Raw genomic sequence first — 56,121 nt, forward strand, 5'->3', positions numbered from 1 at the left:
CAGGGAGCGGAGGGGGACGCTCGCAAGCTCGCTCGTCAGGGAGCGGAGGGGGACGCTCGCAACCTGGCTCCTCAGCTCAGGGAGCAGGGGGGGAAGCTCGCTCCCAGAGCGGAGTTCTCTCGTGGTCCCGACGGCCCGTCCCCGGCCGACGATCTGACCGGGAACGGAGCCGACTGGGGCGTCACTGTGGAGTTGTCAAGGGACAGATGCGGTCCCGGGCGATGGCCGGGTGCGAAAAGGTGCTGCGCGAAAGTGTGTGTCGGAGGGCCGGTCAGGCGGCGTCGTCGAGTCGCATGGTGCGGCGGTTGTAGGCGGGTAGCGGTCGGCGTTGCGGATCGATCGACACGGGCGGTACGAGCCAGGGGTGGCGGTCGAAACCCATCACGATGTCCCAGCCGTGGTGGTGGACTTGGGTGTGGCAGCGTTGGCAGAGCAGGCAGCCGTTGTCGAGGTCGGTGGGACCGCCGTCGGCCCACGACTTGATGTGATGCACCTGCGTATGGGACGGCGGTGCACCACATTTGACGCAGCACGCGTCGCGGACGATGATCGCTTTGCGTAAGTGTGACGGATACAACCGGCGGGTGTGACCCATCTGAAGCGGTACGCCTTCGCTGTCGAGGATGATCTCCGTGAGCGAGCCGTCGCACGACACCTGTTTGGCGGTGGCATGGCTGACCGATCCGGTCCACGGCAGCGTTGCGAGGTCTCCGGTCGCGGGGATCGTCAGCATCAATTGAGTGCGTGGGGAACCAACGGTATCGAGGGTAGCGCCGATCGCGGCTTGGTCGAGGATCAGTTCGAAGGCGTCGGCGCGGCGTTGCTCGGCGGTGCGTCGATCCTGTGCGCCGTCGGGTTCCGGCCTGGGGCAGGAGTGTTCATCGATCATGGCCTGGAACTTCTCTCCCACGATTTGGGTGAGGTCGGCATGTACTTCGACGCGGCCGTCGTCGGTGGTGTGGGCGTTGACCGCGTTCAGCGATGGGTCGTCGGCGGCCGGTACACCGGTGTCGGAGGTGTCCGCCAGAGTATTGGCGATGGCTCGGCCATGCTTGAGCACTTCTGTCGGTGTTGCGCCGGAGAGTGCTTGGGCGATGAGTTCGAGTTCGTACTGGGCGCGCTCGTCATCGGAAAGGGCTTTGTGACAACGCTTCTCGATCTCGTTGATCCCCCGCACGATGGCATCGACGACCTCGCCGGACAGTCGCCCGTCGGCGGCGTGACGCGCCACCACGGGCAGCGTCGACAGCGCGTCGACACCCCGCATGGTGCGAAGAGCAGCGGCCGGTGCATGGCCGGACTCGATCAGCAGTTTCTTGGTGGTGCTGCCGGCTTTCTGCGCGACCCCAAGAGCATCGAGTTGCGCTGCGTGCGTGACGATCTGATGATCTGCAAGGTTGCGGATCAGACGCCACATGTCAAGGGCGTCGAATGTTGCTCTGCCCGTAGGATCGTCGGCGGGTGGGGCGGTCTCGACGAGCTGATCGAGGAGAGTGGCGAGCTCTGGCATGACTCCAAGGTACAGGAACATGGGTTCGATTTCGAGGAGTTTCCACAGGCTCGGAAATCGCGAAACTGGCTACTGTGCAGCATGTTTCGTTGATTGTGCCTCGATCGTCGTCAGTAGTCTAATCCTGTCACATACGTACCGTATTCTGTCCCAGAACGGTAGAAGTGCTGCTGACCAACGACTGTCGTGTGCCCGAATGTCGCGCGTCGTCCTGCTGCAGAGGTATCTGCGTGTCCAGGAAGCGGCCGATTACTCCTGAGCGCAGGCGCTGCTCGTCGGGTGATTGATGGTGGACGCCGGTCACCGAGGTGGCACGGGAACTCAACGTCCACGAGATCGCAAGGTGCCGCCGAGGCGGCGGGTGAGCGCGCGGAACGGACCAGACTGCGTGCCGAGCTCGCCGAGAGGGACCGTGACGTCGCGCTACGGAAAGAAGTTTCGGCGGACTGTGCGGCGCAACATCATCGGTGAGTCGTTCGAATTCATCGCCGCGGAGCGCCGACCACCATGTCATGAAATACGTTGCGCCGCGTATTGTTTCGCGGCCTAGAGTTTCTGCTTGTGCAGATCGGCAACGCCGCGTCGAGTTGACGTCACGACAGCGGCGGCGCCGCGATCCGGAAGTGTCTGGCGCACTGGCAGGCCACGCGACGTACCTACGGTTCACCGCGTACTACTGCCGCACGCCGAGGCGGGTGCGGTCTCTCAGCTCGATTCGGCGGCGTCGTTCGGACCGGACCTGGTTGGCCGCCGGTTCGATTAGGGCATCGGCGGGGTCGAACCCGCTGAAGAATGATCGCCCACATCTAACCCTGGTCTACGTCAGACGAGCGACGCTGGTCGTCACCTGCCCTCAATGAATGCCCTGTGCGTTCGACACTCTCGGGCACCCGGCTCAGTAGTAGTACGGGTAGTCGTCCCAGCGAGGGTCGCGCTTCTCGAGGAACGCGTCACGTCCTTCGACGGCTTCGTCGGTCATGTAGGCCAGGCGGGTCGCCTCACCGGCGAACACCTGCTGGCCCATGAGGCCGTCGTCGGTGAGGTTGAACGCGAACTTCAGCATGCGCTGGGCCGTCGGCGACTTGCTGTTGATCCGGCGCGCCCAGTCGATGGCGGTGGCCTCCAGCTCGGCGTGCGGGGCGACGCGGTTGACCGCGCCCATCCGGTGCATGGTCTCGGCGTCGTAGGCCTCCCCGAGGAAGAAGATCTCGCGCGCGAACTTCTGCCCGACCTGCTTGGCGAGGTAGGCGCTCCCGTAACCGGCGTCGAAGGAACCCACATCGGCGTCGGTCTGCTTGAACCGGGCGTGCTCGGCCGAGGCGAGGGTCAGGTCGCACACGACGTGCAGCGAATGCCCGCCGCCGGCCGCCCAGCCGTTGACGACCGCGATCACGACCTTGGGCATCGTCCGGATCAGGCGCTGGACCTCCAGGATGTGCAGCCGCCCGCCCTCGGCCTTCACCCGCGCCGCGTCGACCGTCTCGGCGCCGGCCGCCGCGACGTCGTCGTCGTGTGTCGTGGCGTACTGATAACCGCTACGCCCGCGGATGCGCTGATCGCCGCCGCTGCAGAACGCCCACCCGCCGTCCTTGGGGCTCGGGCCGTTGCCGGTCAGCAGGATCGTGCCGACGTCGGGCGACCGCCGCGCATGGTCGAGGACCCGGTACAGCTCGTCGACCGTGTGCGGGCGGAAGGCGTTGCGGACCTCGGGACGGTCGAATGCGACGCGCACGATCCCAAACTCGCGGCCCTCGCCGACGTGGCGGTGATAGGTGATGTCGGTCAGGTCGTCGAAGCCGGGCACCACCGCCCACGATGCCGGGTCGAAGGGTTGGCCGGAGGGTCCCTGGGTGTCGGGCGTCGCACTCATGGGGTCAGCCTATCGACGCGGCGACCGGGCGCTTCGCACGCCCGCAGCGGCGGATTGGTCGGAAGAGATCACGAAGTCGTGACGGGTTCGACGCGGATTGCATTCAACCATTGGATGCCGGCCGGTCTTCGGCTCGAACATCACCGAAATCTCAGTTTCGGATGCTTAGCTGTCCGTATGGCTGTATGGGGGTGGATTCTGATCCTCGGGGGCGCGTGGTGTGTCGTGTCCGCGGCGGTCGCGGTGATCGTCGGGAGGGCGGTCCGGATCCGGGACGAAAAGGAACGCGGTCCGCGTGGCGTGCCGGACTACATACCCGAGTCCACGCGCCGGCTGGCCCGGGGCGGGGTGTGTGTGGATCTCGCCGACCGTCGACGCACGGAGGGGAACACCGACACCGACTAGGGCGCGGCACCGCCGGCTCTTATACGGTTGGCCGGTGAGCGAAGCGAACGATCGCGCCGTCGAGACCGTCGACGAGGACCCGCACGAGGGTGGTTTCCGGGCCCATGCGGCCATCACCACCGACCGCGGCGGACCCCGCTACGGCGAGTTCAGTGAGCAGGTCCGCCTGCTGATGGACAACGCCCGCTACGCCTGTCCCGACGACGAGCTCGTCGACGAACTCATCGAGTCACTGAAGGCGCTCAACGACCGGCTCGCCGATTCCCGGATCGACGAGTGGCACTCACCGGCGGGGACCCGCATCGACCTCCCGTCGCGCGGCAACATCACCCTGCCGCCGTATGTGGTCACCGAGGTGAACGACAACGGGGTCGTCGCCGAACTGACGTTCCGCGATTTCCACCTCGGCGGGAACAACGCCGCGCACGGCGGTCATGTCGCGGTCGCCTTCGACGACGTGGGCGGCTTCGCGTCGGCGGTCGCGATCCAGCATGTCAGCCGGACCGCGTACCTGACCGTGCAATACCGGTCGATCACACCGCTGAACACGCCGCTGCGAATCCACGCCTGGGCGGACCGGATCGAGGGGCGCAAGGTCTTCATCAAGGGCACCCTGCACGACGGCGACCGCCTCTGTGCGGAGATGGACGCCCTGTTCATCAAGCTCAACCCCGGTCAGGCCTGACCAGCACTCGTCGGCGGGCGCACGGGCAGACGACGGCTCACCTCCACCGGCGCATCCGTGCGCGACAGGCGCAGCACGATGGTCGGCGCCTCGCCGGCGTCGAGGGGCCACGTCTCGAGCATCTCGCGGCGCAGGGCGGCCAGTTCGTCGCCGTGATTGCTCGACAGTGTTCGCGCGGTCGCGTCGTCCCCGGCGTAGAGGAACGTCGGTGTCATGGGGTGAACCGCGAAGCCGAGACGCTCGGCGGCCACCCACAGCTGCTGCGCGACGATCCCACCGCGGAGGTAATCGGCGGGGGTCGTGCCCTGCTGCACCAAGACCAGGATCGCCGACGACGACGCGGCCCGGGCGCCGGCATCGGCACCGAGTGCGGCACCGCCACCCCATTCGTCGAGCAACGCCATGACATCGGCACGCCGCAACACGTCGAGCATCCCCGCCATCGCCGGCGGTAGGTCGAGCGAGGCGACGTCGATGCCCTCGGCGGCGGCCGGATCGGTGGTGAGCTCGGCGAACATCTCCCGGTGCAGTTCGGGCGTCAGGAACCGGGCGCGATCCGATCGGGCGATGATCGAGGCATATCGGTCGATGTCCGCGCGGTCGTCGAGCGCCACCAACCGGGTCCGATCACTCGTGGCGGCATCGTGCAGTCGGACGAGATCGGAGGCCGACAGCGGTGATCCGTCCCCGACTCCACGTCGGGTGCCGCGGGCGAGCAATGCGTCGAGTTCGGTCTCCGCGTCCGCGGAGCGCGACCCGGTGTCGATGCCCTTGAGGCGTGCCCGGCCGGCCAGCGTGTCGGCCGCGTCGACGATCTCGATGTCGTCGAGCACCCCGCGCGCGACCGCCGCGACCTGCGCGTTGTACAGCGCGGCGCCGACCGCCACCGCAGATGCCCGGTGCTCGACGTCGAGGGTCGAGGTGCGGGTGCGGTCCAGGACGATGGTGACGGCGTCGTCGTCGGCGATGATCTGCCAGGGCTGCTGGTTCCCGGCGGACGGCGCCCGGCTCGCGGCGTACACGACGAGTTCGCGGTCGGTCATCGCCCCGATGTCGGGCTGCACCTGCGGACGGATCGGTTCGGTGTCGGCCGGTGGTTGTGCTGCGGGTGCGGGGGCGCGGGTGTCGATCGGGTCCTCGAGGCCGTCCAGCCACGCGTCCCGGTCGAATCGGACCCGACCGGACGGCAGGGACTTGCCCTGGACGAGGCGGCGGACGGCCGCGGCCACCGTGGCGCCGCCCAGGAGGACGTCGCCGCCGAGCTGTGGCCAGGCGGTGACCGTGTGCCCGAGCTCGATGGCCGACGCCGCCATCGGCGCGGTCACCTTCGTCGGCTCGAGTACCCGGACGGCGAGCGGGGTGAGCGACGCGCGGTCGAGTCCGACGAGATCTTCGATCCGCAGGTCGCCGGCCAGGCCGTGGAAAAGAGGCCGATCCGGTTCGAGGTCGAATCTCTCGACATCGAGGGTTCCGCCGTCACTCGTCTCCATGAGGACCGGAATTCCTCGCTCGCGACATTTCTGGCGCACGAGGACCTTTACATCGAAAGAATCACATTCTTCGACGACGAGATCCAGGCCGTCGAGGAATTCATCGATGTTCTCGATTGTTATGCCGTCCACATGTACGACGGTGGTGAGATAGGGATCGATCTCGGAAATGCGTCGAGCGGCGATCACGGCCTTGTTGTCGTGAATATCCATGAGGGTCGCCGGAATTCGATTCATATTCGTGAGTTCGAGATCGTCGAAATCGGCAAGGCGTAATTCGCCGGCAAGACCTTCGAGTGCGAGCGTGAGCGATATCGCGTGTCCCACACTCAAACCGACGACACCGATCCGGAGCTCGCCCGCAGCGGCTTGCTGCGACGCGGTCAGTTTGTGCCGGTTGCGGTCGAGCCGAAGGCGTCGGAACGTGCGCGGACCGGGGATCTTGACGAGGGCGTTACGCCAGGGAAAGTGCGCGTAACGAGGTGTCTCATCCCGGAGAGCGGGCTCGGCGGGCGGGAGGAGTTCATCGAGTGCGCGGGCGGCGCCGGCCGTGATGTCGGACACAGTGAGGGACGGCTCCGCGGTCAACGCGGCGGGTAGTTCGTCAGGTGAGTAGAGGGTGGCGGCGGCATCCGGCGGCGTGTGCATAAGCCCATGGTGTCGCACGGGATTGCACGACGCCAACCGTCAAAGCGGCGGTCGGGCGAAAAGAACTGCGCTTGTGGGAGTGCATAAATGTGGCCTTGTGGCAGCATTACACGCGGGGTCGGGGGAGATCTCGTCTCTAAATTTACTAATTCCTGGAAGGCAATACTGCGATGAATAAGATGTCAGTCACCAATGATCAGGTTCGCACCGGGATGTTGCGATCGATCGCACCCGAAACCGGGGCGGAGTACTCGGTGGTCGTGGCGAGCCCGCGGTCGGAGCCCGAACTGTGGCGCGAGTACCTCGCCGGCGCGGACGCGTCGTACCACCGGCACGGGTGCGCGGCCGCACTCGAATACGACGAGGTCGCCGGCGGCGAGGGCACCGCGATGTTCTTCGCGGTGCTCGACACCGAGGGCAAGGTCGTCGGCGGGCTACGGGTCCAGCCCCGGCTGGAGGCGGCTGCGCAGTCGCACGCGCTGGTCGAATGGGTGGGTCAGCCCGGTCAGGTGCAGCTCGTCAACGCCATCGAAGAACGTCTGCACGACGGCATCGTCGAGGTCAAGACGGCCTGGGTGGACGAGCGATCGGCGATCGCGGGGTCGGTGGCCGGTCAGTTGTCGCGGTTGGGGCTGGTCATCATGGAGATGTCCGGGGTCGGGGCCATGATGGCGACCGCGGCCGACCACGTTCTGCGCCGTTGGCAATCCGGTGGTGGACGCCTCGACGAGTCGGTGTCCGCGACGCCGTTCCCCGACGACCGGTACCGCACCCGGCTCATGTGGTGGGACCGCGCCCGGCTCGACACCCTCACCAGCCCGGAGACCTGGCGTCGGATGCGCCGGGAGGCCGACGCACTCCAGGCCGCGACGACTCAGCGCCCGCTGGTCCGGCTGTCGATGTCGACGAAGTCGGCCGGGCGTCGGTAGAAGACCTCGTACAGGCTCGCCGACGGCGGAGACACCGTCCGCTCGGCGTCGGCGGCATGTGCGCTCGGCGCGCCGTCGTTCCAGGTCACCGCGTCGATGGATTTGATGACCGTGGTGTCCCGGCCGTTCTCCTTCGCCTGATACACGCAGGCGTCGGCCTGACCCAGGAGGTTGCCGATCACGTCGTCGGTCGAATAGGCGGTGTCGAACCGGCCGGAGACCAGCGGGTCGCCGGCGACGCGCAGCGGCGCGCAGACGCCGCCGACGCTGATGGTGACCGGCGCTGCCGCGGCGACGGCGGCCCGTAGGCGTTCGGCGCTGAGCCACAGTTCGTCCGCGTCGTGGACGACGTGGAACATGAGGAACTCCTCGCCGCCGTAGCGGCACACCTCCGAACCGACGGGGGCGTGCTCGCGGATGGCGGCCGATGCCGCCAGCAGCACGCCGTCACCGGCGAGGTGGCCGTACTGGTCGTTGATCTTCTTGAAGTGGTCGACGTCGAGCAGCAGGATGCCGATCCATCCGGTGGACGATCGCGCGGCCGAGAGGAGCTGCGATGCGCGAATCAGGAAGCCGCGCCGGTTCAGCAGGCCGGTCAGCGGGTCGATCCCGACCAGGCGGGTCTGCTGATCGAGCACGGCCTCCATCGACTTGCGCAACGCGACGACCAGGAAGACCGGCACCACGATCAGGCCGAGCATCGCGCCGAAGCTGATCAGGTACTCCGGCAGCGAGGGCGTCGTCACCGCGAGGACGGTTGCCGCACAGACGACCGCCAGCGCCAGATGGGACAGGATGAGTCGGGTGGTCGCCGAGATCGCGCCGATCGCCGGGATGACCGCGACGATGGCGAGGACGAGCGTCGACGATCGTGGCGAGGCCAGGATCATCGAGGTGCCGAAGATGCCCACGATCCCCAACCCGCCCAGGAACGCGAACTCGAGATCGGTCAGCCGGGCGCGGATGGCCGTCACCGCGAAGACGACCGCGATGAACGACCAGATGGTGAGCAGGATGGGCATGCCGCCCGGGTACAGCGTCTCGGGCGCGAGCACGCTGATGACCGGCAGCGGGATGACACCGCCGGTGCTGATCAGTGTCGCCATCGACCGGGCGTCGTAGCGCCGGAGCACCCTCCTGATCAACGACATCTACCACGACCGCTTTCCGTCGGCGGCTGTGGAGACAGCCGCTTGTTTGCCGAGATTCGCATTGATGCCACTGCGACTGCATTGGCGGAAACCACGTAATCTTTCGTGTCCTACGCATAGGCAATGAAAGCACCTTACCAGCAGTTTTGCCGCACCTCGCGGAATCGTTAGCAGCGCTGCCGAGAATAGTGGCGAATCGCCGGCCGCGCCGGTCCCAGATTTTGTGAACATCTGTCAAAAGAAATCGATGTCTCGACCCGGGCCCACGAAAAATTGCACACGGTTTCGACGGACTGCCGCGGCGCGCAATTGTGAGAACGGTCATGACGGTCGGGCCCGGTCCGGGCGGGGCGACTCGACCTTCTTCCCGGGAGCGCGCCGGCTGAGTAGTATCTGCGCGGTAGAGAACTGCGGCGCCCCCGGCGTCGCCCTGGGGGGATCGGACCAGCGAATGACGTCGTGTTGACGTTCGGCACCTCGGTGATCGCGGTGTCGGTCGACCCGTACCACCGAGCCGTGGTCGCCTACGGCTACGAGGCGTCGGCCGCGGCCGCCGAGCGCTTCATCGAACAGGTGCTCATGCCCATCAGTCCGCGGGCGCGTTTCTAGCGGCGATCGGACTTCTACTGGCTCATCCACCTTCCCTGGACCGGCGCCGGTGACGACGAGAGCGGACGCAACGCACTGATCGAGGCGGCCCGCACCAAGCTCGGTGCGCACACCGTGAGTGACGGGGAGCGCAGCTGGTTCCTCGACGTCTGCATGGGCGTCGCCGTCGGAGATGTGCACCTCGCCGCCGAGTCCGAGGACGATCTGGTCCGCCACGCCGACGCCGCCCTGTGCATCGCGCTGAGCAGCCGCACCGCCGTCGCATTCGCATCGCCGACGACGCTGCGCCACATCCGGGCCGAGGTCGACCTCGCGGGTTGGCTCACCAGATCGGTCGAGCGCGACTTCTCCGTCTTCTACCAGCCGATCGTCGCGGTACCCGACCGGCGGGTCGTCGGTTACGAGTCGCTGCTCCGGTGGCACACCGAGTCCGGCGTGCTGGCTCCGGACGCGTTCCTGTCTGTGGCCGAGGGGATCTCGCTGCTCGCCCCCATCGGACGGCACGCCATTGGCGAGGCCATCCGGGACCTGTCGGGGGAGATCACCCGGCACGTCGGGCCGAGCACGTTCGTCTCCCTCAACCTGTCCGGGCAGCAGTTGTGGGACGACGGGCTCGTCTCGTACGTCCACGGCCTGATCGACGGTCACGGTGTCGAGCCGTCGAGGGTCTGGGTCGAGGTGCGGGAGGACTAGGCGATCCGGGTCGACACCTCCGCGTCGCGGGCGATCGACGCGCTCCACGAACTCGGCTGCACGATCTGCATCGACGACCTGGGGGCCGGGTTCTCGGCCCTGCGCTACGTCCGCGATCTCCCGGTCGACGTCCTGAAGGTCGATCGGACGCTCATCGCGCAACTGGCCGACAGCTCGCCCGATCGCGCCGTCGTCCGCGCGATCGGTGAGATGGCCGCCGCCACCGGGGTGAAGATGGTCGCCGAGGGGATCGAATCCGAGGCGTTGCTCCCGATGCTCGAGGAGTTCGGGTTCGACTACGCCCAGGGCTTCCTGTTCGGCCGCCCGGCGCCGCTCGTCGAACTGTTCGGGTCTGACCGGTAGCGAAGGCTAGGTGCCCGATTCCGTTGTGGCGCAGCGTATTGCTCCCTGGGGTGCGAAGCGTGGCCGATCCTGCTCCCTGAGGTGCGAGCGAAGCGAGCCTCGAAGGGCGTGGTGAACATTTCTTGCCAGGCCCTTCGAGGCTCGTCGCTATCGCTCCTCGCACCTCAGCCTGAATCCGTGGAAGGGTTTCAGGTGGGGTGGGTTGGGGCGCGTGATCGTCTGATTGTGTTGTGGGCGTGTGGTATTCGCTGACCGGTGTCAGCCTTTTCACTGGGGTTCCTTGGTGGTGGGTGGGCGGGTGTGGTTGGTAGGTCAGGTGGTGTTGACCGCGGCCCACAGCGCGGTGAAGGCGTGTTGGGTGGGCCAGTGTCGGGGTAGGTGCAGGACCGGTGTTCGTGCTGGTCGCGCTAGTCGGGCGGGTATCGCGATGAGTGTGCGGCGCAGCGTTGCGCCCCGCGCGGCCCGCAGTCTGGGGGTGTTGGTGAGTGCGGCGAGGGTGCGCATCAGGTTGTGGCTGATCGCGGTCAGTGCCAGCCAGGCGGCGTTAGCACCGAACCGTCCGGAGGGCAGATGGGCCAGCGGTCCGTCGATGAGGTCGGCGAACACGGTTTCGATGATGGCGTGGCGGCGGTGGGTGATGTCGGCGGTGACGGTGTCGTCGGTGGTGTTGGTGAAAAACGAGTGGTACCGCCAGGCGGGCATCAGGGTGTCGGTGCCGGCGGGGTGGTGGGCTGTGACCCGACGCACGATCAGTCGGGCGGTGACCGGCTGGGTGGAGTCCGGTTGCACGGTGTAGGTGGTTTCGGCGACTTCGGCATCAGAGATCAGTTCGCCGGTGTCGGGGTCGGTGACCGCCCCGGGGTAGTGCACCGGGGTCCAGGCGTCGTCGCCGATCGCGGTGATGGCGCGGGTGATCGCCGTATTGGTGCGCAGGACCAGCGAGAACGTCGCTGCGAGGCGTTGGCAGGTGCGCATCACCGCGGCGGTGCCATAGGCGGCGTCGCCGCGGACGGTGATCTCCCCGCTCGCCCCACAGCGGCGTGCGGTGGTCAGGGTTTCAGCGATCATTCTCGCTGCCCCGTTTCCCGAAGCGGTGCGCCCGGCGCGTAGCCAGGCGTTGCCGATCACCGGTGCATACCCGGGCGCGGACAGGGTGGTGACCTGCGGGGACAACCCTTTGCGCAGCAGTTCACGCCCGGCGATTTTCGCGTGCCCGTAGGAGCCGCCTTCTTTCTGGTAGCCGTAGACCGGGCGCAGTAGTGAGTCGATATCGACAAACACCCGGGACCCGTCGGTGGGCAGCAGGTCCGCGGTGGCGCACATCGCCGGCAAGGTGTGGGTCATCACCGCGTTGAGTTGCCGGGCGTGGCCGGGGGTGAACTCGCGCAGCGTTTGCCCGATCGTGGCTGGGGCGTACACGCGGTCGAACAGACGGGTGTGCCCACCGCTGCGGACCATTCCGAGGTCGTCGATACTGTCAGCGCCGCAACACAATCCGCCGATCACGGTCAACAGTTTCGCGTCGAGGTTTGCCCCAGCGGAGGCGACCTGGGTGGTGCCGAGATCGACCCGGTCGCCCAGCGATGCGGCCAACCCGGTCGACTCGGCCACTCTCATGACCGGCACCAGTCCGGCGTGCGACACCAGGTTGTCGTCGTCGAACATGGCGGACGTGGCGGAGAACGTGTGCGATACTTTCACTGAAAGTGCCTTCTGAGCTGGAATGTTTTGTGTCTCAACACCACCAATCATTCCAGCTCAGAGGGCATTTTCACGTTACCGACACCCCGAACCCATCCACGGATCCAGGCTCAGGGAGCGAAACGCTGTCGCTATCGCTCCTCGCACCTCAGGGAGCGAAAGGCTGTCGCTATCGCTCCTCGCACCTCAGGGATCAGGGATTACAGCTCCTCCGAATGGGAGAGAGGTTGTGCTGCAGCGGCTCATGTGACCGTACTGGTCTCGATCGCCTGTGGTCGGCCGGCCGACTCCACCTCGATCCGCCGCGGCTTGGCCTTCTCGGCGACCGGGATGGTCACGGTGAGAACGCCGTTGTCGTAGCGCGCCGAGATGGCCGCGCTGTCGATGGCGTCGCCGAGAGTCAGTTGGCGGCGGTAGGTTCCGGAGAATCGTTCGCTCGTCAGCCACTGCACGCCCTCGTCGGACGGCGTGCTCCGCTGGGCGGAGAGGGTGAGGACCCCGTTGTCGACGCTGACGTCGATGGAACCGGGATCGGCGCCGGGCAGATCGGCGATGAGCAGGTAGTGGTCCTCGACCTTGTACAGGTCCAGGGGCATGAAGCGGGGAGTGCGGGCAGTTCCGGCCGCTGAACCGGTCATCATGCCTCGGGTCCAGGCATCCATGTCGGAAAAGGGATCGAAACGAAGCACAGCAGTTCACCTCCTGATTCTCAAGGCTGCTCGCCACCCGTTAGACGAGCAGTTCATCGCTGTACTGCCAACGAAGATAGCACCGGATCCGGCACTCGTCTAGCACTCTGGAGGTGAGAGTGCCAGATTTTTCCGGGGCCCGAAGACGACGCCGCCCGACCGCGAGTTCGACTGTGCCGGAGTGGGTCCGGTCTGCGCCGGCGTGGCTGCCGGAGGGTCGAACGACGCGATCGGGCGGGGTCGGGTCAGGGTCAGTCGGTGAGCTCGGTGGCGTCGATGCTGAACCCGGCGTTGCGGAGACGGTCGATGAGAGCGTCGCCCATCGCCACGGCGGTCGTCAGCACCCCGGCCCGCTTGGGCAGGTGGTCGCGGTCGAGGGCCAATGCCAGCGCGCTCTCGGCGAGCATCACCGCGGTGGCCTTGTAACCGGGATCGCCCTGGGCGCGCATCCGGGCCTTGTAGCGTCGTCCGGTGGTCGTCCGCGTGAACGTGTCGACCACGAAGTAACCGTTCTCGCGGGCCTTTTCGCTGGGTCCGTCACCGGGCTTCGGCAACACGCGGTCGAGGACACGTCGCGTGGGGCCGAAACTCATCGCTCCCATGAACGCGCCGGTGCCGACCGCGACGGCGCCGGCGATCAGGGTCGACACCGCGGGGACGCCGCCGACGCTCATCGTCTCCGCGTAGTGGAAGTCCTTGCCGTAAGCGTTGTCCAGCAACGCATTCGAGCGCCGCACGATCCGGGTGTTGTGGGCGGCCATGAAGAAGGGCGCGAGGGTGCCGCGCAGCGATGGGTCGACCTTCTTGGCGTTGATGATGGACAGGTCGCTCGGTTCGTCGGACAGGCTGACCCGCGGGACCTCGCCGGGGCCGCCCGAGAGGGCCTGCGGGTTGAGCATGAGCCGTCGGGACTGGGCGTTGCGGGCCTCCTCGGCGATGACCCGCATCGAGTCGATCGTTCCGCCGGAGATCCCGCCGCGGAAGGACGCGACGACGAGGGTCGTGTCGGTCATCTCGCCGGCGGCGTCGTCGGAGACCTTTCGATGCAGCGCGTAGGTGGTGATGTCGGAGGGCACGGAGTCGAAGCCGCAGGAGGGCACGATGCGGGCCCCCGAGGCGGCGGCGACGTCATGGACCTTGTCGATCGCGTACCGCACGAACGGCACCTCGCCGGTGAGGTCGACGTAGTCGGTTCCGGCGGTGGCCGCCGCCACGATGAGGGCCTCGCCGTACTTGAGGTAGGGGCCGACGGTGGTGCAGACGACCTGGGTGCGCGCGACCATCGCGTCGAGCGCCGCGGGTGATTCCGCGTCGGCGATGATCAGCGGCCAGTCGTGTGCGCGCAACGGCAGCCGCTTGCGGGCGTCGGTCAGCTTCGACTCGTTGCGGCCCGCCAGCGCGATCTTCGTACCGATCGGCGCGTGGTCGGCCAGATACCGTGCCGTGAGTTCGCCGACGAAGCCGCTGGCGCCGTAGACCACGACGTCGAATTCGCGGCCGTGGGAGGTGGATGATGTCGTGTCGGTGTTCGATTCCCCGCTCATCTTCCCGACCTTACGTGGGACCGGGGTCACACGTAACCGTCGAGTCGGGCGAGACGGTCACGACGCCCGCCGAGCGGCGAGGCGCGCGGCGAAGGGCGCCACGAACAGCATGAGCAGGACGCGCAGGATCTGGGCGGCCACGACGAACGCGACGTTCCCGCCCGCCCCGGTGGCCGCGGCGAGGACGGCGTAGATCCCGCCCGGAGTGGTCGCGAGATAGCAGTCGAACATCGACTCGCCGGTCCACGCGGACAGCACGACCCCCAGCAGGGCGCAGCCGGCGCCGATGACGAGGATCAGCACCAGCGCCAGCGGCAGGACACGGCCGATCGCACGCAACCGCGGCATGGTGAATCCGAGGCCCGCCTGCCAGCCGATCACCGCGTAGGCGACCGCCAGCAGTGCGGGGGACACCTCGGCGGAACCGGCGATCCCGGTCAGCTCGGCCGCGGTGGCCAGCGCCAGCGGACCCAGCAGACCGGCTGCGGGCATGCGCAGCAACCGGCCGAGCGGGATCCCGACGCCCAGGCACACCGCCAGCAGCAACAGTCCCCAGCCCTGATTCTGCAGAGTTTCCGCCGACCAGGCGTCGGGTCCCGGTGCGACGGCTCCGTTTTCGGCACCGAACACGAGCGAGGCGACCACGGGGATGGTGACGGTGACCAGCGCGACGCGCAGGTACTGGATGACCGCGACCATCCGTTCGTCGCCGCCGAACTCGCGGGTCAGCGCCACCAGCCCGGACGCGCCGCCCGCGACGAGTGCCAGCGAGCCGGTCAGGGAGTCGACGTCTCGGTGCAGCCCGAGCAGGGCGCCGCAGGCGATCGAGATGACCAGTGTCCCCAGGCCGATGACGAGCACCGGGAACCACGACGACCCGAGTCCGCCGACGGTCTCGGGCTCGGCCATCGTGCCGATGAAGACGCCGAGGACACCCTGCGACGCCACGAACGCCCATCGCGGGACGATCGGGTCGTCGGATTCGTCGGCGTCGGTGTTCGTCCGGCCGGGCGCGCGCCCGGCGATCGCGAGAGCACCCGCGACCACGAGCCCCGCGAACAGGGCGGCGGCGTCGACCTCGAGGAGCTCGAGAACGAGCGTCGCGACCGCGGTGAGGAGTACCAGCACTGTCCAGCGACGCACTGGCTCCACAGTAGGCCCGCCGCCGGGAGCGGAGCGAGCGGGGCGAATGTCACCGCCGCCGGGAGCGGAGCGAGCGGGGCGAATGTCACCGCCGCCGGGAGCGGAGCGAGCGGGGCGAATGTCACCGCCGCCGGGAGCGGAGCGAGCGGGATCTCAGACCGGCCGGGCGGTCCCGACGGTCAGCGCGCCGAACGGCTTCGGTACGCCGGGCTGATAGAACGCATCGACCGGCCCGAGTGCGAAGCCGGCGGCAGTGAGCTCGGCGCGTACGTCGCGGGTGAGATGGCAGCCGCCTGCGACGCGTTTCTGGATCGGTTCGAGTCGGCGCTGCCACCGTCGGACGCGGGCGTCGGGGGCGGAACCGTGTTCGAGGAATCCGAGTTGTCCGTCCGGACGCAGCACGCGGCGGAGTTCGGCGAGCGCCGCTTGGTGGTCGGGGATGGTGCACAGGGTGAAGGTGGTGAGCGCGGCGTCGAACGAGTCGTCGTCGAACGGCAGTCGTTGGCCGTCGAGTCCGGCGCGTTCGATGGGCACGGGGGAGGTGGCGACGCGGTCGGCGGCCATCGACCATCCGACGGTCGACGGTTCGACGGCGGCGACCTCGGTGAGCCCGGCCGGGTAGACGCCGACGTTGAGGCCCGAGCCGAAGCCGATCTCGATCATCCGGCCGGACAACGACGCGCAGGCCCGCGCCCGCAGCGGGGTCAACGCCGCCATGCCGCAGGTGCGCTCGATGAGGTGCGGCAGGACTCGATCGTCGTAAAAGCCCACGTGACGAGGGTAACGCCGCTCCCCGCCGCGATGTGGGGACTCGGGAGAGCACTAGGCTTGTGGGATGAACCGACCGGCCCAGAACGCCCCCGGGCCCAACCCGTCCACACTGCAGGCCCGGGTCATCGTCGACGAGATGATCCGCGGCGGTGTCCGCGAGGCCGTGCTGTGTCCGGGGTCGCGCAACGCGCCGCTCGCCTTCGCCCTCCACGCCGCCGACGCCGCCGGGCGATTGCGTCTGCACGTGCGGATCGACGAGAGGTCGGCCGGTTATCTGGCTCTGGGGCTCGCGGTGTCGTCGGGACAGCCCGTCCCGATCGTGATGACCAGCGGCACCGCCGTGGCGAACATGGGACCGGCGGTCTTCGAGGCCAACTATGCGCGGGTGCCCCTGGTCGTCGTCAGCGCCAACCGGCCGTACGAACTGCTCGGCTCCGGCGCCAACCAGACCGTCGAACAGTTCGGCATCTTCGGGACCCAGGTGCGTGCGGCGATCAGCCTCGGCCTCGCCGAACAGGATCTCGACACCAACAGCCAGTGGCGCTCGGCGGTCGGTCGCGTGCTCGCCGCCGCCCGGGGCGCGCGTACCGGCAACGCCGGCCCGGTGCAGTTCGACATCCCGCTGCGCGAACCGCTGGTCCCCGACCCGGACGAACTGGCCGGCCCCGACCCGTCGACCGACCTCGGCTCGTTCTCCGGCCGGCCCGGCGGACTGCCCTGGACGCAGGCGCCCGTCGGCAGACTCGACGTCCCGGTGCCCATCGACCTGTCCCTGGACACCGTGGTCGTGTCGGGGCACGGGTCGGGTGTCCATCCGGGCCTTGCCGGGATCCCCACCGTCGCCGAACCGACGGCACCGCGGCCGGCGACGCCGCTGCATCCGCTGGGCCTGAACTCCGTCCGGCCCCAGCAGGCGATCATCTGCGGTCGGCCGACGCTGCACCGCGGGGTGTCCCGCCTGCTCGCCGACCCCGAGGTCCGCGTCTACGCGCTGACCACCGGTCCGCGCTGGCCCGACGTCTCCGGCAACGTCTACGCGACCGGCACCCGGATCGAGGTCGTCGGCGAGCCGCGCGAGGACTGGCTCAAGGAGTGCGCGGCGGTACAGGAGCGGGCGGCCTTCGCCGTCACCGCCGAACTCGACGAGCCGGGCCCGGCCACCGGGCTCCACGTCGCACGGGCGGTCAGCGACGCCATGGCCGCCGGCGACCAACTCGTCGTCGGCGCCAGCAACCCCATCCGGGACATCGCCCTGGCCGGCCGGATCGCCGACGGGGTGCGGGTCCTCTCGAACCGCGGGGTCGCGGGTATCGACGGAACCAATTCGACGGCGATCGGTGCCGCGATGGCACGTGACCGGGATCAGGCCGGCGCGCGGACGATCGCCCTGATGGGCGACCTGACCTTCGTGCACGACGCGACCGGTCTGGTCATCGGCCCGGGCGAGCCGCGCCCGACGTCGCTGCGGATCGTGGTCGCCAACGACGACGGCGGCGGGATCTTCGGTCTGCTCGAACAGGGCGACCCGCGCTACAACACCGGGCTGTACGCCGGGGCCTACGAGCGGGTCTTCGGGACCCCGCATCGGACCGACATCGCGTCGATGTGCGCGGGTTTCCACATCCCGCATCGTCGGGTGGGGGTCGGTGAGCTCGGCGCGGTGCTCGCGGAGGAGCCTGCTCCCGGCGGGATCGAGGTCGTCGAGGTCGCCACCGACCGCGAACGGCTGCGATCCGTCCACGCGGCGATTGCGGCGCGCCTTCGGTAGTGCGGCCGGTGCGTCCCGGCGGTGCGCGACCGGTCGGGCCGGGCACCGGCGGATCGGTGCCCGCTAGTCTGAACGGCATGAATCCGGTGATCCAGCGACGCGTGCAGCTCGGTCTGCTCGTCGTCGGCGTGACGATCACCTTCATGGCGATGACGCTCATCGCCGGTTGTTTCAAGAACGACGCGACGATCGAGGCCAGCAAGGCGACCGTGATGGCCGAGGTCGTGTCCGTGGACAGCCTGCACGCCGCGGTGAATTTCCAGACACCCGACGGCTCGTTCCACAGCCCCCGCTTCGGACTGCTGTATCCGACCGAGCTGAGCGAGGGACAGCGCATCAGCGTCGACTACGCGGTCTACAACCCGGATCTCGCCCGCCCGACCGGCCGCACCGCGGTGCTGTCCATCATCCCCGCCCTGTCGGTGATGGTCGGAGCGTGGCTCGTCATCGGCCTGCTGATGGTCGGGGTCGCGGAGTCCAGTCGTCGCTGGGCCCGCCGCGGCACCGCCGACGACGCTGTCGCCGAGGACTCCGACGCCGAGGACTCCGGCAGCGACGCGGCAGACCGGGACCCGGCCGCGGCCGACCAGGACGAGACGGTCAGCCCGGGATCACCCTGAGGTCTCCGCCGGCGACGACGATCGCCTCGGCGTCGGTCAGGAAGTGCAGCCGGTGCTCGGCGCCGAACCGCTGCCTCGTCGCCGCGATCGGTCCGCGACCCCCGACGGTGCCCTCCGCGTGCGGGATCACCGTGGTGTCGATCAGTCCGAGGCCCGCGGTCGAGGTCAGGGGTGCGGCCTCGGCGGGATCGTCGAGCAGCGACAGGGGAGCGATGTCGGGGCCGACGACCGCGGCGCCCGCGCTGACCCCGATGTAGGGGAGGCCGGCGCGGACCGCGTCGACGAGGGTGCGGTCGGCACCCGCCAGGCGCAGCGCCCCGAGTAGATGGAAGGTGTTGCCGCCGGCGACGAACACCGCGTCGACCCCGGCGAGCTCCTGGGCGAAGACGGCTGACCCGGTCAGTTCTGGATCGAGGTCGGTCACCTCGAAACCCTGCTGCCGAAGGGTGTCCCGCTCGAGGTCGAGCCACGCGTGATCGGGATAGATCGACGACGCGGTGGGGACGTAGCCGATGCGGCAGCCCGGCTCGGTCAACGGGGCGAGGAACTGCGGGACCGGGGTGAGCCAGCGACTCAGCAGCAGGAGGTGGGTGTCGGCCACCCCTCCACTGTGCCCGGTCGGAGGGCAACGCACCGTTCATCCTGAATTGGGTGGGCCGACACGTGCGCCGTGTGGTCCGGTCAATTCTGCGGGGGACGATCGCGATCATGCGCGTCGCGATCGTCGCCGAGAGCTTCCTGCCCCAGATGAACGGGGTGGTCAATTCCGTCCTCCGGGTTGTCGACCATCTCGAGTCCACCGGCCACACCGTGGTCGTCATCGCACCCGACACCCCGCGCGGCGTGCCGGGCGGGCCGCGGATGGTCGGCCGCCGGACCCCGGTGCACCTGCTGCCCGCGGTGCAGGTGCCGCGGGTGACCTCGCTCCCGGTGGGAGTGCCGTCGCCGCTGCTGTACCGCACCCTGCGCGACTTCGAACCGGATGTCGTCCACCTGGCGTCACCGTTCGTGGTGGGTGCCGCGGGCGCCGTCGCCGCCCGGGCGCTCGGCGTGCCCGTGGTCGCCGTGTTCCAGACCGACGTCGCCGGGTTTGCGGCAGCCTATCGGCTGGGTGCGGTGGAGAAGCTGGCCTGGCGCTACACACGCCGGCTGCACGAGATGTGCGACCTCACCCTCGCGCCGTCGACCGCGACGCTGGAGGTCCTCGCCGCCCACGGCATACCGCGACTCGCGCGCTGGGGTCGCGGCGTCGACGTCGGACTCTTCTCGCCGGACAAGCGCGACCCGTCGCTGCGCGCGGACTGGCTGGGTGCCGCCCGCGACGCCCTGGTGGTCGGGTTCGTGGGCCGGCTCGCGCCGGAGAAGCACGTCGAGCGACTGGCCGGACTGTCGGGCAACCCGCGCGTGCAGCTCGTGATCGTCGGGGACGGCCCCGAGCGGGACCGGCTCCAGCGCGCCATGCCGGATGCGGTGTTCACCGGTGAACTGCGCGGGGAGGCGCTGGCCCGCGCGTACGCGAGCTTCGACGTGTTCGTGCACGCGGGCGAACACGAGACGTTTTGTCAGGCCATCCAGGAGGCGATGGCCAGTGGCCTGCCCGTGATCGGTCCCGACGCCGGCGGCCCGCGCGACCTGGTGTCGGCGTTCCGGACCGGATATCTGCTGGAGGTCGGACGCTTCGCCGCGGAGCTGCCCGCGATCGTCGAATCCCTGCACGACGAGTCGGTCCGGGCGGCGTTCGGCCGAGCCGCGGTACAGGCCGTGCGTGCGCGCACCTGGCCGTCGGTGTGCGCGGAGCTCGTCGGTCACTACGCGCGCGTGACGGGCCGCGGAGTCGTCACCGAGGTGGGGCGGCCCGCCTGAGGTGGCGGCCGACCGCCCGGCGAGGCGACGCACCTCACGGCGGTCCTGGCCTGAACGACCGGTAGCGTGATCGGCATGTCATCGACGGGCGCGACACCACCGGAACGAGCGGGTCTGGGCCGGACGAGTGTGGGCCGGGCGAGCCTGGAGAAGGACCCGGCCGAGGTCGCGGCCATGTTCGACGGCGTCGCACGCCGCTACGACCTCACCAACACGGTCCTGTCGTTCGGCCGGGATCGCGGCTGGCGCAAGAAGACCCGTAGGGCACTCGACCTGCGCCCGGGCGATGTCGTCCTCGACCTCGCGGCCGGCACCGCGGTGTCGACCGTCGAACTCGCCTCCTCGGGGGCGCACTGCATCGCCGCGGACTTCTCGCTCGGCATGCTCAAGGCCGGTGCGCATCGGGACGTGCCGAAGGTCGCCGCCGACGCTCTGTCGCTCCCGTTCGCCGACGATTCGTTCGACGCCGCCACCATCTCCTTCGGCCTGCGCAACGTCAACGACGTCCCGACGGCGCTCGCCGAGCTCCGCCGGGTACTCAAGCCCGGCGGACGACTGGTGATCTGCGAGTTCTCCACGCCGACGCTGAAGCCGTTCCGCACGGTGTACATGGAGTACCTGATGAAGGCGCTGCCCGCGGTCGCGACGAAGGTCTCGAGCAGCCCGGCCGCGTATGTCTATCTCGCCGAGTCGATCCGGGCGTGGCCGGACCAGTTCGCGCTGGGCGACCTCATCCGCGACGCCGGGTTCACCGGGGTGCGGTGGGAGAACATGACCGGTGGGATCGCCGCGATCCACTCGGCGCGGGCCTAGTGGTTCGCGGCCCGCGGGGTCTCGTCGTGCGACACCGGGCACCCGGGCGCGAAGGTGCCGAGGTCGTCGATGCGGAAACCGCCGGGGTAGCTGCGAACCTGCTTCGTCTGGCGACCGAAGAGCGGTTCGGTGCGGGGTGACGCGAAGAGGCGGATCGCGAGACCGCGAGCCTTGAGCCCGCCGCGCACCAGGACCCGTTCGACCGCGGTCGGTTTCGGATATCCGAACGCGCCGAGGAGCCGATCGTCCATGAGCGCGAACGACATCCGACGCACCACCGCCCGCGGCAGCAGCTTGTACGGCATGAACGTGCCGAGCAGGTCGAGGGTGGCGTCGGCGACGGCCAGGGAGTCGGGACTGAAGGCGAAGTGGGCGGTCTCGTACTCGTCGTAGAACGTCTTGAAGTCGTCGTAGGTCTCGGGGATGTCCTTGATGCCCATCAACTGGCCGAGCCGGCGGTAGTAGTTGGTGAGGCCGAGGATCTCGTGGTTGGTCAGTGAGCGCCACTCATAGGAGTTGACCCACTCGACCGGGCAGACGACGAAAGTGGCCAGCACGTAGAGGAAGTCGCTGTTGGGGATGTCGTACATGCCGTGCATCTGGTTGATGCGCCGGATGCCGGCCCGTCCGGCCGGGCTGTCGACCCCGTGCTCGATCGGGGCGTCGAGCAGCAGGACCGTGTCGTCGTAGCGCTTCTGCGTCGACTCGGTGAACTGGCTGGTCTTGTACAGGAGGTCGCCGATCGACGGCACCGCGTAGGTGCGGAACAGGGCGAAGCTCAACGCCTGTGTGATGCCCCACGGGAATTCCTGCGTGCCCAGGGCGCGGGCAATCGCGGTCGGGTCACCGACGGCATCCATGCGGTCGATCTCGCCGCGCAGGTGGTAGCGCTGTGCCAGGCGGTTCTGGACGGCGTGCTTGGCTCGGGTGGCGAGAGTGGATGCGGCGGACATCTTCCATCTCCTGGGTCGACGGGTGGCCTGATTCTGTCACAGCTGTGGCCGCGGCCACACGTGTTGGAACACTACAGCCCGATCGTCTCAAAGCGCCACCGGGTTGGCGGCCCGGCGGCCCCTCTCACGAGAAGGGCGGGCGCGGGTCGACCTGCCGGGAGATCCGCCCGGCGGTGCGCCAGGCCCGGGCCACGAGGTCGGCATCCTCGGCGGTGATCAGGTTGCCCATGACCCGCACCACCATGGACATCAGTTGCGGCGACCGGATGCCGGGCCGGCCCAGGGTGGGGACGGTCTTGGGCATGGTGAGCAGGCCGGCGAGACGGCGGGCGGCAGAGAACGCGAGCCCGTAGTGCTCCACCAGCACATCGCGCCACCGGTCGGTGTAGTCGTCCGTGCCGAGGAGTTCGACGGCGAGCCGGGCGGTCTCCAGGGCGTAGTCGATGCCCTCGCCGTTGAGCGGATTGACGCACGCGGCGGCGTCGCCGATCAGCATCCAGTTGCGCCCCGCGACACCGGACACCGCACCACCCATGGGCAGCAGGGCGGACGTGATCCGGACGGGTGGGCCGTCGAGAGCCCACTCGTCGCGCACCATCGCGGCGTAGTGCTCGAGGATCGGTCGAAGTGCCATGTGCGCCGGGCGTTTCGACGTCGCGAGCGCGCCCACGCCGACGTTGACCTGTCCGCCCCCGGCCGACCCGAGGGGGAAGACCCAGCCGTACCCGGGCAGCAGTGCGTCGTCGGGTCCCCGGAGTTCGAGGTGCGACCCCATCCAGTGCGAGTCGGCGCGTGCCGACGGTGCGTACGCCCGGGCGGCGACTCCGTAGGCGGTGTCCCGATGCCATTGCCGCCCCAGCGATTTGCCGATTCCCGAACGGACGCCGTCGGCGACGACGAGGTCGGTGACCCGCATCGTGTGTGTGCCCGCCGGCGTCGCGAAGGTCACCGCGCCCACCCGGTCACCGTCCATCTCGACGCCGATGGCCTTGGCGCCCTCGATCATTCGCGCTCCCACCGACACCGCATGCGTACGGATGGCGTCGTCGAACTCGGTGCGTGCCACCGCGCTGCCGTAGGCGGGGAACCGGCCGGAGGGCCACCGGACCTGCTGGCGTGCGCCCCAGCCGTTGAGCAGGAGTCCGTCGATGCGCGGACGATCGTCGAGGAGTGCGCCGAGCCCCAGCGCGTCGAGTTCGGCGACGGCCCGCGGCGTGAGGCCGTCGCCACACGTCTTGTCGCGCGGGAACACCGCGGCGTCGGCGAGGACCACGTCCCGGCCGGCGGCGACGGCATGGGCGGCCGCCGCCGATCCACCCGGTCCGGCACCGACGACGAGGACATCGGCGGAATCGGGGAAAGGAGGCGTCGTGTCCGTGCTCACCCGACCAGTATGTCCGGACCCCCGACGGGCTAGGCTCGCAGCAGGTGGGGTCTACGCGGCAGTCGCGTGTCCGCCGTCGAGTAGTTGCCGGATCAGACGAGATGGGGCCGCGTTTCCGTGAAGTCCACATTCGCCGGGGTTGACCTGGTGTCGGATGAGTTCGCCGATACGGTGCGCTCATCGCTGCAGCGGGTCGAGGATCTGTTGCTCGCCGAACTCTCGTCGGGTGACGAGGTCATGACCGAGGCGGCGACCCACCTCGCGAAGGCCGGTGGCAAACGGTTCCGGCCCATGTTCGCGATCCTGGCGGCCCGGTTCGGTCCGCGCCCGGATTCCGACGATGTCATCACCTCGGCGACGGTGGTGGAGATGATCCACCTCGCCACGCTCTATCACGACGACGTGATGGACGAGGCCGCGATGCGCCGCGGTGCGGCGAGTGCCAACGCGCGCTGGACGAACAGCGTGGCCATCCTGTCCGGTGACTTCCTGTTCGCGCGCGCCTCGCGACTCGTCTCGACGCTGGGCCCCGAGGCGGTGCGCATCATCGCCGAGACGTTCGCCGAACTCGTCACCGGCCAGATGCGGGAGACGGTCGGGGTCAAACCCGGCGCCGACCCCATCGAGCACTACCTGCAGGTCGTCTGGGAGAAGACCGGCTCGCTGATCGCCGCCGCCGCCCGCTTCGGCGCGATGGCCTCCGGGGCCGAGCCCGACGACATCGAGCGGCTCTCCCGCATCGGCGACATCGTGGGAGTCGCCTTCCAGGTGTCCGACGACATCATCGACATCAGCTCGGTGTCGGTGGAGTCGGGCAAGACCCCGGGTACCGACCTTCGCGAAGGCGTCCACACGCTGCCGGTCCTGTACGCGCTCACGGGCGACGACGCGACGTCGGCCCGGTTGCGCGAACTCCTGGTGGCCGCCGACGGCGCCGCCCGGCCGCTCACCGACGACGCCGAGGTCGCCGAGGCGATCGAACTGCTCGGTTCGTCGGCGGGTATGACCGCCGCCCGGGCGAAGTTGCAGGAGTTCGCCGACGAGGCGCACGCGATGCTGGCCGAACTCCCCGAGTCGCCGGCCCACCGTGCCCTGGCGTCGCTCGTGGACTACACGATCGAACGCGTGGGCTGAGGGGTCGACCGGCAGGATCTCTGCTCAGCCGGCTCAGCGACCGTCGCGGGCCATCTCCTGCAGGCGGCGGATGCGTTCCGCGGTCGGCGGGTGGGTGGCGAACATCTTGGCCATTCGGTCGGTCGTGCGGAACGGGCTCTCGATCATCATGTGCGACTGGGCCGCGATGTCGGGCTGCGGCGGCAGCGGCGCGGCCTGCACCCCGCCGGAGATCTTCGCCAGCGCTGATGCGAGTGCGAGCGGATCCCCGGTGAGTTCGGCCCCGGACTGGTCGGCCTGGAACTCGCGTGAGCGGGAGACGGCCAGCTTCACCAGGGTGGCCGCGATCGGTCCCAGCAGCGCGATGAGCAGCATCGCCAGCGGGTTCGGCGCGTTGTCCCGCCCGCCGAACGCGCCCATGAACATCGCGAAGTTGGCCAGGCCGCTGATCACCGCCGCCATCGCGCCGGCGATCGAGCTGATGAGGATGTCGCGGTTGTACACGTGGGACAGCTCGTGGCCCAGCACGGCGCGCAGCTCGCGCTCGTCGAGCAGGTGCAGGATGCCGGTGGTGCAACACACCGCGGCGTTCTTCGGGTTGCGGCCGGTCGCAAACGCGTTGGGCGACTCGGTGGGGGAGATGTAGAGGGCGGGCATCGGCTGGTGTGCCGTGGTCGCCAGCTCACGCACGATCCGGTACATGACCGGTGCCTGCAGTTCGGTGACCGGTTGCGCGTGCATCGCCTTCAGCGACATCTTGGCGCTGTTGAAGTAGACGTAGGCGTTCATGCCGACGGCGACGATCACCGATCCCCACAGGATCAGCGGGCTCTGGAACAGTGCGCCGATGCCGACGATGATCGCCGACATCAGACCCAGCAGAGCCGCCGTCTTCAATCCGTTGAAATGCATCGGGTCCTCGTCTGTCCGGCGCCGCGGGTCTCGGGCTCCGCGGGCGGCCCGGGCGAACCCGGTGCCGGCCGCGGAGTGCAGGCGCCTCATCCGGTCAAACGACGCAGCGCCCGTCTGGGTTTCCGACGGTCGGGGTTCGGTGCCGCCGACCCACCGACCGGGCGGGTCAGCGGTAGTTGACGAACTGCAGGGCGATACCGAAGTCCTCGCCCTTGAGCAGTGAGATGACGGCCTGCAGGTCGTCGCGCTTCTTGCTCGACACGCGCAGCTCGTCGCCCTGGATCTGCGCCTTGACGCCCTTCGGCCCCTCGTCGCGGATCTTCTTGGAGATCTTCTTGGCGTGCTCGGAGTCGATGCCCTGCACCAGCGAGCCGGTGATCTTGAAGGTCTTGCCCGAGCCGACGACCTCGCCGGCGTCGAAGGCCTTCAGCGAGATGTCGCGTCGGATCAGCTTCTCCTTGAACACCTCGAGGCCCGCCTGTGCGCGCTCCTCGGCGTCCGAGGTGATCACGATGTTCTCCTCGCCGGACCACTCGATGCCGGTGTTGGTGCCGCGGAAGTCGTACCGCTGCGACAACTCCTTGGCAGCCTGGTTCAGGGCGTTGTCGACCTCTTGCCGGTCGACCTTGCTCACCACGTCGAACGATGAATCAGCCATGTCCGACAGGGTATGTCATGGCGATCAGCGCAAGTGGGCGGCCGCGGGGGTCTACCGGGACGTCCGACGCTGTGCCTGCTCGGCGAGGGCACGACGTGACTCGTCGTGGAGCACCTCGAGCAGTTCTCGCTCGAGGGCGACGAACTCGGGAGCGGTGAGCCCCGCCGGATCGCGCGGGCGCGGGAGGTCGACACGCACCTCGTGGACCACGGTGGCCGGGCGGGCGGACAGCACGATCACGCGGTCCGAGAGGTGGACGGCCTCGCGGACGTCGTGGGTGATCATCAGCACCGTCCACCGATAGCGCTGCCACACCGACTGCAACCACGTCTGCATCTCGGTCCGGGTGAGTGAGTCGAGGGCGCCGAACGGCTCATCGAGCAGCACCAGGTCGCGATTCGAGACGACGGTGCGCAGGAGTGCGGCGCGCTGTCGCATCCCGCCGGACAGCTGGAACGGGCGGGCGTCTTCGAATCCGGCGAGTCCGAAGGCGGGGAAGAGGTCCGCGGCCCGGCGTCGGGCCTCCTTCGTCGGCACGCCCTGCACCTGGAGGCCGAGGATGGTGTTGTCCAGCACGGTGCGCCACGGGAACAGCAGGTCCTTCTGTGGCATGTACGCGCAGTGTCCGGCGACGGCGGGTTCGGAGCCGACGGACGCGCTGCCGGAATCGGGGACGTCGAGTCCGGCCAGCAGGCCGAAGACGGTGCTCTTGCCGCATCCGCTGGGCCCGATGACGGAGACGAACTCGCCGGGCTCGGCGGTGAACGACACCCCGTCGAGGACCTCCCGGCGAGGTTGTCCGCGTCCGGGTCGGGGAAAGGACTTGGTGAGCCGGTCGACGACCAGTCGGTGGTCCGGGACCAGCCGGTGGTCAGTCATGGTGGTTCCGGTCCTCGGCGCGGGCCCAGGGCGCGACGACCCGCTCGACGGCGAAGGTGAGCAGGTACAGCGTGACGCTCAGGAGCGCGGTCACCAGCACCGCCGCGAGCACCAGGTCCGTGCGGAACGAGTTCTTCTGCAGGCTCATGTAGATGCCGAGGCCCTGGGTGGCGCCGACGTACTCGGCGAACACGGCGCCCACCACCGCATAGGTGATGCCGATCCGCAACGCGGTGAAGAACCTCGGTAGCGCGGACGGGAGCCGCACGTACCGGAAGACCTGGCCGCGGGTCGCCCCCATGCTGCGCATCAGCGCGCCGGCCTCGCGGTCGGTGGCGGCGAATCCCTCGATCAGGCCGATCGCCACCGGAAAGAACGTGACCAGGGCGATGACCAGCACCTTCGGGAGCAGGCCGAAGCCGAACCAGATGATCATCAGCGGTGCGATCGCGATGATCGGCAGGGTCTGGGAGGCGACGAACAACGGCACGAACGCCCGTCGCAGCGCCGGCGAGAAATCGACGACGATGGCCAGCAGCCAGGCCAGGACCAATGAAACCGTGAACCCGATCAGGGTCACCTGCAGCGTCGCCGCGGCGTGCACCCCGATCTCCGCGCGGTGCGACCAACCCTGCGCGACGACGCGCGACGGCGACGGCAGCACCTGCGGCCGGATTCCGCTGACGTCGACGTAGACCTGCCAGACCGCCACCAGGACGACCACCGCGACGAGCGCGGGCGCGATGCGACGCAGGCCGGTGCTACCGAGGGGTGTCGAGGTAGTCATTGGTGAAGTACGTCGACCAGTCCGGCTCGGTCGTGAGCGGCGCCCCGTCCGGGCCGGTCAGCAGACCACTGCGGTACAGGAACCCGGAGTTCCCGGCCCACTGTTCGAGCGTCTGTCGCCCGACCCGGCCGTCGGCGTCCTTCATGTACTGACCGGCCAGCATGCGCTGGCTCTGGAACACCAACTGCTCGTCGTTGAACGCACCGGGGTTGGCGGCGAGGAGGTCGCGGGCCGCCGCGTCCGGGTCGTCGGCCGCCGCCTGGTAACCGCGCTGCAGCGCCGTCACGAAGGCCGCCGCGCGGTCCGGGTTGTCCGCCAGCCAGTCCTCGTTGGCGTCGACGACGATCGCGTATGCCTCCGGGAATCCGAAGTCGGTGTAGTGGAAGTACCTCATCGGGGTTCCGCGATGTTCGGCCTCGATGCCCTCCCACGCGAGATAGGAGACGGTGAAGTCGGCCTGACCGGAGTAGACCGCCTCGTAAGCCGAGGTCCCGAGGGTCACCGAGGTGAACTCGCCGGTGCCGCCGTCGTTTCGGATCACCTGCTCGAGGGTCTTCTCCTCGCCCGGGTCGCCGAAACCGGCGTATGTCTTCCCGTCGAGGTCCTTCGGGCTCGTGATGTCGCGGCGGTCGGCGCGGACACCGATGCCGGTGGCCCACTTCTGCAGCGGCGCGAACACGGAGATGGTCTGCGCGCCCGATGCCCGCGAGAAGGTCGACGAGTTGTGGGTGCTGATACCGAACTCGGCGTTGCCCGCGTCCACGATGGTGTCCACGGCGGTGTTGTTGTACGGCAGGATCTCGACGTCGAGTCCGGCCTCCTCGAACCAGCCGCGCTGCTGCGCCACGAACAATCCCGTGTGGTTGGTGTTCGGGGACCAGTCGAGCGCGAATCGGATGGTGCCGTCCGAATCGGCGCCCGAACCGCATGCGGTGATCGCCGACGACGCGACGACCGCGGCGGCGAGCACGGTGAGGAGGCGGCGCGCGCGGGCGCTCATGCGGCGGGCCACGGCTGCGGGTTCAGCGCGGTGTCCCAGAACAGAAGCTCGAACCGGGTGGCGACGGTGAACGCCGTGGCCATCGCGGCCCGCTCCCGCTCGCCGGCGTGCGCCGCGGCCTCGTCCACGAGTTCCCTTGCCCGCGAGGCGGATTCCTGGAACTCCGGGGCGTCGTAGGTGGTCACCCACTGCGCGTAGGGGTGGTTCGGGTCGGCGGCGAGTACCTGGGCCGCACTCGCGGCCAGGGCCCGGCCGACTTCCGCGTAGATCCAGAAGCAGGGCAGGGCCGCGGCGGCGCCGACCGCATACGACTCGGTCGCGGCGACGGCGGTCAGATAGGACACGTACCCCAGGCACGCCGGCGACGGCTCGGGTTCGCCCTCACGCGGAGGCAGCTGGCCGCCGTTGAGCAGGTCGCCGTGCAGCGCCGACTCGACGGTGGCCGCGGTGGCCGACGAGTTCGCCCAGAACCCCGCGGTCTGCGGGTCGGGGGACTTCGACGCCAGGATGGCGAGGGCCTTCGCGTACCCGGCCAGGTACAGCGAGTCCTGCTCCATGTAGGTGCGGAACACCTCCAGTGGCAGCGTCCCGTCGCCGAGCCGCCGCAGGAACTCGAGGTCGTCGATCGCCGTCCGCAACCCCTTCGTCTCCTCCCAGAGGTGGTCGGAGAATCGGCCGGAGACCGGCATGCGCGCATGCACAGACATGACATCCCTTCGTCAGCATTACCTGGACAGGTTCTCGGGTCTCATCTCAGCCCCGCGTCGCGGAGCACCCCGTGTCAGAACGCAGCCACAGTAGCAGGAGTGGGGGTCGCAGTGGGACGCCTGTGCCACGACCGTGTCCCGGCCTGTTGACCAGCCGGTTTGCGCGTTGATGCGGTGTTCGTTGTATTCTTCACGGCGTTGTTCGTACGGCCGTCACGGTGGCCGGAAGAGCGGCACGGCAGGTTGCCCGAGCGGCCAAAGGGAGCGGATTGTAAATCCGTCGCGCAAGCTACATAGGTTCGAATCCTATACCTGCCACAGCGTGGTCCATTCTCGCGAAACTGCTCTACAGACGGTCTCCGACCAGCGATTTGTCTAGCGCAGACGCGAGTGTGTAACCTCGTTAAGGCTCTCGGGCACAACCGCCCGGGGCACGCCCCCTTAGCTCAGTCGGCAGAGCGTTTCCATGGTAAGGAAAAGGTCGACGGTTCGATTCCGTCAGGGGGCTCGCTGGACGAGAAGTCCGCGGGGCGGTGTAGCTCAGCTGGTTAGAGCGCACGACTCATAATCGTGAGGTCGAGGGATCGAGTCCCTCCACCGCTACACATCGGGTCCGACCGGAACCGAGCGCAAGGGTCGCAAGCCCTGAGGGAACTTCCGAACCCGACCACGTACCACCCGAAAGAAGGCAATCAAGTGGCCTCCTCAACAGATGTTCGCCCCAAGATCACCTTGGCCTGCGAGGTGTGCAAGCACCGTAACTACATCACGAAGAAGAACCGCCGCAACGATCCCGATCGCCTCGAGATCAAGAAGTTCTGCCCGAACTGCGGCAAGCACCAGGGGCACAAGGAATCGCGCTGACGCCGTCGTCGGCCGTTTCGAAGTACCACCAGCAGCGGGCTGCCTCTCGATGAGGCAGCCCGTCTTGCTGTGTCGGCCGAAGGAGTAGAGCTCAATGTCACAGGTAAGCGGAGCCGAGATCCAGGATCCTCCGGACGAGGCGTCGAACGGTGGCGCGAAGCCGACCCCCGACGAGATCGCCGCCCACACCCAGAGCCTTGTCGGCTTCCATTACACGGTCGACGACTATTACGAGATCGGCCGCGAGGAGATCCGTAAGCACGCGATGGCGGTGCAGGATGCGCACCCGACCCACTGGAGCGAGGAGGGCGCCCGGGCCTTCGGTCACGACCGCCTGATCGCCGCGCCGACCTACGTGTCGGTGCTCGGGATCATCGCCCAGCGCAAGCTCTTCGAAGACGTCGTCACCGGCTACGACATGTGGCAGATCATGCAGACCGACCAGCGGCTGGTCTACCACCAGCCGATGAAGGTCGGGGACCGCCTGATCTGCGACGTCTCGCTCGAGTCGTTCCGGCACGTGAGCAGTCCCGAGATGATCGACCTGATGGTCACCAAGAACGTCATCTGGAACCAGCACGACGAGCCGGTCATGACCACGTGGACCTCCCTGGCCGCGCGTCCCGGTATGGACGTCGACCCCGAACTCGAGGCGTCCCTCGACCACGTGATGATCAAGGTCGACGCCATCGGCGAGTCCGGGCACACCGTCGAGCCGAAGGCGGGTCGCTACGACCTCCCCGACCCGACGCAGTCGCCGGGCGCCTTCGGTGCCGTCGACTTCGACACGCTCACGGTGGGTCAGGAACTCACGCCCAAGCGCTACCTGCTGACGCGCGGCAATCTCGCGAACTATGCGGGCGTGGCCGGCGACCCCAACCCGATCCACTTCTCCGACCACGTCGTGAAAGCGGCCGGCATGGACGACGTCGTCGCGCACGGCATGCAGACGATGGGGCTCGGCGCAAGCTTCGTCTCCGAGTTCATCGGCGACCCGGCGGCCTTCTGCGAGTACAACGTGCGCTTCACCAGCCCGGTGTACGTCCCGGCCGACGACAGCGCGGCCGTCGACTTCACCGGCAAGGTGAAGTCGCTCGATCCCGCAACTCGTCGCGGGACCATCGCGATCACCGCCAAGCAGGGTGACCGCCGGATCTTCGGACGCGCGCAGGCCGTCATCCAGTTCAACTGATCGACCGGCCGCGAGCCGTTCCGGCGGCTCACGGACGGGTGGCGTGTACGGTCGTCGGGGGAGCGGAGGCGAGCCCGTTTTGGGTCCACCGCCCCGGTGATCTACACTGAAGTGTCTGATTGATTCAGACTTGCGCGCTACCCATAGGGTGGCGCGTTGGTTTTGTCGGCGACGAAACGTCGACGGGCCGCGAGGTCGGATCGAGAAGGACGGCAACGCCGACCACTCCGGTGGCGGGCGTCGCAAAGGGGCGTAGCTCAATTGGCAGAGCAGCGGTCTCCAAAACCGCAGGTTGCAGGTTCAAGTCCTGTCGCCCCTGCCCTGGTGAAGGGCACACGCTGACGAGAGGACCGCGAAGTTGAGCAAGCGAGACCGGGCCGCCCGCGCCAAAGACGCCGCAGAGGGTTCTGCGGCCGATTCGGCCGCGGCTGAGCTCGACGGTCGCGACGAGGCCACCGACGCGGGTACGGACGACGACACGTCGACCGGAACCGCGAAGGAGCTGCGTCCGTCCGGTAAGCGCTCGGCTCGCGGACGTCGCTCGGCGGCGGGTGCAACCGACGGTGACGCCGACTCCGACACGGGGTCCGTCGCCGTCAAGGAACGCAAGACCAAGAAGAAGGCGTCTGCCGAGGAGAGCCGGAATCCGTTCGTACGGATCTGGGTCTTCCTGACGCAGGTCGTCGCCGAGCTGAAGAAGGTCATCTGGCCGACGCGGCGCGAGATGATCACCTACACGATCGTCGTGCTCGTGTTCGTCATCGTGATGACCGCGTTCATTGCCGGCCTCGACCTCGCCTTCGCCAAGGGCGTGCTCTGGTTGTTCGGCTGACCCACGCGGTGGGCTCGGCCGGCGACGAGAAACACGACCGCCAGATGAACCATAAGGAGCGTGGGCTGCAGTGAGCACCCCGGAGAACGAACTCGCCTCGACCGACTCCGTCGACGCGGCTGCTGCCGACGTCGATGCTGTCGACGCGGCCGTGACCGACGCGGTGGACACCGAGGGTGACGCGGTCGCCGACGACGTGGTCGTCGAGGGTGACGAGGCCCCCGCCGAGGACACCGTCTCCGAGGATGCCGACGAGGTCCCGGTTGACGAGGCCGCCGCTGACGAGGCCCCTGTCGAAGAGGCCCTGGTTGAAGAGGCGGAGGTCGATCCGGTCGAGGAACTGCGCAAGCAGCTCCGGCGCGCGCCCGGCGACTGGTACGTGATCCACAGCTATGCCGGTTACGAGAACAAGGTCAAGGCCAACCTCGAGACCCGCGTGCAGAATCTCGACGTCGGCGACTACATCTTCCAGGTCGAGGTGCCGACCGAAGAGGTCACCGAGATCAAGAACGGCCAGCCCAAGAAGGTCAACCGCAAGGTGCTGCCGGGCTACATCCTCGTCCGCATGGAGCTCAACGACGAGTCGTGGGGCGCCGTGCGCAACACGCCGGGTGTCACCGGCTTCGTCGGGATGACCAGCAAGCCGTCGCCGCTCTCGCTCAACGAGGTGCTGCAGTTCCTGATGCCGCGGACCGAGGCCAAGAAGCCCGCCGCGTCGCGCGGTGCCGCTGCCGAGGGCGTGGAGGCCGCAGCTGCCGCCGCGTCGAACGTCATCGAGGTCGACTTCGAGGTCGGCGAGTCGGTCACCGTCATGGACGGCCCGTTCGCCACGCTGCCCGCGTCGATCAGCGAGGTCAACGCCGAGCAGCGCAAGGTCAAGGTCCTCGTGTCGATCTTCGGTCGCGAGACGCCGGTCGAGCTCGGGTTCAACCAGGTCGAGAAGATCTAGGGCCGGACCACCAACCCAGAACTTTCACGTCTCCAGCGGGCGTGAATTCGCAAGGAAACAAGCAAGGAACAGAAGATGCCTCCCAAGAAGAAGAAGCTCGCCGGGATCATCAAGCTCCAGATCTCGGCAGGCCAGGCCAACCCGGCCCCGCCCGTGGGTCCGGCGCTTGGTCAGCACGGCGTGAACATCATGGAGTTCTGCAAGGCGTACAACGCGGCGACCGAGTCGCAGCGCGGCAACGTCATCCCGGTCGAGATCTTCGTGTACGAAGATCGCTCCTTCGACTTCAAGTTGAAGACCCCGCCGGCTGCGAAGCTCCTGCTGAAGGCCGCCGGCCTGCAGAAGGGCTCCGGCGAGCCCCACACCAACAAGGTCGGCAAGGTGAGCATGGACCAGGTCCGTGAGATTGCCAAGACCAAGGCCGAAGACCTGAACGCCAATGACATCGACCAGGCCGCGAAGATCATCGCCGGTACTGCTCGGTCCATGGGCATCACCGTCGAGTGAGCTTGCGATCTCGCGCTCTCGACACCGTCGAAGGCTGACAGACCTCATCATCACCGTGGGAGGGCCGGCTCGGCCCGCACCACACACCCCGCCGACTGACGGCGGAGAAGGAACAGAGCAATGAGCAAGAAGAGCAAGGCCTACGCGGCCGCGGCCGAGAAGGTCGACAAGACCAAGCTGTACAGCCCGCTGGAGGCTGTGGAGCTGGCCAAGGACACGTCGTCGAAGAACACCGACGCGACCGTCGAGGTCGCGATCCGGCTGGGCGTCGACCCCCGTAAGGCAGACCAGATGGTTCGAGGCACCGTCAATCTGCCGCACGGCACCGGTAAGACTGCCCGCGTGATCGTGTTCGCCGCCGGCGACAAGGCCGCCGAGGCCGCCGCCGCCGGTGCCGACGAGGTCGGCGCCGAGGATCTGATCGAGCGCATCCAGGGCGGTTGGCTGGACTTCGACGCCGCGATCGCCACCCCGGATCAGATGGCCAAGGTCGGCCGTATCGCGCGTGTCCTCGGACCCCGCGGCCTGATGCCGAACCCGAAGACGGGCACCGTGACCACCGATGTCACCAAGGCCGTCAACGACATCAAGGGCGGCAAGATCAACTTCCGCGTCGACAAGGCTGCGAACCTGCACTTCGTCATCGGCAAGGCCTCGTTCGACCCGGCCAAGCTGGCCGAGAACTACGGCGCTGCCTACGACGAGATCATGCGCGCCAAGCCGTCGGCCGCCAAGGGCCGCTACATCAAGAAGGTCACCGTCTCCACGACGACGGGCCCGGGCATCCCGGTCGACCCGGCGGTCACCCGCAACTTCGCGGAGGCACCGCAGGCCTGATCTGATCAGGCGCGCTGACACCCACGAGGGGCCCGGCATTCCGATGCCGGGCCCCTCGTGTTGTGTGCAATCACGCGTGGTCGGTGAGTATGCGTGCGAGTGCGGCTTCGACCGGGGTCAGCGGTGGGGTGGTGAGGTGCTCCGGCGGTGTTCGCGGATGGACGAGTTCTCGGTAGGCGAGTTCGAGGCGCCGGCCGCGGTCGCCGTAGCCGACGGCGTCGGGGCGTGACTGATCGCCGGGCCCCCTGCTCCCTGAGCAGCGCCCGGAGCTTGCGGAGGGCGCGTTAGCCCTGCTCCCTGAGGAGCGCCCGGAGCTTGCGGAGGGCGCGTCACGAAGGGTTGGGCGCGACTCATCGCCGGGCCTGGTGGCAGGTCCGTGGATCTCGTTGCGCACGGTGTTCAGGTGTTGGGCGAACCGCCGGGGTATGTCGGGTCGGCGGTTGAGGCGTTCGGGGTTGGGCGGGGCGCCGGGTTCGACGTTCAACCGCCACAGGCAGCGGCCTTCGTCGGGTCCGGACCGTTCGATGCGGGTCGTGTATTGGCCGGGTTGGTCGCCGACCATCCGGTTATGACGGGGGCAGGCAGGGGCGAGATCATCGATGTCGGTGAGACCGCCCTTGGCCCAGTCTCGTTCGGCGTGATGAAGCTCGATGTGGGTGGCGGGCTGATCGCAGCCGGGTGCCGAACACACTTCCCCGTCGGGGCGGGCGAAGGAGACGAGGCGTTGTTCGCGGGTGGCCAAGCGTTTACCCCGCCCGAAGTGCAGCGGCACAGCGGTGGCGTCTCTGAAGATCGCCAACCACGGCTGGACGTCACCGGCCATCGCGATCAAGTCCCGGATGGGAAGCAGGGTGCCGGTGGCGGTGGTGGCGAGTCCGGCTTCGCGGACGAGGTCGGAGAGGTCGGTTTTGATGATCAGTTGCACGGGCAGGCCGCGATGCGAGGTGCCGAGTGTGCCGTCGGCGAAGCCTGCGGCGAGTGCGGCGTCGAGGGCGTCGTGATTCGTTTGGGCGAGAGTGCGACCGTCGCGGTCGGCTGCGGCGGTCAGGGCGTCGGGGTCGGCGGTGCCGGCCGGCCCGCGTGGCGACTGCGGGTCGTCGGAGTTGTTCAGTCCAGGTTTGCCCCAGACCGCGAACATCATCGACAACCGGGCGTGGAGTTCGGGAGTCAGCGTGCCCGAGATCTTTGCGGTCCCGTCAGCGCGTTGCCGACCGATCCACAGGCCGCGGCGCCTCTTGCGTTCCGAATCGTCGGCCAGTGTGCCGTCGGGGTCGAGGTGGGCAAGCAGCCGCGCACCGAGCTGGGTGATCTCGGCGGGGGTGTGGGCTTCGGCGATCTCGGCCATCTGTCGCTCGGCGGCGACCTTGATGTCGTGGTCGATGGTGCCCGGGATGCGGTCGAGGACGTCGAGGACGGCCTGCACGTGCGCGGCGCCGACCGCGCCTTGTGCGAAAGCCTCAGCGAGGCACGGATGTTCAGGTGGGAGGACCTCGCCGCCGAGGCTGGTGCGGGTGGCGGTGGCGTCCATCTGCTTACGGCGCCGCATCGGGTTCGAGACTCGTAGCCGGTGTGTCATGTACTGCATGAGTGTTCGGCAGCCGGCTTTTCGGGGCAGGTCGCGAGCCTCGACCTGATCGATCTGCCGGTCACCGGCGACGGTCAGACGCGCGATGGCGCGCTCGGTCTCCGCGGCCACTTCAGCGAGTTCGGCATCGGTACACGGCGACAGGTCCACGGTCTGCAACTCACCGAGGATGCGGTGCAGGTCGGCCACCAACTCAACGGCACGCGGTCGCCGCGACGCTTGTTCGTCAGACATGGTCACCCCCCGAGAACCGTTGCCGCGAATGTATGTTCGAGTGTACACCGGTGCGAGCGGATTGCAAGCCAAAACTGATGTTGTGCAACGCTATTCGGAGCCGGTAACTTGTCGGTGCCTCGTGGTAGGGGTCCACCGACTTCTCCGTGGGGCGGCGGCATGACGATCGCCGCGGCCCCACGTGTTCAACGGGGCGTCCCGCGACTCACTCCAGCCAGTTGTTGCCCCCGAGGTCCAATTGCGCGACATCCAGGGACGGGGTGATACCGGATTCCGGTGCGAGGCCGTGGTTCTCGAGAACGCCGCGGATGATCTCGGCGGCGTCGATGTTGAGTGGGCTCGACACCCACATCGCGTACGGCAGGTTCACGAAGCGGTTCTCGCGCACGGCCTTCAGGTTCCGGCTCGCCGGATTAGAACGCAGGGCGGCGATCTTCTCGTCGACCGACTGGCCGGGATAGTCGACGAACACGATGACGTCGGGGTCCGCGGTGGTGAGGCGTTCCCAGCTCACGGCGGTCCAGGTGTCCTCGATGTCGTCGGTCGCGTTGCGCGCGCCCGCGGCGTCGATGATGCCCTGCGGGCCGCCGAAGGATCCGGAGGAGAAGATGGTGTCCGAGACGCTGTCGAAGACGAAGACCGTCGGTTTCGCGGCGGGTTGTGGTGCGGCGCGCAGCTTCTCGAGGCGGTCGGCCACCTCGTCGGCCGCGGCGGCGCCCTGCTCGGGATTGCCGGTGAGGGTGCCGATGTTGCGCAGATCGGTGTCGAGCGCGACCCACGGGTCCATGGTGCCGCGCTGCGCCTCGCCCTCGGTCTGCCGGCACGCCTCGGACAACTGGTACACGTCGATGCCGTGTCCGGCGAGGATCTCGGGTGTGATCCCGCGCGATTCGCTCATGCCGTAGTTGTATCCGGCATACAGCACTTGGGGTTTCGCCGCGACGATGTTCTCGAGGGTGGGACGTTCGGTCGCGACCTCGTTCAGGGTGTCGACCTGGGGTCCGTACTCGAGCCGCAGGATGTCCTTGTCCCGGGCGAGCGCGCTGACCGCCACCATGTTGTCACGGGCACCGGCGGCGAGTGCGATCGCAATCATGCCGCCGTCGTTGACGAACAACCGGTCGAGGGGTTGCGGGAAGGCGACGTCGGCTCCGCAATTCGATATGGTGACAGTGCTTTCCGACGCCACAGTGCTGTCGGCACCGCAGGCGGTGGCAGTTCCCAGGATCAGTGTCGCCGCCACGATGGCGACGGTCGGGTGGACTCGGGACGTACGTATGGTCAAAGGATGTCCTCTCACGGGATGTCTTTCGTCAGAGCGCTGGGGGCGGGTGTGGTGGTGGGAGTGTTCAGGAGCAGATGGGGCAGGCCCGTCGATGGATGGTCGACGACGGTGCCGGACACCTCGAAGACGTCGGCCAGCAGAGCCGGCGTCAGCACCTCGACGGGTGGTCCGTGCACGATGACACCACCGTCGGAAACCACTGCGACGGAGTCGAAGTGACGCAACACCAGGTCGAGGTCGTGCATCGCCGCGACCACGGTGGCGTCGAGCTCGTCGAGGATCTCCATCAGTCGTAGTCGCCAGGCGGCGTCCAGGTGATTGGTGGGTTCGTCGAGCACCAGGATCGGGGTCTGCTGAGCGAGCGCGCGGGCGAGGACGACGCGGTGCCGTTCGCCGCCGGACAGCTGGGTGCACGAGCGGGTGCCCCAGCCGTCGAGCCCGACCTGGATCAACGCGCGATCGACCACCGTCTTGTCGTCGGAACTCCCGGTGGACCAGGCCGACCGGTACGGGGTCCGGCCGAGGCCGACCGCCTCGCCGACCGTCAGCTCCGCGGAGGGCTGTTCCTCCTGGCCGACCACCGCCATCGACATGGCGCGGCGTCGCGAGGGGATGCGGTGGAGGTCGTTTCCGTTCACCTCGACGGTGCCGGCGACCGGGCGTTCGAGACCGCACAGCGTGCGCAGCAGGGTGGTCTTGCCGGAACCGTTGGGCCCGACGATGGCCAGTCGGGTGCCGGCGGGGACCGCGAGATCGACATCCCGCAGTACGACGCGGCCACCTCGACGGCACGCAAGCGCGTTCGCGCGCAACGACATCGACGATGCGCGGGCGGGGTCGGTCACGAGCCTCCCCCGAACACGTACTGGCGTCGTCCCATGAGGAACAGGAAGATCGGTGCCCCGATCAGTCCGGTCACGATGCCCAGCGGCATCTCGCGCGGTGCGGCCGCCACCCGCGAGATCACGTCGACCCACACCAGGAAGAGCGCACCGCCGCAGACCGCCACCGGCAACATCGCGCGGTGGGTGGCGCCGACCAGGAGCCGCGCCGCGTGCGGGACGATCAGACCGACGAAGCCGATGCCGCCCGCCACCGCGACGAGCACGCCGACCAGGAGACCCTGGACACCGAACAGCGCGTTGAGCATCGCGCGTACCGGCACGCCCAGCGACGTCGCGGTGTCGGTGCCGGCCGCGTAGGCATCGAGCCAGGAGTGGATGGCGAGCATGGCCACGACGGTGACCAGCACGACCGCCCCGGCGATCTGCACTTTCGCCCAGGTGGCGCCCGCGACGCTGCCGAGCATCCAGAACATCACGTTGTCGGCGGCGTGCGGGTCGGCGGCGGTGAACACCAGCAGCGACGACAACGCCATGAACGCCGAGGACAACACCACCCCGGACAGGATGAGTCGCAGCGCGGTCAGCCCGCCCTGGGCGCGGGCCACCAGGTACACCGTGACGGTGGCGGCCAGCGCGCCGAGTAGCGCCCCGCCGGACAGCGCCCAGACTCCCAGTCCCGCGAGCACGCCGAGGGTCATTACCGCGGTGGCCCCGACCGCCGCGCCGGCGGACACACCCAGCAGATACGGCTCGGCCAGCGGGTTGCGGACCAGGGCCTGCATGAGTGCGCCGGCCAGCGCCAGCCCGGCTCCGACCAGCGCGGCCAGCACGGACCGGGGCAACCGGAGATCCCAGATGATGACGGCGTGCGCGGAGTCGAGCTCGGCCCCGGTCATCCGGCCGACGACGGTGTGCCACACGTCGCCGACGGGGATGGTCTCCGCGCCGAAAGCGGTGGCCAGGGCGATGCTGAGGAGGGTGAGGACGAACAGTACTGCGGCTAGCGGCGTCGACGGGAGTCGCCGGACCGGCGGGGCGGTCGCGCTCTCGGTCGTGCCGTCGGTACGACGGGACACGGGTGGTACTGCCTATCGGTCTGGGTATCTGTGCGCGAGATACACGATGGACTCGAGCGAGAACGGCCGGTAATCGGACTCGGGATCGTGGCGCCGGCGCCTTCCCGGGTCGCCCCGGTGTCCGCGCCGAATCCGTCTCCCATACCGTTGCGCGCCAGTCCCGGATTCACACCGGGTTCCCTGACACCCACGTGTGCGGGTGTGACCGTTCTCGGGGCTCACGCTATCAACATCGACCGCCGACCGAACGCGCGGTCGGCGGCGCAGCCCGGACAGCCGACACGCGAGCACCTACGCTGGGTGCCGACGATCGATGAACCCGACGCGGAAACGGTGAAGCGATGGACGTACGAGACACGAAGCTGGCCATCATCGGGGCGGGTGCGGTGGGCACCGCGATCGCCTACTCGTCCCTCATCCGAGGTGTCGCACGGACCATCGCCCTCCTCGACATCAACGCTGCCAAGGTGACCGCCGAGGTGCTCGACATGTCGCATGGCCTCGAGTTCGTGCCCCGCGCGGACATCATCGGATCCGACGACGTGTCGGTGTGTGCGGACGCCGACGTCGTCGTGTTCACCGCCGGCGCGAAGCAGAAGCCCGGGCAGTCGCGCCTCGAATTGGCCGAGGCGACAATCGGTCTGACACGCGCCATCCTCCCCGGGGTCTTGGCGGTGGCCCCGAACGCGATCTATGTGATGGTCACCAATCCCGTCGACATCGTCACCTACGCCGCCCAGGAGATCAGCGGGCTGTCACCGCACCAGGTCTTCGGCTCGGGCACGGTGCTGGACTCGTCCCGGCTGCGGTTCCTGATCGCGCAGCACTGCGGGGTCGCGGTGCAGAGCGTGCACTCCTACATCGTCGGCGAACACGGCGACAGCGAGATCCCGCTGTGGAGTTCGGCGTCGATCGGGGGCGTGCCGCTCACCTCCTGGACGCCGCTGCCCGGCCGTCCGGCGATGGACGCCGTTGCGCGCGAACGTATTCACCACGAGGTCGTGCACGCCGCGTACACCATCATCGAGGGCAAGGGGGCGACGAACTACGCGATCGGTCTGGCCTCGACGCGAATCGTCGAAGCGATCCTGAACAACGAACACCGGGTGCTGCCGGTGTCGACGAGGGCGGACGGCATCGAGGGGCTCGACGGCGTGTGCCTCTCGTTGCCGACCGTCGTCGACCGCGGTGGTGCCCAGACCCGGCTCGATGTCCCGCTATCGGACTCCGAGCGGGCGGGTCTGCTGGCATCGGCGGAAACGCTGCGCGGGATGCAGGCGCGGTTCGGGTTCTGACGTCACACGAGGACGGTCCCGCGCAAGAACTCGAGCTGATCGGCGACCACCCGCTCGAAGTCGTCACCGACGTAGATGTCGAAATGTCCTGCCGGATAACGAATCACTCGCGCTGCCGGGGCGCGGCGGGCGTACCGGGCAGTCGGTCCGGCCGGCGCCACGGTGTCCTCGTCGCAGATGCACACGAGCGTGGGACAGGTGAGCTTTCGCAATGCCCGACCAGGCGTGTGCAGCGGGATGGCGAGACCGGCCCGCGCGGCGACCTCGTTGATGAACTCCAGGTCGTCGGGCACCAGCGGCAGGTATCCCGACACCGCGTCGGGTGCCGTCATCAGGGCGGCCGAGCCGGACGCACCGGCGAGGCCGACGGTGACCGGCGGACGGCCCAGTGCCGAACCCGCCAGATCCGCGAGCGCGCGCACGGTCACCTTTGCCCCGGACGCCACTCCCAGGGCAGCGGTGGAGGCTATTCCACTGGTGAAGGGGCACTGGGAGATCACCGCGGCCACCCGGCCGTCGCGTTCGCCCGCGACGAGGACGTGTCCGCCGCCGAAGGACGTGCCCCACAGTACTATTCGTGAGGTGTCGACACCGCTGAGTGTTCGGGCGAAGGCGATTGCCGCGGCCCAGTCGTCGAGTTGGCGGCGAATGGACAGCAGCTGTCGCGGTTCGCCGTCGCTGTCGCCGAAGTGGCGGTAGTCGAACACCAGGCACGAGTATCCCGCGGCGGTGAAACGCTCGGCGAACGCGTCCAGGCGCATCCGCCGGACCGCACCGAGCCCGTGTGCCATCACGATGACCGGTGCCGGAGTGGTTCCCTCGGGCAGGTACCACCAGGCCCGGCATGTCGTCCCGGACGAATCGAACTCGACGTCGTTCCTGATCATCGTTTCCCCCGCTGTCGGTGGTTGCCTGGCCGGACTGTACCAATACGCGTTGTCGAATGGCAGGCTCGTGGCAGGCTGTGGAAAGCGAGATGGAACCCGACGTCGACGCTGCTAGCGTCTGCCGTCGTGAAGAGATTGATAGCGGGGGCGTTGATCGCCGGAACAGCAGTATTCGGATTGGCCGTGGGCGCGGGTGATTCCGACGCCAAGATCAAGCCGGGCAACTACAAACATCAGCAGCTCATCTACGGGGTCATCCCGACCCCGGAGTCGAACGTCCGGGTCATCGGCAACGGGTTGTACACCGACTACTACGGACTCGGACCGTGGAATCTGTCGCGTCAGCAGATCCAGCACACGAAGAGTGGTGGCGTCGTCGCGTTGACCGCGGACCCGCCCGTGCAGTGGTACCAACGGGTCGAGTATCGGCGTACCAAGAACGGTTACACCGGTACGACGTACATCCTCGGCGGCATCCCGACCGGCAACGTCCTGCTCAAGGAGCAACCCCGCCGCTGACCCCGCGCCTTCCGATCCCAGGTCCGGCCGATGGCGTGTCCGTCGGCCGGACCAATCTTCGCGTCGCATGCGCTTTTCGCCGGCCGGAACCCGTAGTGTCACTTCGTCACGTTGAGGTGTCGGGGGACACTACGAAGAAGGCCAAGCACGATGCGTTGCTCGCGAAAGATGGTTCTCGGATTCCTGGTCGCGGCGTCGATGACGATCGCTCCGCTGATGGTGGCGGCACCCGCCGCGGCGGCAACCGACTACGCCAATTGCACCGAACTGCGCGGCGACTACCCGCACGGTGTCGGGAAGACCGGCGCCGTCGACTCGACGTCGGGTACGCCGGTCACGACGTTCACCGTCGACGACGAACTGTACGAGGCGAACTCCGAGAGCGACCGCGACGGGGACGGCATCGCCTGCGAGAAGCACTGAGCGTGCGTCACACTGGGTGACGTGTTCACCCAGGTCGAGGACGAGAACCGCCGGTTGCTCCGTGCGCGCGACGCCGTCGACCGCTCCTACGCCGACGACCTCGACATCGCAACGCTCGCCCGCATCGCGCTGATGTCGCCGTCGCACTTCATCCGCCGGTTCCGGGCCGTGTTCGGGGAGACGCCGCACCGCTACCTGCAGCGTCGGCGCATCGAGCGGGCCTGTGCCCTCCTTCGGACCACCGACGTCCCGGTGCTCGACGTCGCGTTGCTGGTCGGCTACGACAGTCCTGGCACGTTCGGCCGGACGTTCAGCCGAATCGTCGGCTCCAGTCCCACGGCCTACCGGCAGCGTGTCGCTCCGATTCCCGTTCCCGGTTGCTTCGTGCGCCGGTGGACCAGGCCGAGCGATGCTGCCACCGGGGTCCCGCGAGCGGCCGAAGTGAGCGATTTCGGAGAAGCGCCGGCCGGGCCGCCGGTCGTATCGTCGGGCGCATGATCAACGGCATCGGTATCCATTCCGTCTACGTCCTCGATCAGGACGTCGCACTCGACTTCTACGTCGGCACACTCGGTTTCACGGTCGACACCGACGTCGACATGGGTTTCATGCGGTGGTTGACGATCGCGCCGCCCGGTCAACCCGACCGGCTCATCCTGCTCGAGAAGCCCGGGCCGCCCGCGCTTTCCGACGAGACCGCCGCGAAGATCCGCGACCTCGTGACGCAGGGGGCGATGCCGGTGACGATCCTGTCGACCGACGATTGCCGCGGCACCCACGCGGCGCTCGTCGCACGCGGCGTCGAGTTCACCCAGGACCCCGAAGACCAGCCCTACGGCACCGATTGTGCGTTCCGGGACCCGTTCGGCAATGCGTTGCGAATGACCCAGCGGGCCGTCTCCGCCCGGCCGATCCGAGCCGAGGACATCGCCTGCTGGGCACCGGACGATTGACCTGGTCCGCCGACCATCCCGACCGGCACGCAGGCGTTAGATTCGTGCCCATGGCGGTCCGACTCGACAAGTACCTGAGCAGCAACCACCCGGACATCGCGATCGCGGCGGCGTTGCTGTTCCTGGCCGGGCTGGTCGACGCCATCGCGTTCGTCGTGCTCAAGGGCAGCTTCGTCGCGTTCATGTCCGGCAATTCGACGATCCTGGGAGCGTCGACCGCCGCGGGCCGGTGGTCGACGATCGCGATCGTCGCCGGACTCGTCGCGGCCTTCTTCGGCGGGGCCGTGGGCGGCGCGGCACTCGGTCGCTGGGGCGGACAGCACTCGCCGGTCTGGGTTCTCGTGGCCGTGACGGTGACGCTTCTCGCCGGCACCGTTGTCGCGCTGACCGCGTCGCCGACGGCCGGGATGATCGTGGTGGCGACGGCGACCGGCGCGATCAACTCGGCGCTGTCGCACACGTCGGCGGTGCCGGGCGGCTTGACGTACGTCACCGGCACGCTGGTGAAGTCCGCGCACGAGCTGGTCGCCTCGCTGGGTACCGATCGACCGTGGGCGTGGCTGGCGGTGTTCTGGATGTGGCCGGTGTTCGTCCTGGGCGCGGTGTGCGGCGGTTTCGCAGAACGTCACTGGGGTGTCGCCGGGTTGTGGGCCGGGGTCGCGATCGCCGCCTGCACCCTCCTCCTGCGGGTTGCCGAGACGTTGTCTCGGGGCAATTCGCGCTCAGATGGAACCGATCGGGCCGCTGGATAGTCTGAGTTACATGCGCGACGACAAGCTGCTCACTCGGATCTCCGCCCTTCTCCGTCAAGCGGAGAACACCGACAACGAGCACGAGGCCGAGACCTTCATGCAGGCCGCCCAGCGGCTCGCGACGGCGTCGTCGATCGATCTGGCGGTGGCGCGGGCCCACGACCCCGCGGCGCGCAAGAAGGTCACCCCGATCAGTCGACAGATCGCGATCGGCGAGCCCGGCAAACGCGGACTGCGGACCTATGTGCAGCTCTTCGTTGCCATCACCGCCGCCAACGACGTGACCGTCGACGTGGCGAGCAACTCGACCTTCGTACTCGCCTACGGGTACGAAGCCGACATCGACGCCTGCGAGGCCCTCTACACGTCGCTGATCGTGCAGATGGTCGCGGCCAGCGACGCCTACCTGCGGTCGGGTGCCTACAAGGGCGAGACGTTCGCGCGGGTCGTCACCCGCGGGAACGGGTGGCGTGCCCGGCGGGTGATCGAGGAGAAGCCGTTGTCGCCGATCACGGCGCGGCTCAACTTCCAGTCGGCGTTCGCCGAACGCATCGGCAAGCGTCTCGCCGAGGCCCGCGACGCGGCGCGTGCGGAGGCCCTGGCCGCCGAACGCGACTCCGGGGAGACCACGCGCTCGACGGCGGTCGCGTTGCGCAACAAGGAGATCGAGGTCACCGACTTCTACCGGACCGAGTCGAGCGCCCGCGGGACGTGGCGTCCGTCGAGCGCCTCGGCCGGCTACTCGGAGGCCGCACGCCGCGCCGGCGACCGCGCGGGACGTCGCGCGAAGATCGGTGCCGACCGCGAGTTCGACGGTGCGCGTGGCGCTTTGGAGGGTTAGGGCTCCACGCGCGTGGGCGGGGCGTCCACCGGACTCCCGGGAGGCCGGTCGTACCAGGATGCAGACGGGTGCGGGACGAACGGTGTCGGTGTGCCGGCCCACCGCCGCACCCACCGGCCCAGACGACCCTCGTCCGTTGCCACGGCGTGCACGACGATGGCGGTGACGACGAGGATGAGTGCGAACACGAACAGCCAGCTGATCGCGACGAAGACGACACCGAGGGTGCCGTAACTGCGGATGGTGCCCGCCGCGAGCGTCGGCAGTGCGACGCGGCTGCCGGCGAGCAGGGCGGTGATGAGGATGCCGGTACCGAGGCCGTTGAGGACGAGCAGCTTCATCGGTACCTGCGACGACACCAGGAGCCGCGGGATCGCGGTGAAGGTGACCGACCAGATCAACAGGGTCACGGCGACGATGAGCCCGATTCCCAGGACGCCCCGATCACCGATGTGCATGCCGAACAGCGAGGTGGCCTCCACTCCGGTGGACAGACCCTGCACGGTGACCGCGGCGGGGATGAGGAAGACGACGACGACCCATCGCCAGAAGCTGCTCCACGGCAGTTTGGCGACGTCCCAGATCGACACATACATTCGGCCGAGAGCACGGGACAGGGAGGTGGCGCCGGCGATGGTCATCAGCGCACCGACGATGCCGAAGGTCGTCGCCGAGGTCGGGTCGTCGATCGTGGGCGTGTCGAGACTGCTGACGGGGATACCGAGCTGGGTCAGTGCGTCGTCGACGACGCTGGCGCCCGGCAGGGTGAGCACCAGGATCACGACCGGGAGGATCGAAGTGAAGGCCTGCGCGGCCAGGGTCATCGACCGGTCCGTGAGATTGCCCCGAGCCATGTCGATGACGATGCGGAGCATCAGGGAGGCGCCGGGCAGCCGCATCACGCGCTCGCGTACGGCATCGAGGTCGGGACGGCGCATGAAGTCTCCCATCGGCTCCGGGGTGAGCTTCGGCCCGCTCGCTTCGCTCCCGGCGCCGTGGCTCCTCGGCCCGCTCGCTTCGCTCCCGGCGCCGGGTCTCTCATCATCGGCGATGCCGTGAGTGAACGGGACACCGGGCGCGCACGATTCTATGAGGCCGAGCACCTCGTGCATCGCCTGTTCGACAACGTGTCGTCGTCACGGACGGTGCAACTCGCCGGCACCGAGGTCACCCTCCCCGCGGAGGCGCGCTTCGCCTCGATCGACGCCGTCGACGACTACGTGGGCCGCGTGCTCGCGCTGCCGGGCGTGCGGTCGAGTTTCGAGCGCGCGTCGCACCCGGTATCGGTCCGCGAACGGCGCGGCCAGCGGTCCGCACACTACGCGGCGCGGGTTCGCAGATCCAACGGTGTGCCGGTTGCCGCCGAGATCGCCATCCCGTCCGCGGCCGACGGACGCTGGGCGCTGCGTGAACTGGTGGTGCTGCACGAGCTCGCCCATCACCTCGACGGCACGACCGGCCCGGCTCACGGGCGCGGATTCGTGCTGACGCTCATCGAACTCGTCGGGCTCGTACTGGGGCCCGAAGCCGCGTTCGTCTATCGCGTCGTGCTGTCGGATTCCGGGGTGGGGTGAACGACCTCAGCGCAGCCCGTCGCCGGCCAGCAGCGTCAGGTGGCTCGGGTGGTCGGGGTCGAGGACCAGACGCTGGTGTCGTCGTCCGCGTGCCTTGATGAGGTCGGGCACGAGCGTCAGGTAGCGCGGCAGGCTCGCGGCGTAGACGTCGACCCGGAGCCGATGGCCCGGCTGCAGGACCGCGTCGGTGGGGACGAGATCGACGTCGAGGCGGATCGGTTCGTCGGCGGGCACCGGCAGCTTGCGCTTGCGGGACAGATAGTGGTGCGCCGAGAGCAGGCTGCCGTCGTCGGCGTACGTCGACTTCGATTGGTCCAGTGCGCGATTCGACGCCGACAGCGCGCCGTTGGTCAGCACCACCGACGTACCGTCGGGTGCGACGTCGTTCACGGTCACCGCCCAGACGGCCTCGTGTGCCGTGGTGGCGACGTTGAGGCGCAGGTTCATCGCACCGCTGATCGGGGTGGCCTCTCCGACCGGCTCCGTGGTGAACGACAACGCGCCCCGCTCCTGGTATCGCGCGTCCCGGGCGAAGTCCGCGCCGAGGGCCAGCGTCGCTCCCGCGGTCACCTGGGTCATGTCCCGGGACCGGAGCCCCCGGGTGTCGGGCCGGACGTGTAGGGACGAAACACCCTGTGCGGGAGTGGTGCTCAGCGAACCGTCATGGACGCAATGGTCGGCGGTCGACGACGATTCGGCAGTCAGGTAGAGCCGCGTCGGGGCCACCCCGGGACGGGGGAAGCTCTGGCCCGCGGTCCACGCCCCGCCCTGCTGCAGCATGGTGACCGGCCCGTAGTACTCGATCCCGTTGCGGTGCCCCTTGAGCCAGCGGTCGAACCACGCGCGTTCGAGGACGTCCAGGCGCGGTGGAGCGAACTTGCCGCCGTATCCCGACCCCACGTCGAGGTGATAGCCGTCGCCGACGATCATCTGCTTGCGGCCCGGCTCCATCTGCAGGCGTTCGTACACCCCGGTTGCGCTGCGGCCGAACAGATCATGCCAGGCACCGACGGTGAAGGTGGGAGCTTCGATGCGGTCGACGATCGGGTCGCGGTCGTCGAAGTACGGGTCGTCGAAGATGCGGGGATCGCGTGCGGTGAGGAATCCCCACAGCAGCGAGGGGATCTCGGTGGCCGGGGACTTCACCCGATCGATCGCCCAGCGCACCGCGTCACCGCGCACGAGGTCGCGGATCACGTTGGCGGGGTTGGGAACCCACTTGAGCATGTTGACCGCGGACAACCACACCGGGATGAAGGCCGACGGCATGCCGCCGGTGATGTAGATGTCGCGCACCAGGTCGTCGCAACCCTCCACGGCGAACACGGCTTTCAGCTGTGGCGGCCGCTTGTCCGCGGCCTGCAGCGAGTTGATCGCCGAGTACGACCAGCCGGCCATCCCGACGGTCCCGTCGCACCACTCCTGCTCGGTCACCCAGTCGATGACCTCCACCGAGTCCTGCTGCTCGCGAGGACCGAGGATCTGCCATTTACCCAGGCTCGCGCCGGTTCCGCGGACGTCGACGACGACCTGCACGTACCCGCTGCGTACCAGGTTGCGATTGATGCCGAAGACGTCGAAGACCCCGCCCGACAGGGTCTGTGTCAGCGTCGTGAGTCCCTCGAGGGCCGTGCCCGTCGCGTCCATCGACCGGGATGCGGTGTGCAGTGCCTTGCCGAGGACAGGGGCGTGGAGGGTCTGGTCGATGAAGTCGATGGCCGCGCGGTTGTACGGGTTGATGTTGATGACCGCGGGATAGGGCGTGAGGATCGTCTGCCCGAACCGGTTGGCGGGCCGGATGACCGTGGCGCGCAGGACCACGCCGTCGCTCATGGTGATGGAGACGTTCCGGTCGATGACGACGCGCGGGTAGAGCTGCTTGCCGTCGACCTGCTCGCGCCAGCGGAGACCGTCGGCGCCGCCGGTGGGATCGCCGAGGGGGAGCGTGCCGAAATGCGGCGCACCAGTGGTGCGGGTTCGCGTCGACGGAGCGACGCGGGCGCGCGGCTGTGTGGGATCCAGCTGGTACGTCATGGTGCATCACCCTGCCTGGGATGAGGTGTCGCACCCGCGAGTTGTTGCACGGATCGAGACGGCCGGGTGGACACCGACACCCCGTTGTGTCGGTCGCTTGCTTCCCGGCCCGTCCGCTGGCTGCGGATCACAGTGTGGTCCAGGTCACTTCACGTAGTTGCTGAAGGATAACTCAGCGGCGGTATCGGATGGCTAACGAGGTGGCGTCTTTTGGTCATGGCCGCGTGTGTTCCTGGTCACATTCAGGTAAACCCAGGTCCACGGCGGCGGCCGCCTCGAGCACCATCCACGCCGACAACTGCACCGACAGATCCCGCTCCGGAACCTCGGACGGATTGACGGCGCCCGCCACGAACTGGGCTTTCGTGCCGGCGTCGGTCGGGATCACGGCGGATCGTCGCCAGTCGCTCGAGAAGATCACCCGTCCGGCGACCTCGGTGCGATGAGCCCACGCGGCGTCGGCGCTCCGGGTCACGATCCGGGCTGCGCGCGTACGGAGTTCATCCGAACCGTCGACCTCGGGAAGATCGGTGGCGATGAGTGCGAGGTAGCGGGCCAGTACGCCGTGGAAGAGGCCGCCGTCGCCGCCACCCCCGCCGTTGATCACGCCGTCGGTGCAGGAGTGGCGTTCGACGGCGCCGAGGAGGCGGGTCAACCGGTCGAGATGCCGGTGGTCTCCGGTGACGCGCAATGCCTCCAGTTCGGCGCCGAGCACGACGCCCTGACAGTAGGTATAGGTGCCGGTCTCGGGCTTCAGCGAACCGTCGGGCAGCTTCTTGAGACCGTCGATGACCAGATGGGTGTCGGGATCGACGAGGTTGGCGTCCATCCAGTCGCACATCGCCACGGCGCGTTCGACGTGACCCGTGCGTGCCAGCAGGATCGCGGCCGGGCCGTTGGCCGGTGCGTTGAAGAACTGATCGGCCTTGCGCCAGGGGATGCCGCCGCCGTCCGCCGGCACCCAGGCGTCGAGCATCTGCGCGGCGAGGACACGGAGTCCGCTCGCATGGTCGAGGTGCAGGTGCCGGTCGGCGCGTTCGATGGCCAGTCCCAGCCACGCCATGTCGTCGTAATAGTTGTTGGTCCAGCGGCCGCCGTTGCGGACCCGGATGCCGCGCATCAGCCGGTTGGCGTCGTCGGCGACGTCGGGGTCGAAGGAGCGGTCCGACCCGACGCGGTGGATCGCGGCGTCGACGAGCAGGTCGACGAGGTGTGCCTGCCACCAGTAATGCCAGGATCCGAACTGGGCCTGCACGCGCCCGATGGGCCAGGCGACGGCTCCGGCACGTGTCCCCGGCAGCCAGAAGGCCCGCTGCAGGTGACGGTCGTAGATGGCGTCCGCGGCGGCCTGTGCGCGGGCGTTGGGGTCCCGCAGGTCCGACGATTTGGATTGTTCGTCCACGTCCGCGTAGCCTAGTCGTCGATGTGATGCACACCCGTGCGTCGTATCGGTTCAACCAGAGACCGTTGGTCGTCGGGATTTCCCGGACGAAGGCGCGACGAGGTCGCCGGCCCACGCAGGATGAACGAGGAATGTCGCTCCACACGAACAGTGTGTGCGTTCACGCCCCGTGCCTGTGTGCCGGGGCGTTTGTCATCTCCGCCCTCGATCGCCTCCCGATGCCCGTCGCTCTTTCGTTGGACTCGACCAACTCATAGTGACGAGGAGAGGAGGCGAAGTATGGCCAAGTCCGAAAAGGTCGCCGCAGTTGCGGAGATCGCGGAGCAGTTCAAGAGCTCCACGGCGACGGTTGTCACGGAATACCGTGGCCTGTCCGTCACCCAGATCAGCACGTTGCGACGTTCCCTCGGTGAGGGTGCAACCTACTCCGTCGCCAAGAACACCCTGGTGAAGCGTGCCGCTGCTGAGGCGGGCGTGGAAGGGCTCGACGAGCTGTTCACCGGTCCGACCGCCATCGCCTTCATCGAAGGTGAGCCGGTCGTGGCCGCGAAGGCGATCAAGACGTTCGCCAAGGACAACAAGGCGCTGGTCATCAAGGGCGGGTACATGGACGGCCGCGCGCTGTCCATTGCCGAGATCGAGCAGATCGCCGACCTTGAGACCCGTGAGGTCTTGCTGGCCAAGCTCGCCGGTGCCATGAAGGGCAACTTGGCTAAGGCCGCCGGTCTGTTCAACCAGCCGGCTTCGCAGGTGGCGCGCCTGGCCGCGGCCCTGCAGGAGAAGAAGAACGAAGCCGGCGAGACCGAATAGGTCGTCCGCCGCACCACACCAATCCCCGAACCGTACGGGGATGAACACCAAAGCCCCGTACGGGGACTGACAGGAAGGACGCCAACCATGGCGAAGCTCACCGCTGACGAGCTCATCGATCAGTTCAAGGAACTGACCCTGCTGGAGCTCAGCGATTTCGTGAAGAAGTTCGAAGAGGTCTTCGAGGTCACCGCTGCGGCTCCGGTCGCCGTCGCCGCTGCCGGTGCCCCGGCTGCCGGTGGCGCCGAGGCCGCTGCCGAGCAGGACGAGTTCGACGTCATCCTCGAGGGTGCCGGCGACAAGAAGATCCAGGTCATCAAGGTCGTCCGCGAGGTCGTCTCGGGCCTGGGCCTGAAGGAAGCCAAGGACCTCGTCGAGAGCGCTCCGAAGGCTCTGCTGGAGAAGGTCGACAAGGAGGCCGCCGAGGCTGCCAAGGCCAAGCTCGAAGAGGCCGGCGCCAAGGTTTCGGTCAAGTAAGACCGACTCACGCGCAAGCGTTTCACGAGCCCGGGACAGCATCGCTGTCCCGGGCTCGTTGCTGTCTGCTGTCTGCGCCCCCTCGCCCTCGGTCCGCGGCGAACTCGTCGGCCTGCTGCGGCTTCGGCCGGCGGTCTCCCCGGATTGAAGTCGCACGCGACATCGATCCGTCGGTGCGACCTCGATCGAAGTCGCACCGACGGACTGACATCGCATGCGACTTCGATCCGGGGGCTCGGCGCACGGTGCGCAGGGAGAAATCCGGAATGGGATGCAACCGAGACGGGGTCGTGTGCGTCCAAGACGCATGGCCTGGTTCCCTGCTGACAGTTTTCCCACCGACCGCCACGGGCTGATCCGTCGAGAGGCGACACTCCGGGCGGGTATCGGCGATGGCGTGGTCACCACTGCAGTCGCACGGGGAGCACTCGTCCGTCTCGCGCCGGGCGTGTGGATCGCCGCGTCGGCGGAGTTCGACGGCCCCGACGGCGCCGACAGGCTCTATCGGAAGCGGTCGATCGCCGTCGCCACCTCCGCGCGAGACCGCGGTGTCGCGACCCTCAGCCATCAGTCCGCTGCCGCTCTTCTCGGCCTCGCGACACTGCATCCTCAGCGTGAGACGGTCCACCTCACCAAGCCGTCGAGTTCGAGCGGCGGGTTCGTCCGTGGGCACCGCCACGTCCACAACGGCCCACTGGGCAGAGATGAGACGGTGGTCGTCGAAGGTGTCCTGGTCACCCGCGCCGAACGCACCGCGGTGGACATCGCCATGTCCGGCGACTTCGCTCAAGCGCTCGTCGTCTTCGACCAGGCGCTGCGCATGGGGGCGGATCCCGGGCTGATGTCCACGATGGTCGACAGCCGCGCAGGCTGGCGCAACGTCGGTGTCGCACGTCAGGCGCTGGATGTTGCCGACGCGCGCGCCGAGAGTGTCGGTGAGTCGTGGAGCCGAGCGCAGATGGTTCTGGCCGGACTGCCGACGCCGCGCCTGCAGCACACGTTCCAGACGCCGCACGGCGAGGCGCGGGCCGACTTCGACTGGGATGGACGAATCATCGGCGAGTTCGACGGTCTCCAGAAGTACGGACTCGTGGGTCCGGGCGAATCCCCTCGGGATGTGTTGATCCGAGAGAAGCGGCGCGAGGACGCCCTCCGCGCCCAAGGGATCGTCGTGATCCGTTGGACGTGGGCGACGCTGGAATCCGGCGAGCTCGTCGGCCTCTTGCGGCCGTGGCTGGCGAAATTCGGTCACACAGCTGCCTGAGCCGCACCTCCGCGCTAACGCCGGAGACCGCCGGATCGACATCATTCCGACGCCACCGCCCATCGACTTCGAGGGTGGTCATTGGGCGTCGGATCGTGTTCCACAGGTGGAGCCCAGGTCTGCGGTGGCCGTCACATCGAGGGGCCGGCCCGACTTCCCTCACCGCGAACCATCGGATATTGTCATCGTCGCGGCGAGAGTTACCGGGCGGTAGGTTTCCCGCAGCCATCACCGAGAACCACGCGGCGGCGTTGTGGGCGGGGACGGGTCGGTTAGAGTGACCCCAACCACAAATGCCGCCGGTTGGTGCGCGGTCACACCGTGGCCGCCTCGGGGGCAGCGATCGTCTGGAGGAAGTTGTGGGTGTTGAGGTCAGCGTCGAAGGACTCACCAAGTCGTTCGGTTCGCAGAACATCTGGCGTGATGTCACTCTGACCCTGCCGGAGGGGGAGGTCTCGGCGCTGCTGGGGCCGTCGGGTACCGGTAAGTCGGTCTTTTTGAAGACCCTGATCGGTCTGCTGCATCCGGAGCAGGGGTCGGTGATCATCGACGGGACCGACATCACGCAGTGTTCGGCCAAGGAGCTCTACGAGATCCGCAAGCTGTTCGGTGTGTTGTTCCAGGACGGTGCGCTGTTCGGGTCGATGAGCCTGTTCGACAACATCGCGTTCCCGCTTCGTGAGCACACGAAGAAGAAGGAGAACGAGGTCCGCGACATCGTGATGGAGAAGATCGACCTGGTCGGTCTGACCGGTGCCGAGGACAAGCTTCCCGGTGAGATCTCCGGCGGTATGCGCAAGCGTGCCGGGCTGGCGCGCGCGCTGGTCCTCGACCCGCAGATCATCCTGTGTGATGAGCCGGACTCGGGTCTGGATCCGGTGCGTACCGCCTACATCTCGCAGTTGCTGATCGACATCAACGCCCAGATCGATGCCACGATCCTGATCGTGACGCACAACATCAACATCGCGCGGACGATCCCGGACAACATCGGCATGTTGTTCCGTAAGGAACTGGTGATGTTCGGTCCGCGGGAGCAGTTGTTGACCTCGGAGCAGCCGGTGGTCAAGCAGTTCCTCTCCGGTGACCGGTTCGGTCCGATCGGTATGTCCGAGGAAAAGGACGAGGCCCTCGTCGCACAGGAGGCGGCGATGGCGGCTGCGGGTATCTCCGGTGGTGGTACCAAGGAGGACTTCACCGAGATCATCCCGCAGGTGCAGCCCAATCCCGGTATGCCCGAACGCAAGGCGATCGCCCGGCACCGCGAGCGTGTGCACGCGATGCTGCCCGACCTGCCCCAGAACGCCCAGGAGGCGATCCGCCGCAGCCAGGAGCAGGAAGACCAGATCCGCGAGGAGAGCCGCGCCCACGCCGAGGATGTGGCGAACGGACGCCACAGCGGGGACAACGAGTGGACGAGCGCTTCCTCGGGGAACCTGGCCGTCGCCGACGCCAAGACCGACGTGATCGACTACGGCGGCAGCGATGCGCCGACAGAGCAGTGGCAGACGCCCGGTGGCGGCGACGCACTGACCAAGCCCAGTCATCGTGCTTCAGACGCAAACGAAGGGCGGACGATCCAGGGATGACCAATGCCACCACGCGTGGCGTCGACCGAATCGCGCAGGCCGGAACGGGCGCCCTAGCCCAGACCGGCAATATCGTTCAGCTCTTCGTCGATGTTGCACGCCAGACCTTTGTGCGCCCGTTTCAGTGGCGGGAGTTCATCCAGCAGGCGTGGTTCATCGCCAGTGTGACGATCCTGCCCACCGCCCTGATCGCGATTCCGTTCGGCGCGATCGTCTCCTTGCAGACGGGTTCGCTCATCAAGCAGCTCGGTGCGGAGTCCTACACCGGCGCGGCCAGCGTGCTCGTCGTCATCCAGCAGGGTTCACCGCTGGTGACGTCGTTGCTGATCGCGGGTGCGGCCGGGTCGGCCGTCGCCGCCGACCTCGGGTCGCGCACCATCCGCGAGGAGATCGACGCGATGGAAGTGTTGGGCATCAACCCCATCCAGCGACTCGTGGTCCCGCGTGTGCTGGCCATGGTCCTGGTCGCGATACTGCTCAACGGTCTGGTCGCCGTCATCGGCATCGGTGGTGGCTACTTCTTCAACGTGGTGATGCAGGGCGGCACCCCGGGCGCCTACCTGGCGTCGTTCGGTGCCCTCGCCCAGCTGCCCGACCTCTGGGTGTCGACGCTGAAGGCCGCGGTCTTCGGTGTCCTCGCCGGCGTCGTCGCCGCCTACAAGGGCCTCAATCCCAAGGGCGGCCCGAAGGGTGTGGGTGACGCCGTCAACCAGAGCGTCGTCATCACATTCCTTCTGCTGTTTCTCGCCAATCTGATCATCACTGCGGTCTACCTGCAGATCGTCCCACCGAAGGGGAGCTAGTCGTGACCGATGGTGGCGGCGGCGTGACGATCGCCAAGAGCAGGCCCGAGTACTACATGTACGAGGCCCGCAAACAGCTGGGCAGACCACTCAAGGTGCTCGACGGCGCCGGTGAGCAGATGTCGTTCTACGGCCGCACGCTCGCGTGGATGCCGAAGACGCTGGTGCACTACACCCGTGAGGTCCTGCGCCTACTCGCCGAAGTTGCCTTCGGCTCGGGCGGACTCGCGGTGATCGGCGGCACCATCGGCGTGATGGTGCTGATGTCGGGCTTCACCGGCGTCGTCGTCGGCCTTCAGGGTTATGCGGCACTCGACCAGATCGGGTCGCAGGCACTGACCGGCTTCCTGTCGGCCTATGTCAACACCCGTGAGGTGGCGCCTCTGGTGGCGGGCCTCGCCCTGTCCGCGACCGTCGGCTGTGGCTTCACCGCCCAGCTCGGCGCCATGCGCATCTCGGAGGAGATCGACGCCCTCGAGACGATGGCCGTGCCGTCGATCCCGTTCCTCGTGTCGACGCGCGTGATCGCCGGGTTCATCGCGGTCATCCCGCTGTACGTGCTCGGTCTGCTGTCGGCGTACCTGGCGTCTCGGGTGGTCACGACGGTCTTCAATGGACAGTCAGGCGGTTCCTA

General features: G+C 68.2%; 55 protein-coding genes, 4 tRNA genes, 1 pseudogene and 2 riboswitches (1 of these 62 only partly in view). Of the genes and pseudogenes, 34 read left to right on the forward strand and 26 right to left on the reverse strand.

Going from position 1 to position 56,121, the window contains the following annotated elements; all coding sequences use genetic code 11:
- Positions 1–271: 271 nt before the first annotated feature.
- Together Q9R39_RS19365 and Q9R39_RS19370 are read right to left on the reverse strand one after the other, a co-directional pair.
- Positions 272–1,531 (reverse strand): DUF222 domain-containing protein, encoded by a 1,260-nt coding sequence (locus tag Q9R39_RS19365; protein ID WP_311278001.1) that lies wholly within the window; start codon positions 1,529–1,531, stop codon positions 272–274.
- An 874-nt stretch (positions 1,532–2,405) separates the two neighbouring features.
- A complete protein-coding gene (locus tag Q9R39_RS19370) occupies positions 2,406–3,380 on the reverse strand; it encodes a 1,4-dihydroxy-2-naphthoyl-CoA synthase (RefSeq protein ID WP_058253346.1) in 975 nt (324 codons plus the stop codon).
- 177 nt (positions 3,381–3,557) lie between these two features.
- Between Q9R39_RS19370 and Q9R39_RS19375 the strand changes: the two genes are divergently transcribed.
- Entirely contained in the window at positions 3,558–3,785 is a 228-nt protein-coding gene (locus tag Q9R39_RS19375; RefSeq protein WP_231742590.1) for a hypothetical protein, read from the forward strand.
- Positions 3,786–3,819: 34 nt separating this feature from the next.
- On the forward strand, positions 3,820–4,470 hold the full coding sequence (locus tag Q9R39_RS19380; RefSeq protein WP_058253345.1) for a PaaI family thioesterase: 651 nt from the start codon (positions 3,820–3,822) through the stop codon (positions 4,468–4,470).
- Here Q9R39_RS19380 and Q9R39_RS19385 read toward each other — a convergent pair.
- The gene (locus Q9R39_RS19385; protein WP_058253344.1) at positions 4,461–6,608 is read right to left on the reverse strand and encodes an Rv1355c family protein; all 2,148 of its coding nucleotides are present in this window, start codon (positions 6,606–6,608) and stop codon (positions 4,461–4,463) included. The two genes, Q9R39_RS19380 and Q9R39_RS19385, sit on opposite strands and share 10 nt — an antisense overlap.
- Positions 6,609–6,778: 170 nt before the next feature.
- On the opposite strand from Q9R39_RS19385, the gene Q9R39_RS19390 reads away from it, so the two are divergent.
- Complete coding sequence (locus tag Q9R39_RS19390) at positions 6,779–7,537, forward strand: hypothetical protein (protein ID WP_396275698.1); 759 nt, start codon at positions 6,779–6,781, stop codon at positions 7,535–7,537.
- Here the strand turns inward: Q9R39_RS19390 and Q9R39_RS19395 are convergent.
- Entirely contained in the window at positions 7,483–8,688 is a 1,206-nt protein-coding gene (locus tag Q9R39_RS19395; RefSeq protein WP_231742586.1) for a diguanylate cyclase, read from the reverse strand. The genes Q9R39_RS19390 and Q9R39_RS19395 overlap by 55 nt on opposite strands.
- A gap of 462 nt (positions 8,689–9,150) precedes the next feature.
- Between Q9R39_RS19395 and Q9R39_RS19400 the strand changes: the two genes are divergently transcribed.
- Positions 9,151–9,297: a hypothetical protein gene (locus Q9R39_RS19400; RefSeq protein ID WP_231742584.1), complete on the forward strand. Its 147-nt coding sequence runs from the start codon at positions 9,151–9,153 to the stop codon at positions 9,295–9,297.
- 153 nt (positions 9,298–9,450) lie between these two features.
- A pseudogene (locus Q9R39_RS19405) lies at positions 9,451–10,353 on the forward strand (EAL domain-containing protein).
- A 312-nt stretch (positions 10,354–10,665) separates the two neighbouring features.
- Here Q9R39_RS19405 and Q9R39_RS19410 read toward each other — a convergent pair.
- The 5 genes from Q9R39_RS19410 to Q9R39_RS19430 form a co-directional block, all read right to left on the reverse strand.
- Entirely contained in the window at positions 10,666–12,054 is a 1,389-nt protein-coding gene (locus tag Q9R39_RS19410; protein WP_078114169.1) for an IS1380 family transposase, read from the reverse strand.
- Between the two features lie 242 nt (positions 12,055–12,296).
- Positions 12,297–12,743, reverse strand: coding sequence for an Hsp20/alpha crystallin family protein (locus Q9R39_RS19415; protein ID WP_058253341.1), 447 nt, complete (start codon positions 12,741–12,743; stop codon positions 12,297–12,299).
- Positions 12,744–12,994: 251 nt separating this feature from the next.
- Positions 12,995–14,287 (reverse strand): trans-acting enoyl reductase family protein, encoded by a 1,293-nt coding sequence (locus tag Q9R39_RS19420; RefSeq protein ID WP_058253359.1) that lies wholly within the window; start codon positions 14,285–14,287, stop codon positions 12,995–12,997.
- A 57-nt stretch (positions 14,288–14,344) separates the two neighbouring features.
- On the reverse strand, positions 14,345–15,430 hold the full coding sequence (locus Q9R39_RS19425; RefSeq protein WP_058253340.1) for an AbrB family transcriptional regulator: 1,086 nt from the start codon (positions 15,428–15,430) through the stop codon (positions 14,345–14,347).
- Positions 15,431–15,583: 153 nt separating this feature from the next.
- Positions 15,584–16,201 (reverse strand): class I SAM-dependent methyltransferase, encoded by a 618-nt coding sequence (locus Q9R39_RS19430; protein ID WP_058253339.1) that lies wholly within the window; start codon positions 16,199–16,201, stop codon positions 15,584–15,586.
- A 64-nt stretch (positions 16,202–16,265) separates the two neighbouring features.
- Here Q9R39_RS19430 and menD point away from each other — a divergent pair, with 64 nt between their 5' ends.
- On the forward strand, positions 16,266–17,969 hold the full coding sequence (gene menD / locus Q9R39_RS19435; RefSeq protein WP_058253338.1) for a 2-succinyl-5-enolpyruvyl-6-hydroxy-3-cyclohexene-1-carboxylic-acid synthase: 1,704 nt from the start codon (positions 16,266–16,268) through the stop codon (positions 17,967–17,969).
- Positions 17,970–18,046: 77 nt separating this feature from the next.
- Entirely contained in the window at positions 18,047–18,589 is a 543-nt protein-coding gene (locus tag Q9R39_RS19440; protein WP_068970036.1) for a hypothetical protein, read from the forward strand.
- Here the strand turns inward: Q9R39_RS19440 and Q9R39_RS19445 are convergent.
- Positions 18,570–19,190: a Type 1 glutamine amidotransferase-like domain-containing protein gene (locus Q9R39_RS19445; RefSeq protein ID WP_078113036.1), complete on the reverse strand. Its 621-nt coding sequence runs from the start codon at positions 19,188–19,190 to the stop codon at positions 18,570–18,572. The genes Q9R39_RS19440 and Q9R39_RS19445 overlap by 20 nt on opposite strands.
- 107 nt (positions 19,191–19,297) lie before the next feature.
- Between Q9R39_RS19445 and Q9R39_RS19450 the strand changes: the two genes are divergently transcribed.
- A complete protein-coding gene (locus Q9R39_RS19450; RefSeq protein WP_068970035.1) occupies positions 19,298–20,452 on the forward strand; it encodes a glycosyltransferase family 1 protein in 1,155 nt (384 codons plus the stop codon).
- A gap of 75 nt (positions 20,453–20,527) precedes the next feature.
- Complete coding sequence (locus Q9R39_RS19455) at positions 20,528–21,265, forward strand: demethylmenaquinone methyltransferase (RefSeq protein WP_068970034.1); 738 nt, start codon at positions 20,528–20,530, stop codon at positions 21,263–21,265.
- Here Q9R39_RS19455 and Q9R39_RS19460 read toward each other — a convergent pair.
- Both Q9R39_RS19460 and Q9R39_RS19465 read right to left on the reverse strand, forming a co-directional pair.
- Positions 21,262–22,218, reverse strand: a complete 957-nt coding sequence (locus tag Q9R39_RS19460) for an oxygenase MpaB family protein (RefSeq protein WP_078113037.1) — start codon at positions 22,216–22,218, stop codon at positions 21,262–21,264. The genes Q9R39_RS19455 and Q9R39_RS19460 overlap by 4 nt on opposite strands.
- A gap of 124 nt (positions 22,219–22,342) precedes the next feature.
- A complete protein-coding gene (locus tag Q9R39_RS19465; RefSeq protein ID WP_078113038.1) occupies positions 22,343–23,602 on the reverse strand; it encodes a geranylgeranyl reductase family protein in 1,260 nt (419 codons plus the stop codon).
- A gap of 117 nt (positions 23,603–23,719) precedes the next feature.
- On the opposite strand from Q9R39_RS19465, the gene Q9R39_RS19470 reads away from it, so the two are divergent.
- Complete coding sequence (locus Q9R39_RS19470) at positions 23,720–24,736, forward strand: polyprenyl synthetase family protein (protein WP_068970024.1); 1,017 nt, start codon at positions 23,720–23,722, stop codon at positions 24,734–24,736.
- Positions 24,737–24,769: 33 nt separating this feature from the next.
- On the opposite strand, the gene htpX is transcribed toward Q9R39_RS19470, so the two are convergent.
- From htpX to Q9R39_RS19500, 6 genes are all read right to left on the reverse strand, one after another.
- The gene (gene htpX / locus Q9R39_RS19475) at positions 24,770–25,627 is read right to left on the reverse strand and encodes a zinc metalloprotease HtpX (RefSeq protein ID WP_078113074.1); all 858 of its coding nucleotides are present in this window, start codon (positions 25,625–25,627) and stop codon (positions 24,770–24,772) included.
- Positions 25,628–25,793: 166 nt separating this feature from the next.
- Positions 25,794–26,285 carry a YajQ family cyclic di-GMP-binding protein gene (locus tag Q9R39_RS19480; RefSeq protein ID WP_058253332.1) on the reverse strand — a complete coding sequence of 164 codons (492 nt, stop codon included), beginning with the start codon at positions 26,283–26,285 and terminating at the stop codon, positions 25,794–25,796.
- Positions 26,286–26,336: 51 nt separating this feature from the next.
- Entirely contained in the window at positions 26,337–27,164 is an 828-nt protein-coding gene (locus tag Q9R39_RS19485; RefSeq protein WP_078113039.1) for an ABC transporter ATP-binding protein, read from the reverse strand.
- The gene (locus Q9R39_RS19490; protein WP_165630505.1) at positions 27,157–27,951 is read right to left on the reverse strand and encodes an ABC transporter permease; all 795 of its coding nucleotides are present in this window, start codon (positions 27,949–27,951) and stop codon (positions 27,157–27,159) included. The genes Q9R39_RS19485 and Q9R39_RS19490 overlap by 8 nt, the downstream gene beginning before the upstream one ends.
- On the reverse strand, positions 27,926–28,951 hold the full coding sequence (locus tag Q9R39_RS19495) for an ABC transporter substrate-binding protein (RefSeq protein ID WP_211538499.1): 1,026 nt from the start codon (positions 28,949–28,951) through the stop codon (positions 27,926–27,928). The genes Q9R39_RS19490 and Q9R39_RS19495 overlap by 26 nt, the downstream gene beginning before the upstream one ends.
- Positions 28,948–29,658 carry a TenA family protein gene (locus Q9R39_RS19500; RefSeq protein WP_137809756.1) on the reverse strand — a complete coding sequence of 237 codons (711 nt, stop codon included), beginning with the start codon at positions 29,656–29,658 and terminating at the stop codon, positions 28,948–28,950. The genes Q9R39_RS19495 and Q9R39_RS19500 overlap by 4 nt, the downstream gene beginning before the upstream one ends.
- Positions 29,646–29,740: riboswitch (TPP riboswitch) on the reverse strand. It overlaps the preceding gene by 13 nt.
- 155 nt (positions 29,741–29,895) lie before the next feature.
- Here Q9R39_RS19500 and Q9R39_RS19505 point away from each other — a divergent pair.
- From Q9R39_RS19505 to rplA, 10 genes are all read left to right on the forward strand, one after another.
- A tRNA-Tyr gene (locus Q9R39_RS19505) sits at positions 29,896–29,976 on the forward strand.
- A gap of 117 nt (positions 29,977–30,093) precedes the next feature.
- A tRNA-Thr gene (locus Q9R39_RS19510) sits at positions 30,094–30,166 on the forward strand.
- A 21-nt stretch (positions 30,167–30,187) separates the two neighbouring features.
- Positions 30,188–30,261 (forward strand) — tRNA-Met (locus tag Q9R39_RS19515).
- Positions 30,262–30,354: 93 nt separating this feature from the next.
- Positions 30,355–30,522: a 50S ribosomal protein L33 gene (rpmG, locus tag Q9R39_RS19520; RefSeq protein ID WP_045823858.1), complete on the forward strand. Its 168-nt coding sequence runs from the start codon at positions 30,355–30,357 to the stop codon at positions 30,520–30,522.
- 94 nt (positions 30,523–30,616) lie between these two features.
- A complete protein-coding gene (locus Q9R39_RS19525; RefSeq protein ID WP_311278002.1) occupies positions 30,617–31,714 on the forward strand; it encodes a fused (3R)-hydroxyacyl-ACP dehydratase subunits HadA/HadB in 1,098 nt (365 codons plus the stop codon).
- A 246-nt stretch (positions 31,715–31,960) separates the two neighbouring features.
- Positions 31,961–32,033: transfer RNA gene (locus tag Q9R39_RS19530), tRNA-Trp, on the forward strand.
- Positions 32,034–32,072: 39 nt separating this feature from the next.
- Positions 32,073–32,546: a preprotein translocase subunit SecE gene (gene secE / locus Q9R39_RS19535; RefSeq protein ID WP_311278003.1), complete on the forward strand. Its 474-nt coding sequence runs from the start codon at positions 32,073–32,075 to the stop codon at positions 32,544–32,546.
- 70 nt (positions 32,547–32,616) lie between these two features.
- Positions 32,617–33,495 (forward strand): transcription termination/antitermination protein NusG, encoded by an 879-nt coding sequence (nusG, locus tag Q9R39_RS19540; RefSeq protein ID WP_311278004.1) that lies wholly within the window; start codon positions 32,617–32,619, stop codon positions 33,493–33,495.
- A gap of 75 nt (positions 33,496–33,570) precedes the next feature.
- Positions 33,571–34,002 (forward strand): 50S ribosomal protein L11, encoded by a 432-nt coding sequence (gene rplK, locus Q9R39_RS19545; protein WP_065629250.1) that lies wholly within the window; start codon positions 33,571–33,573, stop codon positions 34,000–34,002.
- Between the two features lie 120 nt (positions 34,003–34,122).
- On the forward strand, positions 34,123–34,839 hold the full coding sequence (gene rplA, locus Q9R39_RS19550) for a 50S ribosomal protein L1 (protein ID WP_058253325.1): 717 nt from the start codon (positions 34,123–34,125) through the stop codon (positions 34,837–34,839).
- A 70-nt stretch (positions 34,840–34,909) separates the two neighbouring features.
- Here rplA and Q9R39_RS19555 read toward each other — a convergent pair whose 3' ends face one another.
- From Q9R39_RS19555 to Q9R39_RS19570, 4 genes are all read right to left on the reverse strand, one after another.
- Positions 34,910–36,658 carry an HNH endonuclease signature motif containing protein gene (locus Q9R39_RS19555; protein WP_265967964.1) on the reverse strand — a complete coding sequence of 583 codons (1,749 nt, stop codon included), beginning with the start codon at positions 36,656–36,658 and terminating at the stop codon, positions 34,910–34,912.
- Between the two features lie 205 nt (positions 36,659–36,863).
- Positions 36,864–37,904: an ABC transporter substrate-binding protein gene (locus Q9R39_RS19560; protein WP_396275701.1), complete on the reverse strand. Its 1,041-nt coding sequence runs from the start codon at positions 37,902–37,904 to the stop codon at positions 36,864–36,866.
- 50 nt (positions 37,905–37,954) lie between these two features.
- Positions 37,955–38,761, reverse strand: a complete 807-nt coding sequence (locus Q9R39_RS19565) for an ABC transporter ATP-binding protein (protein WP_211538565.1) — start codon at positions 38,759–38,761, stop codon at positions 37,955–37,957.
- Between the two features lie 23 nt (positions 38,762–38,784).
- Complete coding sequence (locus Q9R39_RS19570; protein ID WP_211538502.1) at positions 38,785–39,864, reverse strand: iron ABC transporter permease; 1,080 nt, start codon at positions 39,862–39,864, stop codon at positions 38,785–38,787.
- 46 nt (positions 39,865–39,910) lie between these two features.
- A riboswitch (cobalamin riboswitch) is annotated at positions 39,911–40,089 on the reverse strand.
- Between the two features lie 116 nt (positions 40,090–40,205).
- Here Q9R39_RS19570 and Q9R39_RS19575 point away from each other — a divergent pair.
- A complete protein-coding gene (locus Q9R39_RS19575) occupies positions 40,206–41,159 on the forward strand; it encodes an L-lactate dehydrogenase (protein ID WP_078113046.1) in 954 nt (317 codons plus the stop codon).
- A 2-nt stretch (positions 41,160–41,161) separates the two neighbouring features.
- Here the strand turns inward: Q9R39_RS19575 and Q9R39_RS19580 are convergent, their stop codons facing one another.
- Complete coding sequence (locus Q9R39_RS19580; RefSeq protein ID WP_265967969.1) at positions 41,162–42,046, reverse strand: alpha/beta fold hydrolase; 885 nt, start codon at positions 42,044–42,046, stop codon at positions 41,162–41,164.
- Between the two features lie 126 nt (positions 42,047–42,172).
- Between Q9R39_RS19580 and Q9R39_RS19585 the strand changes: the two genes are divergently transcribed.
- From Q9R39_RS19585 to Q9R39_RS19610, 6 genes are all read left to right on the forward strand, one after another.
- On the forward strand, positions 42,173–42,565 hold the full coding sequence (locus tag Q9R39_RS19585) for a hypothetical protein (RefSeq protein ID WP_068971791.1): 393 nt from the start codon (positions 42,173–42,175) through the stop codon (positions 42,563–42,565).
- Between the two features lie 150 nt (positions 42,566–42,715).
- Positions 42,716–42,988 (forward strand): excalibur calcium-binding domain-containing protein, encoded by a 273-nt coding sequence (locus tag Q9R39_RS19590; RefSeq protein ID WP_078113048.1) that lies wholly within the window; start codon positions 42,716–42,718, stop codon positions 42,986–42,988.
- Between the two features lie 21 nt (positions 42,989–43,009).
- Positions 43,010–43,486 (forward strand): helix-turn-helix domain-containing protein, encoded by a 477-nt coding sequence (locus tag Q9R39_RS19595; RefSeq protein ID WP_265967973.1) that lies wholly within the window; start codon positions 43,010–43,012, stop codon positions 43,484–43,486.
- Complete coding sequence (locus tag Q9R39_RS19600) at positions 43,483–43,941, forward strand: VOC family protein (RefSeq protein ID WP_068971788.1); 459 nt, start codon at positions 43,483–43,485, stop codon at positions 43,939–43,941. The genes Q9R39_RS19595 and Q9R39_RS19600 overlap by 4 nt, the downstream gene beginning before the upstream one ends.
- A 50-nt stretch (positions 43,942–43,991) precedes the next feature.
- The gene (locus Q9R39_RS19605) at positions 43,992–44,693 is read left to right on the forward strand and encodes a YoaK family protein (RefSeq protein ID WP_265967976.1); all 702 of its coding nucleotides are present in this window, start codon (positions 43,992–43,994) and stop codon (positions 44,691–44,693) included.
- A 10-nt stretch (positions 44,694–44,703) separates the two neighbouring features.
- Positions 44,704–45,534, forward strand: a complete 831-nt coding sequence (locus tag Q9R39_RS19610) for a DUF2786 domain-containing protein (RefSeq protein ID WP_078113052.1) — start codon at positions 44,704–44,706, stop codon at positions 45,532–45,534.
- On the opposite strand, the gene Q9R39_RS19615 is transcribed toward Q9R39_RS19610, so the two are convergent.
- Positions 45,531–46,472, reverse strand: coding sequence for a YhjD/YihY/BrkB family envelope integrity protein (locus tag Q9R39_RS19615; protein WP_078113078.1), 942 nt, complete (start codon positions 46,470–46,472; stop codon positions 45,531–45,533). The genes Q9R39_RS19610 and Q9R39_RS19615 overlap by 4 nt on opposite strands.
- Before the next feature lie 117 nt (positions 46,473–46,589).
- On the opposite strand from Q9R39_RS19615, the gene Q9R39_RS19620 reads away from it, so the two are divergent.
- On the forward strand, positions 46,590–47,108 hold the full coding sequence (locus tag Q9R39_RS19620; protein WP_078113079.1) for a TIGR04338 family metallohydrolase: 519 nt from the start codon (positions 46,590–46,592) through the stop codon (positions 47,106–47,108).
- Positions 47,109–47,114: 6 nt separating this feature from the next.
- Here the strand turns inward: Q9R39_RS19620 and Q9R39_RS19625 are convergent, their stop codons facing one another.
- Both Q9R39_RS19625 and Q9R39_RS19630 read right to left on the reverse strand, forming a co-directional pair.
- Positions 47,115–49,142 (reverse strand): CocE/NonD family hydrolase, encoded by a 2,028-nt coding sequence (locus Q9R39_RS19625; protein ID WP_078113053.1) that lies wholly within the window; start codon positions 49,140–49,142, stop codon positions 47,115–47,117.
- A gap of 214 nt (positions 49,143–49,356) precedes the next feature.
- A complete protein-coding gene (locus Q9R39_RS19630) occupies positions 49,357–50,544 on the reverse strand; it encodes a glycoside hydrolase family 76 protein (protein ID WP_311278005.1) in 1,188 nt (395 codons plus the stop codon).
- Positions 50,545–50,823: 279 nt separating this feature from the next.
- Here Q9R39_RS19630 and rplJ point away from each other — a divergent pair, with 279 nt between their 5' ends.
- The 6 genes from rplJ to Q9R39_RS19660 form a co-directional block, all read left to right on the forward strand.
- A complete protein-coding gene (gene rplJ / locus Q9R39_RS19635) occupies positions 50,824–51,354 on the forward strand; it encodes a 50S ribosomal protein L10 (protein ID WP_004019499.1) in 531 nt (176 codons plus the stop codon).
- 87 nt (positions 51,355–51,441) lie between these two features.
- Entirely contained in the window at positions 51,442–51,831 is a 390-nt protein-coding gene (gene rplL, locus Q9R39_RS19640) for a 50S ribosomal protein L7/L12 (RefSeq protein WP_004019500.1), read from the forward strand.
- A gap of 307 nt (positions 51,832–52,138) precedes the next feature.
- A complete protein-coding gene (locus tag Q9R39_RS19645; protein ID WP_211538505.1) occupies positions 52,139–53,095 on the forward strand; it encodes a hypothetical protein in 957 nt (318 codons plus the stop codon).
- 359 nt (positions 53,096–53,454) lie between these two features.
- A complete protein-coding gene (locus Q9R39_RS19650; RefSeq protein ID WP_311278006.1) occupies positions 53,455–54,684 on the forward strand; it encodes an ABC transporter ATP-binding protein in 1,230 nt (409 codons plus the stop codon).
- Positions 54,681–55,487 (forward strand): ABC transporter permease, encoded by an 807-nt coding sequence (locus Q9R39_RS19655; protein WP_005199661.1) that lies wholly within the window; start codon positions 54,681–54,683, stop codon positions 55,485–55,487. Before Q9R39_RS19650 ends, Q9R39_RS19655 begins: the two co-directional genes overlap by 4 nt.
- Positions 55,488–55,543: 56 nt before the next feature.
- A protein-coding gene (locus Q9R39_RS19660; protein WP_081598192.1) for an ABC transporter permease crosses the window boundary here: on the forward strand, positions 55,544–56,121 show its 5' portion. The gene runs 250 nt beyond the window's last position; only the first 578 of its 828 coding nucleotides appear in the window; the start codon lies at positions 55,544–55,546; the stop codon falls past the right edge of the window.

It is taken from the genome of Gordonia sp. AC31 (genome assembly GCF_031844505.1).
Classification (GTDB): Bacteria; Actinomycetota; Actinomycetes; order Mycobacteriales; family Mycobacteriaceae; genus Gordonia; species Gordonia hongkongensis.

What these genes read in the sequence shown, in the direction of transcription:
- htpX (WP_078113074.1), bottom strand. Translation starts at nt 25,627, where the DNA reads ATGCATTTCAACGGATTGAAGACGGCGGCTCTGCTGGGTCTGATGTCG.
- Q9R39_RS19460 (WP_078113037.1), bottom strand. Translation starts at nt 22,218, where the DNA reads ATGTCCGCCGCATCCACTCTCGCCACCCGAGCCAAGCACGCCGTCCAG.
- Q9R39_RS19420 (WP_058253359.1), bottom strand. Translation starts at nt 14,287, where the DNA reads ATGAGCGGGGAATCGAACACCGACACGACATCATCCACCTCCCACGGC.
- Q9R39_RS19525 (WP_311278002.1), top strand. Translation starts at nt 30,617, where the DNA reads ATGTCACAGGTAAGCGGAGCCGAGATCCAGGATCCTCCGGACGAGGCG.
- Q9R39_RS19365 (WP_311278001.1), bottom strand. Translation starts at nt 1,531, where the DNA reads ATGTTCCTGTACCTTGGAGTCATGCCAGAGCTCGCCACTCTCCTCGAT.
- Q9R39_RS19600 (WP_068971788.1), top strand. Translation starts at nt 43,483, where the DNA reads ATGATCAACGGCATCGGTATCCATTCCGTCTACGTCCTCGATCAGGAC.
- Q9R39_RS19615 (WP_078113078.1), bottom strand. Translation starts at nt 46,472, where the DNA reads ATGCGCCGTCCCGACCTCGATGCCGTACGCGAGCGCGTGATGCGGCTG.
- Q9R39_RS19500 (WP_137809756.1), bottom strand. Translation starts at nt 29,658, where the DNA reads ATGTCTGTGCATGCGCGCATGCCGGTCTCCGGCCGATTCTCCGACCAC.
- Q9R39_RS19390 (WP_396275698.1), top strand. Translation starts at nt 6,779, where the DNA reads ATGAATAAGATGTCAGTCACCAATGATCAGGTTCGCACCGGGATGTTG.
- Q9R39_RS19580 (WP_265967969.1), bottom strand. Translation starts at nt 42,046, where the DNA reads ATGATCAGGAACGACGTCGAGTTCGATTCGTCCGGGACGACATGCCGG.
- Q9R39_RS19370 (WP_058253346.1), bottom strand. Translation starts at nt 3,380, where the DNA reads ATGAGTGCGACGCCCGACACCCAGGGACCCTCCGGCCAACCCTTCGAC.
- rplL (WP_004019500.1), top strand. Translation starts at nt 51,442, where the DNA reads ATGGCGAAGCTCACCGCTGACGAGCTCATCGATCAGTTCAAGGAACTG.
- Q9R39_RS19495 (WP_211538499.1), bottom strand. Translation starts at nt 28,951, where the DNA reads ATGAGCGCCCGCGCGCGCCGCCTCCTCACCGTGCTCGCCGCCGCGGTC.
- Q9R39_RS19440 (WP_068970036.1), top strand. Translation starts at nt 18,047, where the DNA reads ATGAATCCGGTGATCCAGCGACGCGTGCAGCTCGGTCTGCTCGTCGTC.
- Q9R39_RS19610 (WP_078113052.1), top strand. Translation starts at nt 44,704, where the DNA reads ATGCGCGACGACAAGCTGCTCACTCGGATCTCCGCCCTTCTCCGTCAA.
- Q9R39_RS19395 (WP_231742586.1), bottom strand. Translation starts at nt 8,688, where the DNA reads ATGTCGTTGATCAGGAGGGTGCTCCGGCGCTACGACGCCCGGTCGATG.
- Q9R39_RS19455 (WP_068970034.1), top strand. Translation starts at nt 20,528, where the DNA reads ATGTCATCGACGGGCGCGACACCACCGGAACGAGCGGGTCTGGGCCGG.
- rplK (WP_065629250.1), top strand. Translation starts at nt 33,571, where the DNA reads ATGCCTCCCAAGAAGAAGAAGCTCGCCGGGATCATCAAGCTCCAGATC.
- Q9R39_RS19645 (WP_211538505.1), top strand. Translation starts at nt 52,139, where the DNA reads ATGGCCTGGTTCCCTGCTGACAGTTTTCCCACCGACCGCCACGGGCTG.
- Q9R39_RS19625 (WP_078113053.1), bottom strand. Translation starts at nt 49,142, where the DNA reads ATGACGTACCAGCTGGATCCCACACAGCCGCGCGCCCGCGTCGCTCCG.
- rplJ (WP_004019499.1), top strand. Translation starts at nt 50,824, where the DNA reads ATGGCCAAGTCCGAAAAGGTCGCCGCAGTTGCGGAGATCGCGGAGCAG.
- Q9R39_RS19590 (WP_078113048.1), top strand. Translation starts at nt 42,716, where the DNA reads ATGCGTTGCTCGCGAAAGATGGTTCTCGGATTCCTGGTCGCGGCGTCG.
- Q9R39_RS19605 (WP_265967976.1), top strand. Translation starts at nt 43,992, where the DNA reads ATGGCGGTCCGACTCGACAAGTACCTGAGCAGCAACCACCCGGACATC.
- Q9R39_RS19575 (WP_078113046.1), top strand. Translation starts at nt 40,206, where the DNA reads ATGGACGTACGAGACACGAAGCTGGCCATCATCGGGGCGGGTGCGGTG.
- Q9R39_RS19655 (WP_005199661.1), top strand. Translation starts at nt 54,681, where the DNA reads ATGACCAATGCCACCACGCGTGGCGTCGACCGAATCGCGCAGGCCGGA.
- Q9R39_RS19485 (WP_078113039.1), bottom strand. Translation starts at nt 27,164, where the DNA reads ATGACTGACCACCGGCTGGTCCCGGACCACCGACTGGTCGTCGACCGG.
- menD (WP_058253338.1), top strand. Translation starts at nt 16,266, where the DNA reads ATGAACCGACCGGCCCAGAACGCCCCCGGGCCCAACCCGTCCACACTG.
- Q9R39_RS19450 (WP_068970035.1), top strand. Translation starts at nt 19,298, where the DNA reads ATGCGCGTCGCGATCGTCGCCGAGAGCTTCCTGCCCCAGATGAACGGG.
- Q9R39_RS19375 (WP_231742590.1), top strand. Translation starts at nt 3,558, where the DNA reads ATGGCTGTATGGGGGTGGATTCTGATCCTCGGGGGCGCGTGGTGTGTC.
- Q9R39_RS19385 (WP_058253344.1), bottom strand. Translation starts at nt 6,608, where the DNA reads ATGCACACGCCGCCGGATGCCGCCGCCACCCTCTACTCACCTGACGAA.
- rplA (WP_058253325.1), top strand. Translation starts at nt 34,123, where the DNA reads ATGAGCAAGAAGAGCAAGGCCTACGCGGCCGCGGCCGAGAAGGTCGAC.
- Q9R39_RS19490 (WP_165630505.1), bottom strand. Translation starts at nt 27,951, where the DNA reads ATGACTACCTCGACACCCCTCGGTAGCACCGGCCTGCGTCGCATCGCG.
- Q9R39_RS19480 (WP_058253332.1), bottom strand. Translation starts at nt 26,285, where the DNA reads ATGGCTGATTCATCGTTCGACGTGGTGAGCAAGGTCGACCGGCAAGAG.
- Q9R39_RS19565 (WP_211538565.1), bottom strand. Translation starts at nt 38,761, where the DNA reads ATGTCGTTGCGCGCGAACGCGCTTGCGTGCCGTCGAGGTGGCCGCGTC.
- Q9R39_RS19555 (WP_265967964.1), bottom strand. Translation starts at nt 36,658, where the DNA reads ATGTCTGACGAACAAGCGTCGCGGCGACCGCGTGCCGTTGAGTTGGTG.